Annotated in this window: 56 protein-coding genes and 2 pseudogenes (1 of these 58 running past the window's edge); 23 read left to right on the plus strand and 35 right to left on the minus strand. The window is 67.5% G+C overall.

The features are described from left to right. Nucleotides 1–99: 99 nt before the first annotated feature. From ABD210_RS22675 to ABD210_RS22685, 3 genes are read right to left on the minus strand one after another with little or no spacing between them, the layout of a single operon-like run. Entirely contained in the window at nt 100–876 is a 777-nt protein-coding gene (locus ABD210_RS22675) for a sugar nucleotide-binding protein (protein ID WP_344113961.1), read from the minus strand. Then, complete coding sequence (locus ABD210_RS22680; RefSeq protein WP_344113963.1) at nt 873–1,712, minus strand: hypothetical protein; 840 nt, start codon at nt 1,710–1,712, stop codon at nt 873–875. Before ABD210_RS22680 ends, ABD210_RS22675 begins: the two co-directional genes overlap by 4 nt. Beyond that, a complete protein-coding gene (locus tag ABD210_RS22685; RefSeq protein ID WP_344113964.1) occupies nt 1,712–2,170 on the minus strand; it encodes an Lrp/AsnC family transcriptional regulator in 459 nt (152 codons plus the stop codon). Before ABD210_RS22685 ends, ABD210_RS22680 begins: the two co-directional genes overlap by 1 nt. Before the next feature lie 93 nt (nt 2,171–2,263). Here ABD210_RS22685 and ABD210_RS22690 point away from each other — a divergent pair, with 93 nt between their 5' ends. Together ABD210_RS22690 and ABD210_RS22695 are read left to right on the plus strand one after the other, a co-directional pair. Next, on the plus strand, nt 2,264–3,112 hold the full coding sequence (locus tag ABD210_RS22690) for an LLM class flavin-dependent oxidoreductase (RefSeq protein ID WP_344113966.1): 849 nt from the start codon (nt 2,264–2,266) through the stop codon (nt 3,110–3,112). Then, nucleotides 3,109–3,534, plus strand: coding sequence for a nucleoside deaminase (locus tag ABD210_RS22695; RefSeq protein WP_344113967.1), 426 nt, complete (start codon nt 3,109–3,111; stop codon nt 3,532–3,534). Before ABD210_RS22690 ends, ABD210_RS22695 begins: the two co-directional genes overlap by 4 nt. A gap of 49 nt (nt 3,535–3,583) precedes the next feature. On the opposite strand, the gene ABD210_RS22700 is transcribed toward ABD210_RS22695, so the two are convergent. Together ABD210_RS22700 and ABD210_RS22705 are read right to left on the minus strand one after the other, a co-directional pair. After that, entirely contained in the window at nt 3,584–4,492 is a 909-nt protein-coding gene (locus tag ABD210_RS22700; RefSeq protein ID WP_344113969.1) for an LppU/SCO3897 family protein, read from the minus strand. A gap of 584 nt (nt 4,493–5,076) precedes the next feature. Beyond that, nucleotides 5,077–6,021, minus strand: coding sequence for a helix-turn-helix transcriptional regulator (locus ABD210_RS22705; RefSeq protein WP_344113971.1), 945 nt, complete (start codon nt 6,019–6,021; stop codon nt 5,077–5,079). An 89-nt stretch (nt 6,022–6,110) separates the two neighbouring features. Here ABD210_RS22705 and ABD210_RS22710 point away from each other — a divergent pair. Both ABD210_RS22710 and ABD210_RS22715 read left to right on the plus strand, forming a co-directional pair. Next, nucleotides 6,111–6,275: pseudogene (locus ABD210_RS22710) on the plus strand (VOC family protein); the annotation flags it as partial. A gap of 144 nt (nt 6,276–6,419) precedes the next feature. Next, the gene (locus ABD210_RS22715) at nt 6,420–7,313 is read left to right on the plus strand and encodes an alpha/beta fold hydrolase (protein ID WP_344113973.1); all 894 of its coding nucleotides are present in this window, start codon (nt 6,420–6,422) and stop codon (nt 7,311–7,313) included. 519 nt (nt 7,314–7,832) lie between these two features. Here ABD210_RS22715 and ABD210_RS22720 read toward each other — a convergent pair. The 3 genes and pseudogenes from ABD210_RS22720 to ABD210_RS22730 form a co-directional block, all read right to left on the minus strand. Next, nucleotides 7,833–8,709 (minus strand): annotated as a pseudogene (locus ABD210_RS22720) (IS5 family transposase). A 242-nt stretch (nt 8,710–8,951) separates the two neighbouring features. Beyond that, entirely contained in the window at nt 8,952–9,716 is a 765-nt protein-coding gene (locus ABD210_RS22725; RefSeq protein WP_344113974.1) for an inositol monophosphatase family protein, read from the minus strand. 189 nt (nt 9,717–9,905) lie between these two features. After that, nucleotides 9,906–10,586, minus strand: coding sequence for a putative immunity protein (locus ABD210_RS22730; protein ID WP_344113976.1), 681 nt, complete (start codon nt 10,584–10,586; stop codon nt 9,906–9,908). On the opposite strand from ABD210_RS22730, the gene ABD210_RS22735 reads away from it, so the two are divergent. Both ABD210_RS22735 and ABD210_RS22740 read left to right on the plus strand, forming a co-directional pair. Further along, complete coding sequence (locus tag ABD210_RS22735) at nt 10,536–11,291, plus strand: DinB family protein (RefSeq protein ID WP_344113978.1); 756 nt, start codon at nt 10,536–10,538, stop codon at nt 11,289–11,291. The two genes, ABD210_RS22730 and ABD210_RS22735, sit on opposite strands and share 51 nt — an antisense overlap. 156 nt (nt 11,292–11,447) lie before the next feature. Next, complete coding sequence (locus ABD210_RS22740) at nt 11,448–12,170, plus strand: VOC family protein (protein WP_344113980.1); 723 nt, start codon at nt 11,448–11,450, stop codon at nt 12,168–12,170. A 24-nt stretch (nt 12,171–12,194) separates the two neighbouring features. Here ABD210_RS22740 and ABD210_RS22745 read toward each other — a convergent pair whose 3' ends face one another. From ABD210_RS22745 to ABD210_RS22770, 6 genes are all read right to left on the minus strand, one after another. After that, the gene (locus tag ABD210_RS22745; protein ID WP_425552708.1) at nt 12,195–12,839 is read right to left on the minus strand and encodes a CG0192-related protein; all 645 of its coding nucleotides are present in this window, start codon (nt 12,837–12,839) and stop codon (nt 12,195–12,197) included. A 1-nt stretch (nt 12,840) separates the two neighbouring features. After that, entirely contained in the window at nt 12,841–15,228 is a 2,388-nt protein-coding gene (locus tag ABD210_RS22750) for an ATP-binding cassette domain-containing protein (RefSeq protein WP_344113981.1), read from the minus strand. A gap of 111 nt (nt 15,229–15,339) precedes the next feature. After that, the gene (locus ABD210_RS22755; protein WP_344113982.1) at nt 15,340–15,696 is read right to left on the minus strand and encodes a VOC family protein; all 357 of its coding nucleotides are present in this window, start codon (nt 15,694–15,696) and stop codon (nt 15,340–15,342) included. A 43-nt stretch (nt 15,697–15,739) separates the two neighbouring features. After that, on the minus strand, nt 15,740–17,008 hold the full coding sequence (locus tag ABD210_RS22760) for an MFS transporter (RefSeq protein WP_344113983.1): 1,269 nt from the start codon (nt 17,006–17,008) through the stop codon (nt 15,740–15,742). Between the two features lie 63 nt (nt 17,009–17,071). Continuing rightward, complete coding sequence (locus tag ABD210_RS22765; protein WP_344113984.1) at nt 17,072–17,482, minus strand: VOC family protein; 411 nt, start codon at nt 17,480–17,482, stop codon at nt 17,072–17,074. 5 nt (nt 17,483–17,487) lie between these two features. Next, nucleotides 17,488–17,982: a helix-turn-helix transcriptional regulator gene (locus ABD210_RS22770; RefSeq protein ID WP_425552709.1), complete on the minus strand. Its 495-nt coding sequence runs from the start codon at nt 17,980–17,982 to the stop codon at nt 17,488–17,490. Nucleotides 17,983–18,160: 178 nt separating this feature from the next. Between ABD210_RS22770 and ABD210_RS22775 the strand changes: the two genes are divergently transcribed. The 6 genes from ABD210_RS22775 to ABD210_RS22800 all read left to right on the plus strand — a co-directional run bounded on the left by ABD210_RS22775 (nt 18,161) and on the right by ABD210_RS22800 (nt 24,233). Then, nucleotides 18,161–19,123 carry a tyrosine-type recombinase/integrase gene (locus ABD210_RS22775; RefSeq protein ID WP_344113986.1) on the plus strand — a complete coding sequence of 321 codons (963 nt, stop codon included), beginning with the start codon at nt 18,161–18,163 and terminating at the stop codon, nt 19,121–19,123. Nucleotides 19,124–19,185: 62 nt separating this feature from the next. Further along, complete coding sequence (locus ABD210_RS22780) at nt 19,186–19,824, plus strand: maleylpyruvate isomerase N-terminal domain-containing protein (RefSeq protein WP_344113987.1); 639 nt, start codon at nt 19,186–19,188, stop codon at nt 19,822–19,824. Nucleotides 19,825–19,955: 131 nt separating this feature from the next. Further along, complete coding sequence (locus tag ABD210_RS22785) at nt 19,956–20,234, plus strand: amino acid kinase family protein (protein WP_344113989.1); 279 nt, start codon at nt 19,956–19,958, stop codon at nt 20,232–20,234. Between the two features lie 159 nt (nt 20,235–20,393). Next, nucleotides 20,394–22,379 carry a GTP-binding protein gene (locus ABD210_RS22790; RefSeq protein WP_344113990.1) on the plus strand — a complete coding sequence of 662 codons (1,986 nt, stop codon included), beginning with the start codon at nt 20,394–20,396 and terminating at the stop codon, nt 22,377–22,379. Between the two features lie 158 nt (nt 22,380–22,537). After that, nucleotides 22,538–22,990 (plus strand): MarR family winged helix-turn-helix transcriptional regulator, encoded by a 453-nt coding sequence (locus ABD210_RS22795; protein ID WP_344113991.1) that lies wholly within the window; start codon nt 22,538–22,540, stop codon nt 22,988–22,990. A 13-nt stretch (nt 22,991–23,003) separates the two neighbouring features. After that, entirely contained in the window at nt 23,004–24,233 is a 1,230-nt protein-coding gene (locus ABD210_RS22800) for an epoxide hydrolase family protein (protein WP_344113992.1), read from the plus strand. A gap of 60 nt (nt 24,234–24,293) precedes the next feature. Here ABD210_RS22800 and ABD210_RS22805 read toward each other — a convergent pair whose 3' ends face one another. Together ABD210_RS22805 and ABD210_RS22810 are read right to left on the minus strand one after the other, a co-directional pair. Next, a complete protein-coding gene (locus ABD210_RS22805; RefSeq protein ID WP_344113993.1) occupies nt 24,294–25,085 on the minus strand; it encodes a putative protein N(5)-glutamine methyltransferase in 792 nt (263 codons plus the stop codon). A 378-nt stretch (nt 25,086–25,463) separates the two neighbouring features. Beyond that, on the minus strand, nt 25,464–26,801 hold the full coding sequence (locus ABD210_RS22810; RefSeq protein WP_344113994.1) for a hypothetical protein: 1,338 nt from the start codon (nt 26,799–26,801) through the stop codon (nt 25,464–25,466). Between the two features lie 103 nt (nt 26,802–26,904). Between ABD210_RS22810 and ABD210_RS22815 the strand changes: the two genes are divergently transcribed. Beyond that, complete coding sequence (locus tag ABD210_RS22815; protein ID WP_344113995.1) at nt 26,905–27,363, plus strand: carboxymuconolactone decarboxylase family protein; 459 nt, start codon at nt 26,905–26,907, stop codon at nt 27,361–27,363. Between the two features lie 118 nt (nt 27,364–27,481). Further along, nucleotides 27,482–27,823 carry a YciI family protein gene (locus tag ABD210_RS22820; protein WP_344114140.1) on the plus strand — a complete coding sequence of 114 codons (342 nt, stop codon included), beginning with the start codon at nt 27,482–27,484 and terminating at the stop codon, nt 27,821–27,823. A 528-nt stretch (nt 27,824–28,351) separates the two neighbouring features. On the opposite strand, the gene ABD210_RS22825 is transcribed toward ABD210_RS22820, so the two are convergent. From ABD210_RS22825 to ABD210_RS22835, 3 genes are all read right to left on the minus strand, one after another. Beyond that, the gene (locus ABD210_RS22825; protein ID WP_344113996.1) at nt 28,352–28,522 is read right to left on the minus strand and encodes a hypothetical protein; all 171 of its coding nucleotides are present in this window, start codon (nt 28,520–28,522) and stop codon (nt 28,352–28,354) included. Nucleotides 28,523–28,681: 159 nt separating this feature from the next. Next, the gene (locus tag ABD210_RS22830) at nt 28,682–29,716 is read right to left on the minus strand and encodes a LacI family DNA-binding transcriptional regulator (RefSeq protein WP_344113997.1); all 1,035 of its coding nucleotides are present in this window, start codon (nt 29,714–29,716) and stop codon (nt 28,682–28,684) included. Nucleotides 29,717–29,765: 49 nt separating this feature from the next. Then, entirely contained in the window at nt 29,766–29,957 is a 192-nt protein-coding gene (locus ABD210_RS22835) for an SDR family oxidoreductase (RefSeq protein ID WP_344113999.1), read from the minus strand. Between the two features lies 1 nt (nt 29,958). Here ABD210_RS22835 and ABD210_RS22840 point away from each other — a divergent pair, with 1 nt between their 5' ends. Then, nucleotides 29,959–30,132: a hypothetical protein gene (locus tag ABD210_RS22840; protein ID WP_344114149.1), complete on the plus strand. Its 174-nt coding sequence runs from the start codon at nt 29,959–29,961 to the stop codon at nt 30,130–30,132. Nucleotides 30,133–30,287: 155 nt separating this feature from the next. Here the strand turns inward: ABD210_RS22840 and ABD210_RS22845 are convergent, their stop codons facing one another. From ABD210_RS22845 to ABD210_RS22875, 7 genes are all read right to left on the minus strand, one after another. Continuing rightward, the gene (locus ABD210_RS22845; RefSeq protein WP_344114001.1) at nt 30,288–31,127 is read right to left on the minus strand and encodes an SRPBCC family protein; all 840 of its coding nucleotides are present in this window, start codon (nt 31,125–31,127) and stop codon (nt 30,288–30,290) included. Between the two features lie 462 nt (nt 31,128–31,589). Beyond that, nucleotides 31,590–32,696, minus strand: coding sequence for a winged helix DNA-binding domain-containing protein (locus ABD210_RS22850; RefSeq protein WP_344114002.1), 1,107 nt, complete (start codon nt 32,694–32,696; stop codon nt 31,590–31,592). Nucleotides 32,697–32,865: 169 nt separating this feature from the next. Next, nucleotides 32,866–33,654 carry an SGNH/GDSL hydrolase family protein gene (locus ABD210_RS22855; RefSeq protein ID WP_344114003.1) on the minus strand — a complete coding sequence of 263 codons (789 nt, stop codon included), beginning with the start codon at nt 33,652–33,654 and terminating at the stop codon, nt 32,866–32,868. 176 nt (nt 33,655–33,830) lie between these two features. Continuing rightward, nucleotides 33,831–34,601, minus strand: a complete 771-nt coding sequence (locus tag ABD210_RS22860) for an energy-coupling factor ABC transporter ATP-binding protein (RefSeq protein WP_344114004.1) — start codon at nt 34,599–34,601, stop codon at nt 33,831–33,833. Further along, nucleotides 34,598–35,365: a cobalt ECF transporter T component CbiQ gene (gene cbiQ, locus ABD210_RS22865; RefSeq protein ID WP_344114005.1), complete on the minus strand. Its 768-nt coding sequence runs from the start codon at nt 35,363–35,365 to the stop codon at nt 34,598–34,600. The genes ABD210_RS22860 and cbiQ overlap by 4 nt, the downstream gene beginning before the upstream one ends. Nucleotides 35,366–35,420: 55 nt before the next feature. Then, entirely contained in the window at nt 35,421–36,452 is a 1,032-nt protein-coding gene (locus ABD210_RS22870) for an energy-coupling factor ABC transporter permease (RefSeq protein ID WP_344114007.1), read from the minus strand. Nucleotides 36,453–36,497: 45 nt separating this feature from the next. Continuing rightward, entirely contained in the window at nt 36,498–37,856 is a 1,359-nt protein-coding gene (locus ABD210_RS22875) for a dihydrolipoyl dehydrogenase family protein (RefSeq protein WP_344114009.1), read from the minus strand. Between the two features lie 231 nt (nt 37,857–38,087). On the opposite strand from ABD210_RS22875, the gene ABD210_RS22880 reads away from it, so the two are divergent. After that, nucleotides 38,088–38,882 carry a metallophosphoesterase gene (locus ABD210_RS22880; RefSeq protein ID WP_344114010.1) on the plus strand — a complete coding sequence of 265 codons (795 nt, stop codon included), beginning with the start codon at nt 38,088–38,090 and terminating at the stop codon, nt 38,880–38,882. A 48-nt stretch (nt 38,883–38,930) separates the two neighbouring features. Further along, nucleotides 38,931–39,344: a tRNA (N6-threonylcarbamoyladenosine(37)-N6)-methyltransferase TrmO gene (tsaA, locus tag ABD210_RS22885; RefSeq protein ID WP_344114011.1), complete on the plus strand. Its 414-nt coding sequence runs from the start codon at nt 38,931–38,933 to the stop codon at nt 39,342–39,344. Between the two features lie 64 nt (nt 39,345–39,408). Here tsaA and lpdA read toward each other — a convergent pair whose 3' ends face one another. Further along, nucleotides 39,409–40,806 carry a dihydrolipoyl dehydrogenase gene (lpdA, locus tag ABD210_RS22890; RefSeq protein WP_344114014.1) on the minus strand — a complete coding sequence of 466 codons (1,398 nt, stop codon included), beginning with the start codon at nt 40,804–40,806 and terminating at the stop codon, nt 39,409–39,411. Nucleotides 40,807–41,059: 253 nt separating this feature from the next. Between lpdA and ABD210_RS22895 the strand changes: the two genes are divergently transcribed. Together ABD210_RS22895 and ABD210_RS22900 are read left to right on the plus strand one after the other, a co-directional pair. After that, nucleotides 41,060–43,189 carry a peptidoglycan DD-metalloendopeptidase family protein gene (locus ABD210_RS22895; RefSeq protein ID WP_344114016.1) on the plus strand — a complete coding sequence of 710 codons (2,130 nt, stop codon included), beginning with the start codon at nt 41,060–41,062 and terminating at the stop codon, nt 43,187–43,189. A 52-nt stretch (nt 43,190–43,241) separates the two neighbouring features. Then, on the plus strand, nt 43,242–43,700 hold the full coding sequence (locus tag ABD210_RS22900) for a PGPGW domain-containing protein (protein WP_344114017.1): 459 nt from the start codon (nt 43,242–43,244) through the stop codon (nt 43,698–43,700). A gap of 26 nt (nt 43,701–43,726) precedes the next feature. Here ABD210_RS22900 and ABD210_RS22905 read toward each other — a convergent pair whose 3' ends face one another. Next, nucleotides 43,727–44,626 carry an AraC family transcriptional regulator gene (locus tag ABD210_RS22905; protein WP_344114018.1) on the minus strand — a complete coding sequence of 300 codons (900 nt, stop codon included), beginning with the start codon at nt 44,624–44,626 and terminating at the stop codon, nt 43,727–43,729. A gap of 176 nt (nt 44,627–44,802) precedes the next feature. On the opposite strand from ABD210_RS22905, the gene ABD210_RS22910 reads away from it, so the two are divergent. The 4 genes from ABD210_RS22910 to ABD210_RS22925 are packed head-to-tail and all read left to right on the plus strand — an operon-like array spanning nt 44,803 to nt 50,732. Beyond that, complete coding sequence (locus ABD210_RS22910; RefSeq protein WP_344114019.1) at nt 44,803–47,592, plus strand: family 78 glycoside hydrolase catalytic domain; 2,790 nt, start codon at nt 44,803–44,805, stop codon at nt 47,590–47,592. Nucleotides 47,593–47,602: 10 nt separating this feature from the next. Continuing rightward, nucleotides 47,603–48,952 carry an ABC transporter substrate-binding protein gene (locus ABD210_RS22915; protein ID WP_344114020.1) on the plus strand — a complete coding sequence of 450 codons (1,350 nt, stop codon included), beginning with the start codon at nt 47,603–47,605 and terminating at the stop codon, nt 48,950–48,952. Nucleotides 48,953–48,957: 5 nt separating this feature from the next. Beyond that, nucleotides 48,958–49,884, plus strand: a complete 927-nt coding sequence (locus ABD210_RS22920; protein WP_344114021.1) for a carbohydrate ABC transporter permease — start codon at nt 48,958–48,960, stop codon at nt 49,882–49,884. Beyond that, a complete protein-coding gene (locus ABD210_RS22925) occupies nt 49,881–50,732 on the plus strand; it encodes a carbohydrate ABC transporter permease (protein ID WP_344114022.1) in 852 nt (283 codons plus the stop codon). Before ABD210_RS22920 ends, ABD210_RS22925 begins: the two co-directional genes overlap by 4 nt. Before the next feature lie 5 nt (nt 50,733–50,737). On the opposite strand, the gene ABD210_RS22930 is transcribed toward ABD210_RS22925, so the two are convergent. From ABD210_RS22930 to ABD210_RS22960, 7 genes are all read right to left on the minus strand, one after another. Further along, nucleotides 50,738–51,430, minus strand: a complete 693-nt coding sequence (locus ABD210_RS22930) for an aldo/keto reductase (protein ID WP_344114023.1) — start codon at nt 51,428–51,430, stop codon at nt 50,738–50,740. A 100-nt stretch (nt 51,431–51,530) separates the two neighbouring features. After that, a complete protein-coding gene (locus ABD210_RS22935) occupies nt 51,531–52,274 on the minus strand; it encodes an RraA family protein (protein WP_344114024.1) in 744 nt (247 codons plus the stop codon). Nucleotides 52,275–52,285: 11 nt separating this feature from the next. Next, nucleotides 52,286–53,125 (minus strand): amidohydrolase family protein, encoded by an 840-nt coding sequence (locus ABD210_RS22940; RefSeq protein WP_344114025.1) that lies wholly within the window; start codon nt 53,123–53,125, stop codon nt 52,286–52,288. A gap of 1 nt (nt 53,126) precedes the next feature. After that, nucleotides 53,127–53,906, minus strand: coding sequence for an enoyl-CoA hydratase (locus ABD210_RS22945; RefSeq protein ID WP_344114026.1), 780 nt, complete (start codon nt 53,904–53,906; stop codon nt 53,127–53,129). Beyond that, a complete protein-coding gene (locus ABD210_RS22950) occupies nt 53,903–55,090 on the minus strand; it encodes a CaiB/BaiF CoA transferase family protein (protein ID WP_344114028.1) in 1,188 nt (395 codons plus the stop codon). Before ABD210_RS22950 ends, ABD210_RS22945 begins: the two co-directional genes overlap by 4 nt. Nucleotide 55,091: 1 nt before the next feature. After that, nucleotides 55,092–56,429: an ABC transporter substrate-binding protein gene (locus ABD210_RS22955; protein ID WP_344114029.1), complete on the minus strand. Its 1,338-nt coding sequence runs from the start codon at nt 56,427–56,429 to the stop codon at nt 55,092–55,094. 13 nt (nt 56,430–56,442) lie between these two features. Next, a protein-coding gene (locus ABD210_RS22960) for a carbohydrate ABC transporter permease (protein WP_344114030.1) crosses the window boundary here: on the minus strand, nt 56,443–56,503 show its end. Its footprint extends 818 nt past the window's final position; 61 of the gene's 879 nt are visible here — the last part of the coding sequence; its start codon lies beyond the right edge, outside the window — the gene reads right to left on this strand; its stop codon occupies nt 56,443–56,445.

Consider the following 56,503-nt stretch of genomic DNA (forward strand, 5'->3'; position numbering starts at 1 on the left):
CCCGCGACGCTACCGCCCGAAGCACGTCTGCGGACTCGCTCGCGCCGAGTGGTCGAGGGAGCCGCCACCGGTGGCCGGGACCTCCTGGGTTGAGAACGCCTACTCACGGAGGAATTCAGTGACGCCGCGGAGTGTGGTCTTCAGTCCGAACTGGGTGTGGGTGCTGTCCAGGCGGATGTCCGAAGGGCCGGATCCACGGGGGAGCGCGGCGGGATCGATGCCGTCGCGCTCCGCGATCAGGCGGCCCATGGCGTAGCGGCTGATCGGCTCAGGACCGGCCAAGTGCGCGACTCCGGCGTGGTCCGATTCCAGCAGCTCGAGCAGCGCCGAGGCCAGATCGGTGACGTGCACCGGACAGCGGATGTTGTCCGTGAACAGCGAGCCGGGCTCGCCGGCTGCGAGCCGATGGACCAACTGTTCGTGGGGCGAGCTGCCGCCGATGACCAGCGAGGTGCGGGCGATCACGGCCGTCGGGTCGATCACCCGCACGGCCGTCTCAGCAGCCGCTTTGGCCGCGCCGTACGGAGTCACCGGGTCGGGCGGCGACAGTTCGTCGTACGGACTGGACTCGCCGGAGAAGACGGCGTCGCTCGAGACCTGGATGAGTCGAGCTCCGCGCGCGGCGGCCGCGACGTTGGCCGCGCCATCGGCTGTCGTCGCCCAGTCGGATTGCTGGTAGGCGGTGTTGATGATCGCGTCCGGCCGGACCTCGCGAATCAGCGCTTCGACCTCGGCGCGGCGCCGGATGTCGACGCGGTAGGCATGGACGCCGGACGCCGGTGCGGAGTTGTTGTAGGTGGCAACGACCTCGTGGTCCGTGAGGCGGATCAGCTCGCTGCCGAGGTGACCGGCGCCGCCGGTGATCAGCAGCTTCATACGCGGATGGTATGGCGGTGGAGGTGCCAGCCGACGGTTCGGGTGCTGCGGCGAACCTCGGCGACGGTGCGGACCTTGCGGGGTGTCATCCACGACTGGGAAGGCTTGTGCAGCATCAAGCCGAAGCCCAGGGTGACGGCGGCGTGCTGGACCGCTCGGTTCGCGTCGCGCCAGACGAAGACGGTCCCCGGTACGTCGTCGCGCCCACCGCGCGTCGTGTTCTCATCGAGCCACGCGTCGAACGGTTGCCGTTGCATCCATGCCTCGGCGGCTCCCTCTACCCCGGCCGCGGCCATCACCGTGCCGAAGCAGTTCGGTCCGCTGCCGGCCGGGAATGTCCCAGCCAGCTCGCGAGCGTGGGGCAGGACCTTCGATGGCCACGACTTCACCCCGCGATGGCGGCTCGAGCCGAGATCCTCGCCGACGATCCGCGGAAGGACGACCTCAGCCGCGTCGCGCAGTACCGACTTCCACCAGACGAAGCGATGGCCGTCTGCCTGCTGACTGATCACCGGGCCGAGAAGTTGGCGCCACGCGCGCACGGTCGGCACCGCCGCTCGCTCGTGTGTGACCTGCGCCCGAACCAACGCCGCACGCGTCTTGCGCGGCAACTCCATGAATGTCGGTTCATCCAACCAAGCCGACAGCAGGCTCCCGTCGACGTCGTACGAGCGGTAGGTGTCGCGCTGTTGCTTGTCGGGCTCGGTGTCGTCGAGCGGGAGATCCCAGGCGGCAGCCTGCTCCGCGGTCATGTAGAACGGTTGTCGCTCAGGAGCGAGCCAGTCGATCCAGGACTCCAGCAAAGCAGGGGAGACCTCGATTCCGAGGACGCGCATCACAGCTCGGCGGGCGGCCCCTGCGGCCCCCGATACGGCTGGGTCTGGCTGTAGACGAGATTCGTCGTCGTGCTGCCGAACTCCGTCAGCTCGTTCACCAACTGCTCCAGATGCGCCATCGACCCGGCAGCGACTTTGAGCGTGTAGCAGTCGTCGCCGGTGGTCCGCAGACACTCGAGGATCTCGAACCGGTCGGCGAGCAACTTCCGCAACGGCTCGTGCTTGTTCCCTGGATACTTCAGCCGTACTACGGCCAGCACGGCGTATCCCACTCTCGTCAGGTCCACGTCCGCGCGGTAGCCACTGATGATCCCGGCCGATTCCAACCGCTTCACCCGCTCGGTGGTTGCCGACGCGCTCAGGTTCACCCGGCGGCCGAGCTCAGTCAGCGGGACCCGGCCGTCGCGTTGGACCTCGACCAGGATGGCCCAGTCGGTCGGATCGAGAGTCTCGGTCATAGCGTCAATCTACCGGTAGATCCACGGCTGAACAGCGCGTATGCCGTGGCGAGTCCCTTCCGGGTGGCCATTCCGGCTGGATAGCCTGAAGTGGTGCGAATCGGTGTGAATGTCCCCAACTTCGGCCCCGGAACCGACCCTGGCAGGCTGCGCGACTGGGCCCGCACGGTGGAGGGTCTCGGGTACGACCTGCTCATGGTGTCCGACCATATAGCCGTCACCCCGGATGTCGCCGCCCAATACCCGGCCCCCTTCTACGAGCCGTTCACCGCGCTCAGCTGGCTGGCCGGAATCACCGGCACGATCCGCCTCGGAACCACCGTGCTCATCGCGCCGTACCGGCATCCGCTGCTGGTCGCGAGGATGGCAGCGAACCTCAACCAGCTGAGTGGGGGACGGTTGATCCTCGGCGTCGGCGTTGGCTGGGCGCGGCAGGAGTTCGATGCCCTCGGCATCGACTTCACCCGCCGCGGGAGGCTGACCGACGAAACGCTGATGGACGTGCGAGCAGCGTGGAAGAACGACGCGGACTACCGCAGCGGCGACATCCCGATCTGGGTCGGCGGCCGCAGCGAGGCTGGAATGCGCCGCGCGGTTCGGCTCGGCGACGCCTGGCACCCGCTGCGGGAACGGCTGGAATGGATGCGCGAAGCGCTGGACCGCCTGAAGGCGATAGCCGCGGCCGAGGGAAAGCCCGTGCCGGCGTTCGCGCCCCGGATTCTCCTCAGGCTCACGGACGGCCCGCTGCCCGACCAGGAACGTGTCGCGGGCGAAGGAACGATCGACCAGGTGCTGAGCGATCTCAACGAACTCGCCCTGCTCGGCGCCGAAGCCGTAGTACTGGACCCGTTCGTCGGGGATCCGGCAGAGACAGAGCGGCCGGAGACGGCCTGGCAGGCGCTCGCGACGATCGCCGCGCACCGAGGATTGGAGAAACAATGACCCCCGAAGCAGAGGCATTCTTGCGCAAGGCAATCGAGTTGGCCGCGACAGCACGCGAGTCCGGCAACCCGCCGTTCGGATCGTTGCTGGTCGGTCCCGACGGGACAGTGATAGCCGAGGAACACAACACGAGCATCACCGACGGCGACATCAGTGCGCATCCGGAGCTCAAGCTGGCGAGGTGGGCCGCGCGCGAGCTCTCCCCGGAGACAGCCGCCGGCACGACGATGTACACGAGCTGCCAACCGTGCGGCATGTGCGCCGGCGCGATCGAGCGATCGGGCCTCGGCCGCGTCGTCTACGCATTGTCCGGCGACCAAGTGAACGCCCTCAAGCCGGGCGGCGGCTTCCCGCCCGTCCCACAGGAGGGCCCGGCCTTGTACGACGAGGCGCGAGTGCCGGTGGAGGGGTACTACAGCTGACCTACAGGTTGGCCCGGCTGACTGGTTCAGCCGGGCCCACAACGTTCCGTCAGACCGGCGTCAGGCAAAGGGTGTAGCTCGAGGAGCCAGTCTCCTTCGTGTACGCCGCGGTGTAGCCCTCGAACTTCTCGCAGTCGTCGGCGTTCGACGAGTTCTCCAGTCGGCCGATGATGCGGTACTGCGCGTCTGAGGAACCGCAGTCGACCACCTCGACGTTGGGCGCCGACGAGTTGCCCTTGTTCAGCACGCACTGGCCGACGTCGGCGGACGACGGGTTGCCCATGTTGCCCCACACGATCAGGCCGATCACCGCGACCGGGAGCAGTAGCATCAACATCGCGGGACGCTTGAACAGGGGTTTGCCGGGGTCCATCGGACGGCCGGGCGCGCCGGGAGCCGGCTCGGGCAGATTCTTGAACTTCGACCAAGGCCCGATATTTGTCAGCATCGTGATCGGGTTGATGATCGACGACCCGACGCCCCACCAGCCCTGCCAGAGGCTCTTGGACGTCATCTCGCGGACGGTCGCGATCCCACAGGTCCGGCAGAAGGGCCCTTGCAGCTTGAGGAAGCGCATCAGAATCAGCAGGCCCTGGTGGCCACGCACAGTCGCATTCACGGCGGGTACCGAACCGCAGAACCGGCACTGCATCGTGCCCTGGGCGTACGCCGGCATCCCCATCGACTGCGGGTGCGGCGGGAACTGCCCGAGCAGCGGATCCTGGTAACCACCCTGCGGTCCGTACTGCGGCTGCTGTGGTGGCTGGGTGACGTTCTGCTGGCCGTGCTGGTCCTGCGGGGTGTAGCCGCCCTGGGGGTTGGACCCCGGCTGCGGGGCATACCCGGGCTGTGGGTTGATCTGCTGGCCCTGGTCGTTGTACTGCTGCTGCTCGGGCTGCGTGTACTGCGGGAACTGGTCGTTCGGGGGACCGTACCCACCAGCGGCGCTGGGCTGCACCGCGTAAGGGTCGTGGGGCGGTTGAGGGGGAGTTGTGGTCACGAAGATTCCTGGTTGCTCGCTGCGGAGACAAATCGAACACCGCACCCTACTCAGCCGACCCGGTCAACCAAGCCCCTCCGACATGAAACGCTGACGAGGCTGTACGAACTTGCACCAACCGTCACCACCTGCTTCTCATCCGTCGATCCTCTGCCGCTACTGGACCGGAGATCGCATCACCGTCCTGAACGCCCTCCGGGTTGTTGCCGACGACATCGATGGTCTGAGGCTCTGGCTGCCGGCCGGCACGCCGTACTGGCGAGCGCTGACCGCGGACGGCCGGACGCAGCACGAGGCGCCCTTTGAAATTGCGGGGGAGGGCGCCGAGCTGGCCCAGGTCACCTGGCAAGAATCCGACGTTCTGATCTGGGTGCCGCCCACTCCGGTCGCGTATTCGGTGTGGTGGTTCCGGATGCTGCGAGCTGTGAATTCAAGGCTGGTACGGCAACTTGGAAGCGGCGGCCGTGCGGTGGGACGACCAGGTGATCAGCGGCTTCGACACGGCCGATCACCGCTCGTCCTGTGGCCGGCCGCGTGCGGGTTCAGGTGGCGTAGCGGGTGGTTAGTTCTTGCCCGAGGCGGGCCAGTTCGGACTGGACCGACGGGGGATCGAGGACCTCGATCGAACCACCCCAGCCGGCCAGCTGCTGGGCGATCATCAGGGGAGTGGGAGCGGTCACGCGCACCATGATCCGCCCGTCCTCGACCGGGCCGATGACCTCGCAGTGCCGGCCCATCCGGTCCTGCAGCACCCATAGATACCGTTCGCCGATCAGGACGGTTGCCGCCAGCAAAGAACGCTGCTGCTCCATCTCGTCGACCACGTGAGCCCACGCCTCGGACAGGTCGAAGTCGTCCGGCCGCTCCGCGGGGATGTCGGTCATGGTCGCCTCGGTGATCCGATCCACCCGGAAGGTGCGCTGACCTTTCTCGGTGCCGGCGATGAGGTACCAGATGTCGTCCTTGTCGATCAGGCCGAGGGGATCGACCAGCCGTTCGGACTCCCCGCGCCGCCGCCCGTCATACGAGATCCGCACCTTGAGGCGGCGTACGACAGCACTCTGGAGTTCGCGGACGAGGGGTGGCCGTTCCTTCTCGTGCTCACCCCACCGGGCCGGGTCGATCACCACGGCCTCGGCGGCAGCCTCCGCCTCGGCGCGGAACGTGTCGGGCAGTGCCCGGACCAGCTTCCTCAGGGCAGCCTTCGCGTCGGGAGCGATCGCGGCGGCTGGTCCAACGAGGAGGAACAAGGCCTGCGCCTCGGGCGCCGTCAATCCGCTCAAGTCCGTTCGAGCGCCGCCCAGCAACGACCAGCCGCCGTTACGACCGGACTGCGAATAGACCGGGATGCCGGCGGTGGACAGCGCCTCGAGGTCACGGCGCGCCGTCGCGATAGAGATCTCCAGTTCGCCGGCCAGTTCAGCCGCAGTCACCCGGCCGCGGGCCTGCATCAGTAGGAGAGTGGCAACCAGTCGGTCAGCGCGCATACCGACATCCTCCCAAACAAACTGCTCACCGCCTGAGCACTTAACCCGCGCCCGCCCGGTGATCCAACGGGCTCGAGGACCGCACCCACCTCGATCTCTGGGCCGACGACGAGGAGGAGCAACTTGCCGAGGTCGAGCGCCTCCAAGTGCTCGGCGCCACCCGAGTTGAGTGGGGCTACCCCAAGGACGCGGACTTTGTGGTCCTTGCAGACCCCGATGGCAACCTTTTCTGTGTGATCAACGCGGGAAGCTGAGCCAAGGGCCAGTCAACGCCGGGCCTGTGCAGTTGATTCATCCGAATCCCTTGAGAGTCGGTGGCTTGCGCGGCGGCTACAGCGGGCGGCCGGTTCCCGGGTGGCGTTTGCTGGAGAAAGGCCGGTGCGCTTGGATACTTGTCCATGACTCATCCCGAGACCTCGGAGCTGGTCCGAGCGGACGGAACGGTCCTGCGTTACTGCCTGTACGGTCCGCCGGACGGATACCCGGTTGTCTCACACAACGGGTCGCCCAGCAGCCGCTGGAAGTGGCCCACGCTGGTCGAGTCGATGCGGCGGAGCAAACTCAGGCTGCTGGTCTATGACCGACCCGGATACGGCGGTTCGACGCGCCGACCCGGACGCACGGTGGCCGACGCAGTGGACGACGTGCGCGCGCTCGCTGACGCGCAGCGCTGGGACCAGTTCGCGGTCTTCGGCGGCTCGGGAGGTGGACCGCACGCGCTCGCCTGCGCGGCACTGCTCGCCGACCGCGTCATCTCATGTGCCGTACTCTCCGGCGTCAAGCCGGCAGATCCAGGCACGCCGGTGCCTGAGGAGGCGGAGTTGCGGTCCCAGCTTGCTGAGGTCGCCGCGGAGATCATGGGGCGCATCGACGACGGCGGCCCGGAACTGCCCACCGGACCGGGCCCTGCGGCCCGCGATGATCCAGACGCCATGGCGCGGCTGCGGGCGACCTTCGTCGATGGCACGCACGGCTGGGTCGACGACAGCTTCGCCCTCGCCCGGCCGTGGGGCTTCGACCTGGCGACGATCACCGTGCCGGTGGGCCTGTGGCGGGGAACCAACGACGCCAACGTCCCCCCGGAACACGCCGACTACCTCCTCGCGCACATCCCCACGGCGCAGGGCCACGTCTACACGGGCGGACATCTGCCCGGCGCCGCTGTGTACGACGAGATCTACGACTGGCTGCACACCAGCCGCGGATCAAGCCAGCGCGCGCAAGTCAGTTCGTCGATGGACGAATCTCGGGCTATCACACTGAACAATTCTCTGAGTCGGCCAGAGGCGTAGGAGTGGCCCACCTGCTGCTCCCTGAACAACGGGTCGTAGCCGGCCTCGACGCCGGGGGAGGATCTGGGCCGCGCTCAGGTTCGCATGCTGCAGCGCTGCCCTCTCTCCTAGTACGACAGCCGTAGTTCGTGATGATGCCTTTCGGCAGGGGGCCGCGGAAGGCTGGGTGGGTGCGGCGGCCCTGACCAAGAGTGGGGGCCTGGGACAGGTAGTGGGGGCCTTGAACACGTTATTTCGTGTCCGCGGTCCCTGTTTGGTGTTCAAGGTCGCCGCTTCGTGACCGCAGCGGGCCACCGAGTCGGGTGCTGATCAATGGCGGCGTGGTTTCGGCAGGTTCGTGAGACCCGGAGCACCAACGCTCATCAACCGCGGCTGATTGCCTCCAGCGAGCGTGCGTAGGCCTGCTGTCAGTGCCCACAGGACGCCGCATCGCCGCAGCGTTTCCGCAGGTCAACAGCGCTCTCGTCGTTGACCTACGGGGTAGTGGAGCGGCGCCTGGGCCTGCCTAGGGCGTGTCTGCTAATTGCGGACGCGGTGGTAGGTGACGGTCGTGGCGAGAAGTACGCCGCCGAGGTAGGTCAGTGCGTACTTGTCGTAGCGGGTGGCGATACCGCGCCAGTTCTTGAGGCGGTTGAAGCCGCGTTCGACGGTGTTGCGGTGGCGGTAGAGGTCGGGGTTAAAGCCGGGCGGTCGGCCGCCTCGTGATCCCTTCGTCTTGCGGTGCTCGATCTGGTCGGATCGCTGCGGGATGGTGTGCGGGATTCTCAACGCGCGCAGGTGTTTGCGGGTTGAGGGGTGTGAGTAGGCCTTGTCTGCCAGGAGTCGGAATCCGCCGTTGGAGATGCCGCGGTGGGCGGTCAGCAGCGGGGCCAGCATCGGGTTGTCGCCGGCCTGTCCCGGCGACAGGGCCACGGTGAGCGGGCAGCACAACGCGTCGGTCAGGGCGTGGATCTTGGTCGTCCATCCGCCACGGGAGCGGCCCAGAGCATGGTCAGCGGGTTCGCCGGGCACATTCTTGTGATTCGATCCTGCCCCCTGTGTCGTCGTGGAACCGGCCGCCGGCCGCGTGCTGGTGGGCGCGGATGCTGGTCGAGTCGGCCGAGATCAGGCTGACCAGGTCAGACCCGTCGGCGGGCGCGGCCGCGCGGACCGCGGCGAACATCTTCGCGTAGGTTCCATCGACAGACCAGCGCCGGTGGCGCTCCCAGATCGACTGCCAGGCTCCGAAACGCTCCGGCAGATCCCGCCACGGCGAACCCGTCCGGTACCGCCACGCGATCGCCTCCAGCGTCAGCCGATGATCGTTCCAGGGACGACCCCGACGACCAGCACCGGACGGAAGAACCGGCTCGATCACGGCCCACAACTCATCAGAAATCACCTCAGCACGCAACACCCGTCGATCATCGCCGACCCCGCACCACCGATTTAGCAGACACGCCCTAGTTGATTCATCTGATGCAATACGCAGACCTAGTAGTTGACATAATGTCGCTTATCGGACATCAAGGCAGGATGAGTCAGGACACGTTGAGGGAGCTCGTCTCAACGTGTCCTGACGGTGTTCGAGCCGGTCAACCGGCGCTGGCTGGATTCGGCAGCCACGTGGGGCACCCACCCGGCACCCGCTGAACACGGTCAGGGACGCGCCGGGTAGTGCAGCGAAGCGAGTAGCTGACTGTGCAGGATGGCGTTCGAGTACAGGCCGCCGCCCTGATCGCTCGCACGTCCACCGGTTCGATCAGTGAAGCGGCCGCCGGCTTCCTCGACCAGGAGAACCCACGGCGCGTGATCCCAGATATGGAAGCCCTCGGCCAAGAAGGCATCGATCTCGCCACGAACGAGCTCGACCAGCGGTAGGGGGCTCGCCGGTGCGCGGGCTGCACTCGGTGGCAGACGAGCTCTGGACTCGTTGTCCAGAGCATCGAGTACGGCGTCAGCGAGCGTCGACGTCGTACTGACCTGGAGGCGCCGCGTCTTGCTCTCCTCGCGTGGCCAGGACGACTCGAAGGAACCGCCACCTCGGGTCGCCCACCAACAGCGCCGCAGCGCAGGAGAGGTGACGAGCGCGACCTCGGTGGTCCCCTGAACCTGCAGAGCAATGTGGATTCGCCAGTTCGGATCACCACGACTGAAGAACCCGGTGCCATCGATCGGGTCGAGGATCCAGACCCGATCGGACTCACCGAGCTGCCCAAGTTCCTCGCCGAGGAACGCATCTTCGGGCCGTGCCTCCGACAGCGCCTCCCGCAGCAAGCGCTCGACTGCCCGGTCTGCTTCGGTGACCGGTGTGCCGTCGGCCTTCAGCGTTGCGGAAACGCCGGCCTCGAAATGAGCGAGCGCGAGTTCCGCTGCCAGGTCGGAGGTGTCGAATGCGAGCTGGAGGTCATCACCGCTGTCCATCGCAGCTGACGCTATCAGCCCAGCCCCGCGCCGCCCGCCCGAGCAGCAACTGGGTTTTCGGCGGCCACTCCCCCAACGCCACAGGAATTGTCGATCAAACTGGGCGCGCATGACGACGCCCGACTCGATGCTGCTTTCAAGTCGCTTGCGCAAGCAGCTGGATTGTCGGGAGCGGAGCCGTCACGCCCGTCAACAGTCGAACACCGACCAGCAGATCTCGTTTCGCAACTGCTGATCCTCCAGGACGAGTTCGCGAATCGCATCCGGAAGCTGTTCGCGCTGCCAACGGCACTCGAGCCGGCCGGCGCTCTCACCCTCGCATCCGGGGGCCGCCGCACGTACGGCCTTGATCGCGTAGGCCGCAGCACCGAGCTCATGCGCGGCGACATGCGCCACCACCGCCGCCTGGCCGGCAGCGTATGCGGCGTGCCGAGCGGCTCCGCTCAAGTCTCTTGCCGCAGCCATGGCGTGGCCACCCGCCGCGCGGGACTGAGACATCCTGATCTCACCTCGCGCCCAAGCCCGAATCTGCTCGATCGCCTGACGGGGCCGCGGGTCCGAGGGCTGCACCAACTCGAAGAGGTGCAGAACGTGCTCTGCGCACGCGGCAGCCCACAGAGCCAGGAGCCGGTGGTCGGAGTCCGTGAGCGTGCCCCCGCGACGGATGGTGATGAAGCGGGGGTCGCGGTCTTTTGGCAGGATCACGGTTCCACCGTTCCTGAATGCATCTGCCCAACCTAGCCAAATCGCCACACAGTTGGCCTCGAAACTTGGTTGCCGAAGTTGGCGCGGGCGGGACGGGTGCGGGAGACTGCTTCGATGGCTGCTGAGTACGTCCAGAGTGACCAGTTCCGTGGTGCCCGCATCCACCTGTGTGACCTTGCCGGCCTGGAGATCCGCGATTGCGAGGTCAGCGGTCTGAAGATCGTCGACTGCTATGGGAGCGACGTCTACCTTGGTGGCGATTTCCAGCGTCTCGTCGTCAACGACGTCGACGTGACCGCCTACGTTGAGGCCGAGCTCGACCGGCAGCAACCCACGCGGGTGCTGGCGCGTGATGCCGCGACCCCCGACGACTACCGGGCGGCATGGGATGCCATCGAGACGCAGTGGAAGGCGACGCTCGAGCGCGCCAGGCTGCTGCCCGAGGCCACGCTGCACGAGCAGGTCGACGGCGAGTGGTCGTTGGTCGAGACCCAACGGCACCTGCTGTTCGCCAGCGATGCCTGGCTCGGCAATGCCGTGCTCGAGGAGGAAGCGCCGTACCACCCGTTGGGCTTCACTTCTGGCGGGATGCCGCCCGACGAGTCGGCGAAGCTCGGCCTCACCCTCGGAGCCACCCCGACGCTCGACGAGGTGCTCGCGCCGCGGCTCGCCCGCATGGCCACGATGCGGCGGGTCGTGGACGAGCTCACCGAGGCCGAGCTCGATCGGGTATGCGGTCGCAAGCCGGCGGACCCGTATCCCGACCAGGAGTACGTCGTGCGCCGCTGCCTCAAGGTGGTGCTGAAGGAAGAGGCCGAGCATCATCGTTATGCGGTGCGCGACCTCGCCGTGCTCGAAGCTGGTGCCTGAACGGCGAAGGGCACACGATCGTGCGTTGGACCGTCGCGCTCTGACTTAATCGCGTTGCGTGGCAGTCGCCGAGCGCCCTACCGTTGCCTTCCTGAAGGCAGGGAGGACGTGCCCTGTCTGCGCCTGTGAGTCAGCAGATCGGAGATGCGGAACGGCATGAGTTCTCACCTCATCGCACTCTGCTTCGATGCGAACGACCCGCTCCGTCTCGCGCGCTTCTGGGCCGGAGTCCTGGGCCGGGAGCTGGTCGACGACCCCTACGAGGGCATCGCGCTCCTGCCGAGCGATGACACCGGGTTCCAGATCCGATTTCTTTCGACCCAGGAGCCCAAGACCGGCCCGAACCAGATGCACTTCGATCTGACGAGCACGTCCCTCGAGGACCAGCAGCAGACGGTGGCGAGGTCGCTCGGACTCGGCGCCCGGCACATCGACATCGGTCAACGCCCCGAAGAGGGTCATGTGGTGCTCGCCGACCCCGAAGGCAATGAGTTCTGCGTCACCGAGCCAGGCAACAACTTCCTCGCTGACTGCGGATTCATCGGAGCGCTTTCGTGCGACGGTTCGCAGGATGTCGGGTACTTCTGGAGCCAAGCGCTGGGCTGGCCGTTGGTCTGGGATCAGGACCAAGAGACCGCGATCCGCTCGCCGCGAGGTGGTCCGAAGATCACCTGGGGCGGTCCGCCACTGACGCCGAAGACCGGGAAGAACCGGCTGCATTTCGACCTCGCCCCACCTGTCCACGGTGATCAGCAAGCGGAGGTCGACCGTCTCGTCTCCCTCGGGGCGAATCGAATCGACATCGGTCAGGGCGAGGTCAGCTGGGTGGTGATGGCCGATCCCGATGGCCATGAGTTCTGTGTGTTGACCCCCCGATAGGGCGACCGCTCCGCATCGAGTGCGTCAGGTCAGCCGGGCGGCTGCCAGGACGGCGGGTGTTGGCTGGTCAGACCAGGTGCCGGTGAGGGTGTACTCGTCGGAGGCATCGGCGGTCGGGTTGATCACCCGGCTGATCCTGAGCTCCCATGCGGCTGCGCGGATGATGGTCACCGCGCCGTCGGTCGAACACGATAGATCCGCCACGGTCTCAACAGTGCTGAGCTTCCGAGCGCTGTCACCACGTCCGGTCACCTGAGCCGTCGGCGTGCGGAATTCGCGGCGTCCGTCGATCTCGAAGTACTCCGCGGCCTGCGTGCCGTCTGCCAGGATCGCGGCGGCCAGGGCGTTCGCGTAGACGGGATCCCCGCAGGCGTCATAGACCCAGCGTTTGCCCAGGACCGTGTGCTCGGTGGTATCGATCAGCCAGGGCTCACCGCCGGTCAGCGGAGTGGCCCGATAGGTCAACGGCACGTGCAAGATCTGGCTGCCACCGGCCAGGACCAGATGCGTGTCGATGCCGACCTCACCAGCCGGGTCGTCGAAGCGATACGACCCCAAGGGCTGCACCTCAGGGTCTGGCCGCCCGGCATACCAGGGTTGGCTCGGAAGCCATCCAGCGATCAGTTCCATCTTCGTAGGCCGGATCTGAGCCCGGTGAATCAGCGCCACGTCACGATCCTACGTAGGCCGCGAGGTGCTCGCCGGTGACAGTGGAGCGGTCGGCGACGAGATCGGCCGGTGAGCCCTCGAAGACGACCCGGCCGCCGTCGTGCCCGGCGCCGGGGCCGAGGTCGATGATCCAGTCGGCGTGCGCCATGACCGCTTGGTGGTGCTCGATGACGATGACCGACTTGCCGGAGTCGACGAGCCGGTCGAGCAGGCCGAGCAACTGCTCGACGTCGGCGAGGTGGAGGCCGGTGGTCGGCTCGTCGAGGACGTAGACCTCGCCCTTCTCGGCCATCTGGGTGGCCAGCTTGAGCCGTTGCCGTTCGCCGCCGGACAGCGTGGTGAGCGGCTGCCCCAGCGAGAGGTAGCCGAGCCCGACGTCGGCGAGCCGATCGAGGATCTTGTGGGCGGCCGGCGTGCGTGCCTCGCCGTCGCTGAAGAACTCCTCGGCCTCGGTCACCGACATCGCGAGCACTTCGGCGATGTTCCGGCCGCCCAGCGTGTACTCCAGCACCGACGCTTGGAACCGCCTCCCCTCGCACTCCTCGCAGGTGGTGGCGACGGTGTCCATGATCCCCAGCTCGGTGTAGATGACGCCGGCACCGTTGCAGGTCGGGCAGGCGCCTTCGGAGTTTGCGCTGAACAGGGCCGGCTTCACGCCGTTGGCTTTCGCGAACGCCTTGCGGATGGGGTCGAGCAGTCCGGTGTACGTCGCCGGGTTGCTTCGCCGCGAACCTCGGATCGCGGCCTGGTCGATCACCACCACGCCCTCGCGGCCGGAGACCGAGCCCTGGATCAGCGAGCTCTTGCCGGAGCCGGCGACGCCCGTGACCACGCAGAGCACTCCGAGCGGGAAGTCGACGTCCACGTCCTGCAGGTTGTGTGTCGACGCGCCGCGGATCTCCAGTGGGCCGGTAGACGAACGCACCGATTCCTTCAGTCTCGCCCGGTCGTCGAGATGGCGGCCGGTGATGGTGTCGCTGTCCCGCAGCCCCTCAACGGTGCCCTCGAACACGACCTCCCCGCCCCCGGTGCCGGCGCCGGGGCCGAGGTCGACGACGTGGTCGGCGATCGTGATCGTCTCGGGCTTGTGCTCGACGACGAGCACGGTGTTGCCCTTGTCCCGCAGCTGCAGCAGCAGATCGTTCATCCGCTCGATGTCATGAGGGTGCAGGCCGATCGTGGGCTCGTCGAAGACGTAGGTCACGTCGGTGAGTGACGAACCGAGATGGCGGATCATCTTGGTGCGCTGTGCCTCTCCTCCGGACAGCGTGCCCGCCGGCCGGTCGAGCGAGAGATATCCCAGCCCGATCTCCGCGAATGAGTCGAGCAGGTGTTGCAGCCCGGTGAGCAGCGGAGTCACCGACGGCTCGTCGAGACCCCGGACCCAGTCGGCCAGGTCGCTGATCTGCATCGCACAGACATCAGCGATGTTCTTCGCCTTGATCTTCGACGACCGGGCCTCCTGGCTGAGCCGGGTGCCGTCGCAGTCGGGACAGGTCTGGAAGGTCACCGCCCGCTCCACGAAGGCGCGGACGTGCGGCTGCATGGCGTCGACGTCCTTGGACAGGAAGGATTTCTGGATCTTGGGGATCAACCCCTCGTACGTCAGGTTGATCCCCTCGACCTTGATCTTGGTCGGCTCCTTGTAGAGCAGGTCGTGCAGTTCCTTCTTGGTGTACTTGCGGATCGGCTTGTCCGGGTCGAAGAAGCCGCAGCCGCGGTAGATGCGTCCGAACCAGCCGTCCATGCTGTAGCCGGGGATCGTGAGCGCGCCCTCGTTGAGCGACAAACTGTCGTCGTACATCGCGGACAGGTCGAAGTCCGTCACCGAGCCCATGCCCTCGCAGCGTGGACACATGCCACCGTGGTAGACGGCATTGCGCACCGTCAGACGCTCTCCCTTGCCCTTGTCGACGGTCATCGACCCGCTCGCTGTCCGCTTCGGGACGTTGAACGAGTAGGCAGTCGGAGGCCCGATGTGCGGCTTCCCGAGCCTGCTGAACAGGATGCGCAGCATCGCGTTCGCGTCGGTGGCGGTGCCGACGGTGGAGCGGGGGTTGGAGCCCATCCGCTCCTGGCTCACGATGATCGCCGTCGTCAGGCCATCCAGCAGGTCGACCTCGGGTCGCGCCAGCGTCGGCATGAAGCCCTGCAGGAACGCGCTGTAGGTCTCGTTGATCATCCGCTGCGACTCCGCGGCGATGGTGTCGAACACCAGCGAACTCTTGCCCGAGCCGGAGACGCCGGTGAACACCGTCAGCCGGCGCTTCGGGATCTCGACGCTGATGTCCTTGAGGTTGTTCTCGCGCGCGCCGTGCACGCGGATCAGATCGTGGCTGTCGGCAACGTGCTGTGCGGGCGGCGTGTCCGTCCTCGTGGCCATGCTCATCGTGTCTCCATCTTGTCGGGCGGGGCCGCCCTTCGCGGTCTCCCTCGGCGTTGCCTGCCTCGATTCAACCAGCTTCGAGCAGTACGTCTGGTTCTCCTTAGCGGTCGGCCCTCACCGGTCCTGGATCAGCCCGAGCACATTGCCGTCGAGGTCGGTGACGGTGGCCACCAGGCGGCCGCCACCGACGTCGTGCGCGGGCTCCTTCACTGTGGCACCGGCAGCGGTCACCTCGGCCAGCTTCGCCTCGATGTCCGGCACGTGCCAGTAGGCCACCGGCGAAGTCGGGCTCTGCGGTCCACCCGCCGGCACCAGCCCGATCTGCTGACCGGCGGCCTCGAAGCCGACGTAGTACGAGCTGTCGGTCTGCGGCGGTACGCCGAGCAGGGCGGCGTACACCTCCTTGGCCTTCGCCAGATCGGAAACGGGGTGCAGCACGGTCTTGATTCCCAGGGTCGAAGAGTCGGTCATGGTCACTCCTGAAGTCGTGGTGGTGAGGTCCATGGCGATCACGCTACGTGCGGCTCGGCGACCGGCGCTTCTCGATTCCTGATCGGTTCGGTGAGCTGCGTCGGGCGAGCAGCAGGACGCACGCGACGGCGCCGAGCACCACGGTGGCGGCTCCTGAGCCGCCGAGCGTCGCGCGCGGGCCCAGCGCGTTGGTGAGCGGTCCGCCGAGCGCGGTGCCCAGCGGCGAGGCGGTGAGCAGCGCCGCGCTGCGGGCTGCCAGCATCGCGGCCAGATGCTGCGGTGGCGACTTCGCCTGCACCAGCGTCACCGAGAGCGCCACGAACTGTCCGTAGACCACGCCGCCAAGCGTGAAGCACGCAACGGTGACGGCCGTCGGAACGTCGAACTCGAACGGCAGCAACGCGAGCCCCCAGCCGACCACGATGACGACCGTCACCGGCCAGAGCGGCAACTGCCGCAGCGCGCCGACCGCGAGCCCGCCGAGCACCGCGCCGATGCCGAACAGCATCCAGTACAGGCCGAGCAGGGTGCCCGGTGCGTGCAGGTCCTCGGTCACGTGGAGCGGCAGCGCGACCTCGACGGGTCCGTACAGCACGTTGAAGAACCAGGTGAGGGTCAGCATCCCGAGCAACTCGGGATGGGACCGCAGCAGCTCGAGCCCGCCGCGGGCGGCCGTCTGATCGACCAGGGAGACGTGCCCGGACTCCGGCAGCCGCATCCGTGCGACGAGCACGGCGAGGAACACGTAGGTGAGCGCGTCCAGACCGAGCACGAGCGCGGAGCTGACGTACGTCACCAGCACACCGGCAATCGCGGGTCCGCCGATCGTGGCAGCGAAGTTGAGGGAGCTGACGAGGGTGTTCGCGGCGAGCCGTTGCTCGTCGGGCAGCAGCTCGGCCAGCAGGGTGTACTTGCCCGCGCTGCCCCACGCGTGCAGGAGCGACGAGACCGCGAGCAGCACGAGGTACAGCGGCAGCGTAAGCAGCCCGGCGAGCCAGGCAATCGGTACAGCGCCGAGAAACACACCGCGCACCACGTTGTCGGCGAGGAGCAGCCGCCTGGCCGACACCCGGCGCAGCCGGCGGCCGAACACCAGCGCACCGACCACGCCCGGCATCGTGTACGCGGCCACCGCGCCGCCGACCCACAGACCCGCGGTCGCCTGCGGTGCGAGCTCGATGGCGAGCCACGCCACCGCGACGAAGCTCATCCCGTCCCCGAGGTACGAGACCGCGAAGCCGAGGATCAGTCGCCGGAACGACCGGTTGGCGAGCACGGGTCGGTAGGCGGAGGGGACGAGGCGTCGGAGCACCGAGGGACGCTCGTGAGGATGCACCTCAAGATCTCGTCTCAGCTGTCAGTCGGGCCTGACCGCTCAGCGCAGCTCCTGGATCCGGATCATGTTGCCCGCGGGATCGCGGAAGGCGCAGTCGCGGACGCCGTACGGCTGCTCGGTCGGCTCCTGGACCACCTCGGCGTCGCTGGCCTCCAGCTTCGCGAAGGTGCTGTCGAGGTCCTTGGTGGCCAGGTTGACGGCGAAATAGCTGCCCTTGGCCATCATCTCGAGGATGGTGCGACGTTCGTCGTCGGTGATGCCGGGGTTAGCGGCCGGCGGGTGCAGGACGATGGACGTGTCGGGCTGGTCGGCAGGGCCGACCGTCAGCCACCGCATCCCGGCGTATCCGACGTCATTGCGGACCTCGAAGCCGAGGGTGTCGCGGTAGAAGGCCAGGGAGGCGTCCGGGTCGTTGTGCGGAAGGTAGCTAGCGTGAATGGTGATGTCCATGGCGGTCACGCTAGCTGCGGCTCGGTGGCCGGCGCTTCTCGATTCCTGATCGGTCTGGTCACCTGTTTCGCCACGCACGGCGGCATACCCGCCGTCGCGCGCACCGCCTGGCGCCGATAGACGCTGGGCGGCACCCCGACCAACTCGGTGAAGCGAGTGCTGAAGGTGCCCAACGACGAGCAACCGACCGCGAAGCAGACCTCGGTGACGCTGAGCTCGCCACAACGCAGCAGCGCCATCGCGCGCTCGATGCGCCGTGTCATCAGGTAGCCGTACGGCGACTCACCGTAGGCGAGCTTGAACTCCCGGCTGAGGTGCCCGGCCGACATGTGCGCGCCGCGGGCGAGCGCCTCGACGTCCAGTGGCTGCGCGTACTCCCGATCGATCCGGTCGCGGACGCGGCGCAGCACGGCGAGGTCACTCAGTCGCTGGGCCGCAGCGGGTCTGCTGGTCACCTGCAAGATCGTGCCACGTTCGGCCGGAGTTTGGTAGGACCACATTTCAGCGCTCCTCGGACCGTGTCCCCCGGGCGGACCGGCACCCCGACCGGAGTTCTGTCATGCATAATTGCCATTATGCAGCAATTGCGAAGGTTGTTGCCTGACGCAAATGAATGTGCGGGAGTCAGCCGCCGGCGGTGATCCGGAAGTGTCGGTGCCCTCCGGTAGAAGTTCGGTCATGAAGGTTCTCGCTGCCCAGTCGGCGTTCTTCGCGGCCCGGCGGCCTCGCAAGGACTCCCCCAACACCACGGACGCCTATCGTCGCGACCTCGCCGGGATCACCGCTCTCCTCGCCGGCGACCCGGAGACCCTCGACGTCGACGACCTGACCGCACCCGCTCTGCGCACCGCATTCGGAGAGTTCGCCGACAACCACGCGAAGACTTCCGTACTGCGCGCCTGGTCGACGTGGAACCAGTTCCTCACCTTCTGCGTGTCCGACGGCCTGCTCGCGGGCAACCCGATGGGAGCGGTCGCCAGACCGAAGACCCCTCCCCTGTCCCCCAAGCCTCTACGCGGTGAGGACACCCCGGAGAAGTTGCTGAAGGCAGCGGCCGACGGCACCCGCAAGTCCCGTGATCCCTGGCCCGAACGTGACGTCCTCGTCCTGGCGCTCGGCCTCGTCGCCGGCCTCAGATCCGCCGAGATGCGCGCGCTGTCGGCCGATTCGCTGGCCGGCCGGCCCTCAGAGATGCGCCTGCACATCCACGGCAAGGGCAGCCGCGACCGTTCGATCCCGGTGGAACCGATCATGGAGAGGATCATCGAGGTGTACGTCGAGTCCTGCGCGCGCCGCTTTCCCGGCAAACGGTTCAGGCGCTCCGCCAAGCTCCTGCTGGACCGCACCGGCCGACCGATCGGCCGAGGTGGTCTCGACTACCTGGTGAAGTCCTGCTACCGCTGGGCCGGGCTGCACGACCGCGTCCCGGTCGGGGCCAATCTGCACGCCCTCCGGCATACCTTCGCCACCAGATTGGCCGAGGATGGCGCGACCGCTTCGGAGATCATGGCCCTGCTCGGCCACGCCAGTCTCACCACCAGCCAGAACTACATCGAAGCCACCGGCCGGGAGCAACGCGCCGCGGCAGCCAGCAATCGCACGTATCGTTCCCTCGACCAGGTCATCGACACGAGCGGCTGATCGGGCGACGATCCAACTGTGGGCCGATCGGGCGACGATCCAACTGTGGAGAGAAGGCGACTATGAGCGGCATCAGAGGAGATTTCCTGACCGCGGCAGAATCCGCGGCGGATCTCCTCCGCGAGCCGGCCGTCGCCGCCGCCTGGACCAGGTCGAGTGCGCTGCCGGAGTTCAGCGTTGCCGGTCTCGCCGGTCACCTTGCGTATCAGGTGCTCGCGATCCCGGAACTCCTGGCCGCGCCTGTCCCGCGCGAGGAGACGATCACGGTGCTCGACCACTACGCCCGGGTGAAATGGACCGACGCCGGACTGGACGAGGAGATCAACCTCCATATCAGGTCCGGCGGGGATCAGCTCGCGGCCGGAGGTCCCGTGGTACTGGTGCGTGAGCTTGACGCCGCGATCGCACAGCTTCGGCTGGATCTGCCGGAGGCGGCAGACAGGCCGGTCCGGATTCCGCTGTGGGGGCCGTGGGCGCTGACGCTCGATGACATGCTGATCACCCGACTGATGGAACTCGCCGTTCACTCCGACGACCTGGCCGTCAGTGTCGATCTCGCGACACCCGCGTTGCCGCCGAGGGCTGTCGAGACCGTGGTCGACCTGCTCTCGCGACTTTCCGTACGCCGCCACGGCCCGACCGCCGTACTCCGAGCCCTCTCCCGCGCCGAGCGCGCTCCGACGACGATCACCGCCTTCTGAGCAGCGACGTCAGCAGCTCCCTTCCCCGGCTACGCCGAACCGAGCGCCGCGTACCGCGGCGGCGCACACCCGAGCGGACACCCGCCTGACCACCCGTTGAACCACCCAGCATCGACACCGGGAGGACCCGCATGTATCGCCGCCTAGTCATCAAGTTGTCCGGCCAGGCCATCGCTGGATCAGCCCAGTTCGGCTTCAACAGCGACAGCCTCACGCATCTGGCCAATGAGGTGATCGCCGCGCGCAACACCGGCGTACAAGTGGCCGTCGTCGTTGGCGGCGGCAACGTGTTCCGCGGCAACCGGGCCGAGGACTGGGGCATCGACCGGGTCGAGGCCGACAACATCGGGGCTGCGATCAGCACCGGCACTCCGATCGGCACAGTGATCAGCTGCGCGCGGGAAAAATAGGTTGCCGGGGAGTTTGTCGGCTTGGTCTACTCGTGGCGCGAGCCTGCTCCGGCGGGTCCGCGCTGCCAGGTCAAATTCTCAAAAGGAGCGCAGTCATGCGACCCCACTTCATGTCCACCCAGAAAGGCAGTGACTCCTCTTCAAGGGACATGAAGCTCAGTGAGAATTCTGAACCTAGGAATCCTGGCGCATGTAGACGCCGGTAAAACCAGTCTGACCGAGCGGCTGCTCTACGCCGCCGGGGTCATCGACGAGGTCGGCAGCGTCGACGACGGCAATACGCAGACCGACTCGTTGGCGCTGGAACGGCAACGCGGCATCACGATCAAATCCGCGGTCGTTTCCTTCGCCGTCGACGACATCAGCGTCAACCTGATCGATACTCCCGGCCACCCGGACTTCATCGCCGAGGTGGAACGGGCGCTGAGCGTGCTCGATGGCGCTGTGCTGGTCATCTCGGCGGTCGAAGGCGTTCAGGCGCAGACGCGCGTGCTGATGCGCACCCTGCAGCGGCTGAAGATCCCGACGCTGATCTTCGTGAACAAGCTCGATCGCGGCGGCGCGCAGTACGGGCCGTTGCTCGACAGCATCGGCGACAAGTTGTCGCCCGCGATCCTGCCGATGGGTTCGACCTCCGGACTGGGGACGCGCGACGCCGCGTTCACGCCGTACACGTGTCACGAGGCCGGTTTCACCTTCGCCATGATCGATCTGCTCGCCGAGCACGACGACCAGTTGTTGGCGACGTATGTAGAGAACGAGAAAGCGCTCTCGTACGACGCTCTGCGGACCCGGCTGGCCGAGCAGACGCAACGGGCCCTGGTGCATCCGGTGTACTTCGGTTCGGCGATCACCGGGGCCGGGACCGACGACCTGATCGCGGGGATCCGGGAGCTGTTGCCGGCCGCCGAGGGTGATACCGACGGTCCGGTGTCGGGGTCGGTGTTCAAGGTGGAGCGGGGCCCGGCCGGCGAGAAGATCGCGTTCGTGCGGCTGTACTCGGGCGCGATCCGGACCCGCGACCGGCTGCGGTTCGGCGGCGACAAGGAGGCGAAGGTCACCGCGATCAGCGTGTTCGACAGCGGCTCGACCTTGACTCGCGCCGAGGTGACGGCCGGCCAGATCGGGAAGCTCTGGGGGCTCGGCGACATCCAGATCGGCGACGGGCTCGGGCTCTCCGCGGAAACGTCAGAGAGCGGTCTCTTCGCTCCCCCGACGCTCGAAACGGTGATCTCGCCGGTCCGCCCGTCGGACAAGGGCAACCTCCAGGTCGCGCTCTCCCAGCTGGCCGAGCAGGATCCGCTGATCAATCTCCGGCAGGACGACCTCCGGCAGGAGACGTTCGTCTCGCTGTACGGCGAGGTGCAGAAGGAGGTCATCCAGACCACGCTGGCGACCGAGTTCGGTATCGACGTCACCTTCCGGGAGACGACGACCATCTGCATCGAGCGGCTGAACGGCACCGGCGCGGCGGTCGAGTACAACAAGGTGGACCCGAACCCGTTCCTGGCCACCATCGGTCTGCGGGTCGAACCGGCACCGGTGAACAGCGGCGTGACGTTCCAGCTCGAAGTCGAACTCGGATCGATGCCGTACGCGTTCATCAAGGCCGTCGAGGAGACCGTCCGGGAGACCCTGCAGCAAGGTCTGCACGGTTGGCAGCTCCCGGACTGCTCAGTGGTGATGACGCACTCGGGCTACTCGGCGCGGCAGAGCCACGCGCATGCTGTCTTCGACAAGAGCATGTCGAGCACGGCCGGGGACTTCCGCAACCTCACGCCGCTGGTTCTGATCGCGGCGCTCCAGCAAGCCGGGACGACGGTGTACGAGCCGATGCACCGGTTCCAGTTGGAGATCCCGACGGACACGACGCGCGCCGTGCTCGCAGTACTGGCGCGGCTTCGGGCGATCCCGCAGGTACCGGCACTAGGCGCCACAACGTCTGTGCTGGAAGGCGAGATTCCCGCAGCCGCCGTCTACAAACTGGAGCAGCAGGTGCCCGCGTTGTCTCGCGGCGAGGGCGTCCTGGAGTCGGCGTTCGAGCGGTACCAGCCAGTCACCGCGGCGATCCCCAACCGTGCCCGCACAGACAACGACCCCCTCAACCGCCGCGACTACCTACTCCATGTCCTCCGCCGGGTCTGACTTTGTGGGGTGCGGTCCCAGGACTGCGCCCCACAGAGTGCGCCTGCGCTGGACCTCGTACTCCGTCCGCGGCCGGCGGGTCACATCCGCTCAGCCTAACCAGCTCGACGGTCACGACCGGGACGCAGCATTACATCGAAGATTGATATAGTGCCCCGATGGCTCCTTCACCCGCGGATCGCGAGCTGGACCTCGACGAGCTGACCACTGCGATCGAGGACTTCAACACGATCTTCATCCGGCTTCCCTCGGTGCGGAGACTGAACTTCTCGGCCTTGTCCGTGCTGCACACCCTGGCGCGGAAGGGGCCGCTGCGCCTGACTGAGCTGACGGCAACGGAGCAACTGAAGCAGCCCGCACTGACAAGCCTGGTCGCGAAGCTCGAGCAGGACGGCCTGGTCTCACGGCGTCCTGACCCACACGACGGACGCGCAGTGCTGCTGTCTCTGACCCGAGAGGGCAAACACATTGTCCGCTCCCGTCACGCGGACCGGGTCGCGAACCTGTCGCGTCTTGTGGACCAGCTGAACGATGAGGAGCGTGAAGTGCTCGCGGGTACTGCGCGCGTCCTGGGCCGGCTGGTCGCTATCGAAGCCGAACTTGACGACTAGGAGGATGGGTTCCATGTCGACACAGCCGTTCCCGCTCGAGCCGACGCCGCTTCACGTGTCTGACGAGGTGCTCGAGGACCTGCGCCGCAGGCTGATTGCGACCAAGTGGCCGCTGGATGCCGGCAACGATGACGGGTACTACGGTGTGCGCCGCTCGTATCTGCAAGAGCTCGTCGCCTACTGGGCAGACGGCTTCGACTGGCGCTCCGCCGAGAAGGCGATCAACGCCTACGAGCACTACCGCGTCGACGTCGGTGGCGTACCGGTTCACTTCATGCGTAAGCCGGGCGTCGGGCCGAACCCGATCCCGCTGATCCTCAGTCACGGTTGGCCGTGGACGTTCTGGCACTGGTCCAAGGTCGTCGACCAGCTCGCCGACCCGGGCGCCTTCGGAGCCGATCCGGCAGACGCTTTCGACGTGATCGTGCCGTCGCTGCCTGGCTTCGGATTCTCGACACCCCTGCCCGATCAGCCGGACATGAACTTCTGGAAGATCGCCGACGTCTGGCACGAGCTGATGACCGATGTCCTGGGGTACGGGAAGTACGCCGCCGGAGGTTGCGACGTCGGCGCGCTGGTCACGGGGCAGCTCGGACACAAGTACGCCGACGCGCTCTACGCGATCCATATCGGGTCCGCGCTGAAGCTGACCATGTTCGAAGGCGAGCGGGCCTGGGATCTCAGCGGCGGCCGACCGATTCCGGCGGGCCTGCCGGCTGACATTCATGCCCGCATCGTCCAACTCGAGAAGCGGTTCGCCGTCCACCTCGCGGCACAGGTCCTCGATCCGAGCACCCTCGCCTACGGGCTGGCCGACTCCCCCGTCGGCATGCTCGCCTGGATGCTGGAACGTTGGACGAACTGGTCCGACAACGGCGGCGACGTCGAGACCGTGTTCAGCAAGGACGATCTCCTGATCCACGCGACGATCTACTGGGCGGGCAACGCGATCGACACCTCGATCCGTACCTACGCGAACAACAACCGCTACCCGTGGACGCCCTCGCACGACCGTTGGCCGGTGATCGAAGCACCGACGGGCATCACCTTCGTCGGCTATGAGAATCCGCCCGGCGTGTCGACGAACGAACAGCGCGTGCGGAACTTCGTCGAGGGCGACCGCGCTGCCTGGTACAACCATGTCAACATCACCGCACACGACCACGGCGGGCACTTCATCCCGTGGGAGATCCCGGACGAGTGGGCCGAAGACCTTCGGCGCACCTTCCACGAACGACGGTGACCACGGGCAGCCGCTGAACGACAGGGCTGTTCGTCAGGTTGATCCGCCGGGTTGGAGCGATCAGGCAGGTCCAGGATGAGGGGTAGTGGCAACGACCACGGTTGCGAAGAGGTCGTCGTCCCGGGTTACCCGCGCATCGAGGCCGTTCTGCGTGAAGACCTCCACGGCCGCGACGGCCTGCTGCTCGCTGGTTTCGACGAAGACGCGGCCGCCCGGGGCCAACCAGCCGCGGCACTCGGCAGCCACCCGCCGCAGGAGGGCCAGCCCGTCGTCACCACCGTCGAGAGTCACCAGCGGCTCGTGCAGTCGCGCCTCCGCCGGCAGCAGCTTGATTTCGGCTGACGGCACATAGGGAACATTCGAGAGCAGGATGTCGACCCGCCCCTTCAAGGCAGCAGGCAACGGCTCGAACAGATCACCCTCGAAGACCTGCCCACCCAGCGGCAACACGTTCCGCCGGGCACAGCGAACCGCCCGCGGCTCGACGTCAGCCGCGTACAAGTCGACATCGCGTTGAGCAGACGCGACAGCAACCCCCAACGCGCCCGAACCACAGCAAAGATCCAGTACTACGGCGCCCGGCCGGCTGAGCGCGATCGCCTCGGCCACCAGGAACTCCGTACGCCGCCGGGGCACGAAAACGCCCGGATCAACCTCGATGCGCAGGCCGCGGAACTGCGCCCAGCCGAGAACGTGTTCGAGCGGAAGTCCATTGACCCGCTGATCGACCAGCTGGGCGAGTTCGGCGTCGTCGCGGGCAGTGGAGATGAGCAGGGCTGCTTCGTCCTCGGCGAAGACGCAGCCGGCGGCGCGGAGGGTGGTGACGATGACAGCGGGTTCGAGAAGTGACACAGGCGCCTTTCGAGAACTAGCCGAGAGCGCTCCCGCGGCTGATCCCGTCAGCCGATCGGAGGTGGGAACGCCCGACCTGATCTGGCGATGATCGGTCCCACCTCCTCGAGTAGTCCCAACCCGGCCAACCACCGGCTCACGCCAAACCTTACTCGACCGCTCCGAACACCTCACCGCACTCAGCGCGCTCATCCGGTTGTCGAATCCGCTTACGCGAAGGCGTTCACGCCGGTGAGTTCGGCGGACACGGTCCAGAGCCGGGCTGCCGAGGCGGGGTCGATCGCGTAGGGTCGCACGCCCGGGGCATCGTCGGTGTAGACCTCGGCGATGTCTGCACCGCCTCCAGATAGACCTGGAGGCGGCGCAGCAGGCAGCGGGTCAGCTGGTGGTGAGGACAAAGTTCGCCGAGACCTGCCAGGTCAGAGGACGTCTTGCGTAGGTGAACGCCGGGATGAGGAAGCGGTATGCATACCGGCCTCGCTGTGTCGCCGTGAAGGTGTAGTTCCCGACGCCCTTGGTGAGGTTCACCCACTTCAGGTCGCGCCACGCCTTGCCGTCCCAGCGCTGCAGGGTTGACCGGACGTTGGCCGGCGGTGCGATCGACACCTGCGCCGTTACCTTCTGCCCGTACTTCACCGTCGGGTCCAGGAAGCGTCCACTCACCTGTGGCTTGGCCAACGTGGTCACGGCGCCACTGGCGACACCGAAGCCGAAGCCGATCTGGTTGTACAGATCCGGTACGACGACGCGGTACTGGCGGGTTCCCAGCGTCGTCGGCGCGATGCTGAACGCCCCCTTCGAGTCAGTGCGGGTGCTGCCGACGACGTACCAGGGCGAGGATGCATTAGTGCGTGCCTGGAGCACCACTGTCCGCTGCGCATCGGACCATGGCATCGACCAGCACGGTCCGGGGTCGCACGCCTGCTGCCAACGCTCGAGCCCGCCCCGGATGGTGGCCGGCTTGCCGTAGTCCACCGCGGACGGAATCGACAGGCCCACCATTTTCTCGAAGTCGATGCGCCGGACGTCTGAATAGGCGAAGCCCCATTCGTTGTAGGTGCGGACATAGAACCGGAATGCCGGCGCGGTCAGCTGCTTGAAGGTCCCCTGCGTTGCCGGGCTCTGCGGTGTCACCGGGTCGTACTGGTTGAAGTTCCCGTAGTTGGCCAGCACCTCGTACTGCGGGATCGCCCCCGGCAGGTCCAGCTTGTCACCGGGGTTCGGGTCGTCGACCGGCTTGTCCGGATGCCACTTCACCGTGAACTTGTCCGGCGCGACCGGCGCGATGCTGTCGAACACCGCCGCGGGCGCGAGCAACGTGTCGAACTCGGTGGACAGCCCGGCCGGGCTCGTCGTCCCACCTGCCTCGGTCCCGGCGTACACGGCGATCCGGACGGCGGGGTGACCGCCTAGCTCGTTGGCGGGAATGTCGAGCTGGTTGGGTCCGTCGGCCGGCGTGTAGTAGCTGTACGGCTCCACCGCCTGGGAGTTGATGACGTTCGGCAAGGGGCCAGTTTCGTTCCAGGTCACGCGGACCTTCGTGTGCGCGACGTCGGCCCAGGCCACCGTGACACCGGTCGGAGCCGGGTCGGCGGCCACGGTTGACCCGGCCGCCTGTGCCGGGAGGTTCAGAGCCAGCAGCGGAATTGCCGCCAGGCCCGTCGTCAGGGTGAGTCTGCGCATCGGCGCGCGCGGGAGTCGAATCAGTAGCTTCACAACAGACTCGATGCACCCGCCGGCCTGGAAGTTGTGTCACATTCGCCCGCCGAGCTCCGTCAGTGCGATAAAGACCAACAGACCAAGGAAGACGGAGCTAGCGATGACCGCGAGGATGAAGAACCCGGCGATGATCCTGCCCGACGCGATGACGGGGATCCAGAACATCTACAAGGCGATGCACAAGGGCGGCGTTCCGGCGTCGACGCTTGAGCTCGTGCATCTGCGGGCCAGCCAGATCAACGGGTGCAGTGCCTGTGTGGACAGCGGAGTGAGGGCGGCGAAGAAGAATGGCGAGACCGACGAGCGGCTGTTCCAGGTGGTCGCGTGGCGCGAGTCCGACCTGTTCACCGATGCCGAGCGCGCGGCCCTCACGCTGACCGAAGCAGCCACCCGGCTCGCCGACAAACCGGATGCCGTGACGGACGAGATCTGGGACGAGGTGGCTGACCATTTCGACGAGCAGCAGCTGGCCGCGATCATCTTGATGATCAGCCTGACCAACCTGTTCAACCGCATCAACACCACTATCCGGGAGCCAGCCGGCGCGACCTGGGGCTGAGCACCGCGCGTCACCTCGACAGGTTGCCTGAGCTGCCCAGAGGAGATCATGTCGAGGTGACGTGGGCCGCTCCGACGTCGCAGCTGAACGAGTCGACGAAGGAGACGGCGTGAAGTACATGTTGCTGATCTACGGGAACGACCAGACCTGGGATTCCCTGGATGCCGAGGGGATCGAGTCGGTGTATGACAAGCACCGGGCCGTGCTCGCGGAGACCAGGGCGGCCGGCGAGCTGCTGGCGGCGGACGGCCTCACCACCGACAACGCGCGGATCGTCCAGGTTCAAGACGGCGTGCCGGCCGTGACGGACGGTCCGTTCACCGAGTCCAAGGAAGTGCTCGCGGGCTACTACCTGCTCGAGTGCAGCCTCGAGCGGGCGACCGAGCTGGCCGCCAGGCTGCCGGAGGCGCGCTACTCCCCGATCGAGGTCCGCGCCCTGACGGCACCCTTCGACGAGTGACCGTTCCAGGGGCTTGCCGGTCTCAGCTCGGCGTTGACCTGAGACCGGCAAGCCACTGACTCAGCCGTCGTTCAGCTGGGGTGGCTCGGCGCTAGGGTGACCCCACCTGAGGCGGGCTGATCGCCCATGCCCCGGCCACCCTGGACGAGCACAGTGGCGCCGCGCTCGGGCACATTCGTGCCCGCGGGCAGACGCAGTGTGGTGGTGAGGCCATTGCTCAACCTCAGCATCGCCACACGTCGCGGTGCACCGGACGGGATCGACGAGCTCACCTCGTGGATGCCGGTACAGACCGCAGGTTGGATCGAAGCCCGACCGAGTTTCGTCGTGCCGTGACTCCTCACACCACGGCACTGCTCGGCGAGCTGCTTCATCACTGACACAGTTCCCCCTTCTCTCTCCCCCGGGCAACAGTTGACAAAACGCAACTGTCAGCGCCGCGCAACAGTCCTCACCTGCGCAGCACTGCGCAACAGTTGCCATCACCCTGGGCTCCTCACGGCCCAGACGTGATCACGGCAGCCTTGCTCAGAGTGACGATGATTTCAAGGGATCGTCACCTGAATCCCGCCTGCCGGAACTATTGTCCACCCGGCTACTGCCCACCGAAACCATAGGTGGCATTTCCTTGATGATTTGCCTTTGGAAGAAGAGGAAAACGACGACCAGCCGCAGCGCGGCGAGGATCGCGGAAACCATGCTCTTCGCATCCTGGAGCCCACCTGCGCGACCGGAATCTGGTCGAAGAAACCCTTGAGGATCAGCACCATCGCTGGAGCAAACGCTTGCGGCAGAATGGCCCCCAATACGTGTCGACCGGCCACCTTGATCAGCGTGATCGCCGCCGAGGTGAGCCGATTATCGCGCCGTGCTGGCGCGCGGGATGATCCGGTGCGGGACGACGACCCGGCGCGGCTTCGCGTCGTTGCCGCCCATCCGCTCGGCCAGCAGGTCCAGCGCCGACTGGACGAACTCGCGCCGGTCGAAGTCGACCGTCGTCAGCGGCGGCACCACGAACCGGCTCTCGAGGATGTTGTCGAACCCCGCGACCGCACTCGTGCCGGGTACTGCGACGCCTGCCGTCCAGAGTGCCGACAGGGTCCCGATCGCGATCGTGTCGGTGAAACAGAAGAAGGCGTCGGGCGGTTCGTGACCTTCCAGGAATCGCCCGGTCGCCGCGGCCGCGCCTTCCGGGCTCCAACTGTCCAACGCGATCTCGAGCTCGGGATCCGGCGGGATCCCCGCGGCCTCGAGAGCCTCGTGATACCCGTCGGTGCGAAGACGTGCAGCCGCAGTGCCGGGAGCGTCGGTGGATCCGCCGACCTTGCGACTCGCGGGCTCCGGCGTACCGACCGCAGCGATGCGGCGGAAGCCCTGGTCGAGCAGGTGCTGGGTCAGGTCGCGGGCTGCAGCGACGTTGTCGATGGTCACCTGGCTCACCACGTCCTGCTCGACGTCGCCGACCAGGACGACCGGTGGCAGCGGGCCGGCGGTCATCACGGCGCTGTCGTCGAGGTTGATCGGGTTGAGGATCAGCCCGTCGACCAAGTGAGCGCGCGCCTTCGACAGCAGGTCGAACTCGCGCTGTGGTTCGGCGGCGGTCTGCTGGATCTGCACTCCCCAGCCGCGCTGATGGGCCAGTTCGACGACGAGATGGGTGACCTCCGCCGAGTACGGTCGGAGCAGGTCGGGCAGCGCCAGGCCGATCATCCCCGAGCGGCCGTTGCGCAGCCCGCGCGCGCTCATGTTGGGGACGTAGTCGAGCTCGCTCAGCGCCTGCTCGACCCGGGCGCGGGTCTCCGGCCGGACGAAGACGACCCCATTGATGACGTTCGACACCGTCTTCGGGGACACCCCCGCCAGCTTGGCGACGTCCTTGACGGTGGCACGCATGGGCCCATTCTCACCGAGAATCGCGGGTCGCGGGCCGATGCCCAGGTTTTCAGCGCGTAGCGAGCGCGCCGCCGTTCACGTGCAGGACCCGGGCTGTGATGTGCGGAGCGGCGGGCGACGCGAGGAACCAGACCGCCTCGGCGATGTCGGCAGCGGTTCCTTCCCGCTGGTCAAGGTTGCCCCGAGCAACGTTTTCCGCCGGTAGTTGTCCCTCGACGCCGTCCAGGACCGCGTGGGCCATCGTGATCGAACACCACCAGGCGGTGATGACCCACGCGGACTGGCTGATCGACCTCGGCCCGGGCGCCGGCCACGACGACGGCCAGGTCGTCTTCACCGGCATCCGCGCCGACCTCGTCGAAAACAGCGCCTCCGTCACCGCCGAACACCTCCGCCAGTACGTCGCCGCCGAATAACCACAGCCCGCCGGTGGGCGCGGGCTGGCGTCACCAGTCCGCGCCCCCGGTACGACGGGTGTTTCGCGCCTGCGGTCGAACCATGGTGTGCGGGCGTATGCGCTTGCGTCCTCGGCGATGAGCCGCTGGCGGTTTGGTGGGCGGCGGCGGATCCATCAGCTCGGCTGCGGTTGCTCGACCAGGTCGGTCGCCAGCGACTCGATCAGGTCGCGCCAGGCCGGGAGAAATTCCTCGGCCGGGCCGGTCTGGGTGACGACGAGACGTGCTCCCCCGTTGCCGTCGCTGAGCTTCCAGGTGATCGTGCCGTGCTGCGACGGATAGCTCAGGTCGACCGGCGCAACCACTGTCTCCACCGGGCCGGGTTCGATGCCCTTAGCAACGAATCCGGCCGGCGGGGGCACCCCGACAGCGACCTCTGCCGCGGGCCCTGCGAGCGTCGCCCAGACCTGCTCCGTGGGGCGGACCAACTGCCGCTCAAAGCGGATCCCGCCGTCGTCGAGCAGCACGCCCTGATCGAGCCCGTACACCTTGACGAAGTGCTCGTGCAGCTCCGCATAATCCTTGTCCGGCACTGCGGTCCGACCGAGCACCCGGTCGAGCGCGTCGAAGCAGATCGACCAACCACTGGTGAAGCTCGCCGAAGCAGGCCGGTCGTCGAACGTCGCCGTCAGGACGAGCAGGCAACCATCAGCCGTGGGAGTCAACTCCCAGCGGAGCAACTCCTCACCCCAGGTGTACTCGAGCAACCGCGGCGGATCGAACGCCCGGACGACGCCGCTGTTGTCCGGATCCTCCTTGAAGTCATCCTCCCCGTTGGGGAACGTGAACGAGATCGAGCCGTCGAGCCGCAGATCCACCTCCACCGCGGCCGGGAACCAGCCGGCCAGCTCCTCCGGCGAGGTCAATGCCCGCCACACCTTCTCCCGCGGATGCGCCAACTCGCGCTCCATCCGCAGTACGGTCCGCCCGTGCTCGCTGGTCAGCGTCTCAGTCATGCAGCCATATATACCTGCTGAGGCATATACGATCAACCTCTGGCATCGCCAACTCATCCCCTTTCCGCACCCCGCACCGCTGACTGCTTCCGGCTTCGGGGAGTACGACGGGCATGAGCAGGACGGGTTAGCGCAACAGACGACGGGCCGCCCTTTGCTCAAACACAGGGAAACACACCTGTCGAAGGGGTATGCCAGCAGCGAGGTGCTCCCAGCCGACCACCGCCCGACCAACACGCCGCCCGCTCAACACGGGGTACCCCGACGGACGGCGGATCCCCCCTGCTCCAGCCCGGGGAACCCTCGCTCGCTCGGGTAGCCCGACAACGGGCCGTTCCCACAAAGGGGGTTGCCTCCTCAAATTGCGGGTTGCCTGCTGAGAATATGAGGCGCAACCCACGATCTGGAGGGGTAAGCCCTCGTAGATCCGCCGGCAGCATGCGGCGAGGGCAGACCGAGGGACTATCCGCGGAAGCGCGTCAGATCCTCGAGTTCGTCGGCCAGATCGGCAGGGTTAGCGTGGTCTGCCAGGTCCCCAGCAGCGCCGCGGCCGGCCGGGGCGGCGTGGTCTGCCAGGTCCCCAGCGATGCCGCCCCCGGCAGGGTTGGCGTGGTCGGCCAGGTCCCCAGCGATGCCGCCCCCGGCAGGGGTGGCGTGGTGTGTCAGGTCGGCGGGGGTGGCGAAGAGGTCGACCTCTGGGCCGCGGTGTTTCCATGAGCCGATCACTCGGCCGGCGCGGACCACTGCGGGCCGGAGCATCCCGCCGCCGGGGTGGATGAGCTTGCGGTGCTCGTCGTCCAGCGCGTACCGGCGGTCCTGGTAGCCGAGCAGGTAGGGGTCGAACTCCCCCAGAAGTCTGAGGTCCTCGCAGCCCGGCAGATCGTCGATCATCGCGAACGACTCGCCCTCGACGATGACCTCCGCCTTCGCGACCGCTTTGACCGCAGTGCGGGCCGACGGCACCGGAAGACCGGCCCAGGTCGCGAAGTCCTTCGCGGTGGCAGGCCCGTACGCCGTGAGGTACCGCCGGGCTAGCTCTTCCGCGGCACCGTCGGGGTCCAGCGTCAGCGGTTGGCCGAGCCAGTCCCGCACAGCGACCCAGGTTTCATCCGCGTCATGGCCCGGGCCGTAGCAGATCAGGCCGAGCAACCCCGCGTGCCGGATCAGCGCGTAGACCGCCTGGCCCGTCGGCTCGGGGACGAGCCTGGCCCCCAGCAGGAGATCGCCGATCGTGGCGCGGTTGGTCGGGCCGTTCTCCAGCAGGTGCGACTCGATCAGCTCGGCCGCTTTGGCTCGGGTATCCGCGGAGAGACCCAGTTCGCCGTACCGGCGTTCGGTGGCCTTGATGAACTTCGGACCGAAGAGTCCGAGGAGCCGGCCGGCGTCCTCGGTGGCGACCAGTTGGAGGGTGCCGCGCATGAACCAACCGCGGACAACTGATCGGTCTTGTTCCTGGGCGATCGACACATCGGACCAGGTGGTCGCTGTGGAGCGTGCCCGGACGGCGTACGCGAGGCCCCGCCAGCTCTGGCCCTGCAGGCCAGCCGTCCGGCGAACGACGTCGGCCACCCCTCCGGGGCCGGCCTCGCACACCGGACGATCAAGCCCGTTGGCCTGGGCCCTGGCGGCGAGCAGCCAACGGACAGACCTGTGTGGCACCCCTCATCACACCACGAAGAAGGGCGCCGCGCAGGTCGGGTGAGTCGGCAAGGATGTCGAAAGCCGATTTTGCCCGAAATCAGACCAGTTTTGGCTGCACCAGATTGGCGTAGGCCTGCTGGCCGGTGGTGTTCGGGTGGTACGACTCGCTGACCGGGTTCGACAGGCCGTTGACCCACTCCGGGCTGCCGCAGACCGCGTGGCCGATGAACGCCGAGGTGGGGTTGACGAAGGTGTAGCCTGCCGCGCTCGCTGCCGCCGAGACCTTCGAGTTGAGCAGGTCCGCGGTCTGGTTCAGCCGGGTCATTTCGGCGGCGCTGAAGAAGGTGCCGGCGTTGCAGTCGGTCCCGTTGAACAGCCGCGGGTAGCCGACCACGATCACCTTTGCCACCGTCGCGCGGCTCCGGATGGTCGCGTACAGCCCGTTCAGCCGACCCGGCAGGGTGTTGTTGATGGTTGCCTGGGCGGTGTTGATCGCACTGTCGCAGTTGCCCAGCCAGGCGGGCTTGGCGCACTCGGTGATCACCGAAGAGAAGCCGGCGTCGTTGCCGCCGACCTGGACGGTGACGAACTCGATCCCGCTGTTCAGCGGGCCGAGCTGGTTGGCCGTGACGTCGGCGACCCGGGCGCCGGAGCACGCGACCGAGGTCAGGTGCGCGCCGATCCGGGAGGCGTCGAGGTACGGGTAGGACAGAGTGGAGCGCTGACAGGAACCACTCTCGGACGTGTAGGTGCGGGTGCCGACGCCGGAGGCGTACGAGTCACCCAGGGCGACGTAGTCCGGCGCCGCCGCTTGCGCGACGGTGGGGGTGGCGAGGAGCGCAGTACCGACTGCTGCTGCGCTGATGAGGCCGGCGATGAGTTTCACGGGGCGGACCGCCTTTGCACTGGAGGGCGAAAGTGCAGGGAGAACTGAGAGTCACCCTGACCGACCAGTGAGTAACAGACAAGACCTCGGTTAGAAATTCACCACAATGTGCCGATTCCAGTAGGCATCGCTCAGGCGACGGGGCGGACCGAGCGGCCGACCGGGCCCCAAGAGGTCTACCGCTCCGGCCCCGGAACCGACAGCGGGTTGAAGCCGTACGGGAGTTCCAGTCGATGAGCCGTCATAAGCTCGTGGTCGCCCAGCAGGTCGCGGGTGGAGCCGTCGGCAACGATGCGGCCGGCATCCATCAACAGGCTCCGCTCGCACAGCTGCAGCGCGTACGGCAGGTCGTGGGTGATCATCAGCAAGGTCACGTCGAGGCCCGACAGGATGTCCGCCAACTCGCGACGGCTGGCTGGGTCCAGGTTGCTGGAGGGCTCGTCAAGCACCAGCACCTCCGGCCGCATCGCCAGCACGGTCGCCACCGCGACCCGACGGCGCTGCCCATAGGACAGGTGGTGCGGGGCAACATCCGCGTGATCCTGCATCCCCACCTGGACCAGCGCTTCGTGCACGCGTCCGTCGAGCTCGGCACCCCGCAGACCCAGGTTCGCCGGACCGAAGGCGACGTCATCGCGGACGGTCGGCATGAACAACTGGTCGTCGGGGTCCTGGAAGACCAGTCCCACCTTGCGGCGGACCTCCGGCAGATGCTCCCGGTGCAGATCCGATCCACCCACCTGGATCCGGCCGCTGCCGGTGCCACCCGCGACGGAGCCGAGGATGCCGTTCAGGTGCAGGACGAGGGTGGTCTTGCCGGCGCCGTTCGGGCCGAGCAGGGCGACCCGCTCGCCGCGCTGGATGGTGAAGTCGACGCCGAAGAGAGCCTGCCGCCCGTCGGGATAGGCGAAGACCAAGCGTTCGACGTGGATCGAGGGACCGCTCACAAGCCGACCACCCTAGCCGCGACCGCGATGACCACCGCAGCCAGGGAGATCGTCAGCCCTTCGACCCATTGGGCCTGGGCCGCACCCGTCTGGGTCAGCTGCGGCATCCGGCCGGTGTACCCGCGGGACTGCATGGCCAGGTGGACCCGCTCACCCCGCTCGAAGCTGCGCACGAACAGCGCACCCACTCCCCCGGCGACCGCCTTCAGATGCCCGGCCCGGCCGCCGCGGTAACCACGTGACTCCCGCGCGATCCGCATCCGATGCAGATCGTCCGACACCACGCTCATATACCGGACCATGAACGACAAGATCGCCACCAGCGTGGATGGCAGCCGTAGCCGTTCGAGCCCTGCCAGGAGATCGCGCGGACCGGTCGTCGCGGACAAGACGATCGCGGCGACCACGCCCAGCGTGCCCTTTGCCAGCACGTTCCACGATCCGAGCACTCCCGACTCGGACAACGAGACCCCCAGTACGTCGACCCGCGGGCCGGTCGCGACGAACGGCAGCAGCAACGCGAACACCAGGAACGGGGTCTCCACCGCTAGCCGCTTCATCACGATCACGGCCGGCAACTTGGCGAGCACCCCGCAGCCGACGAGCATCACGGCGTACAGGGCAAAGGCCCAGAAGACGCCGGCCGGAGTGGAGACCACGGCGAGTACGAACACGAACAGCGCGACGATCTTCACCTGCGCGGGCAGTCGGTGGATCCGGCTGTCCACGGCGACGAGCAGGCCGTCGCCGGCGGAACCGGTCATGGCCGCCTCGGGCCGGCTTGGCCGCCCCGCGTCAGGCTGCCTTGTCCCCGCCGCATCAGGCTGCCTTGTCCGCCCGCGCCGCGGAGCGCAGGGATGCCAGCTTGGCGACCAGCAGTCCGACCGCGATGGTCACCAGTACTCCGATGATGCCCGCGAGCGCGCCCGAAACCTGGGTGTTGGCGATGCCACTGACTCCGTAGTGGGCCAAGGGGCTTCCGGCCGCGGCCGAGTGCTTGGCGGCACTCCCGAACCCGAGTTTCGCGCCGACGAACTCCAGACCGTCCGGGTGCGCGCTGGCGAACAAGCTCACCACGCCGGCTATCAGAAGGGTGGCGGCGAGACCGGCACTGAGCGAACGCCTGGTCGGCTTCGCGGCGATCGGCCGGTCGGCCGACACGGTGGAGCTGTTGCCATCGGCATCGACCAGGACGAGGTCCGGCTGCAGGTGCCGTGCGGCGTAGACGAGGTCCGGCCGGGTCGCCACGACGGCGCTCAGCACGGCCGCGGTAATGACCGCCTCGCCGATCCCGACCAGGATGTGCCAGCCGACCATCGCGGTCGCGAGCCTGGCGAGCGGGATGTCCACCGCGCCGCCGATCGCATACAGCCCGGTGAACGCGAGCGCGGCCGTCGGCACCGAGATGAGCGCACCGAGAGTAGTTGCCGGCACCACGCTTGCGACCCGCTTGGGCAGCACCTTCAGTACCGCGCGGGTGATGAAGTAGCCGACGACAACAGTGATCAGGCCCATCAGCGTGATGTTGGTACCGAGCGCGGTGAGACCGCCGTCGGCGAACAGCAAGCCCTGCACGAGCAACACGGTCGACATCACCAGAACGGCCGACCACGGTCCGACCAGGGTGGCGGCGAGCGCGCCGCCGAGCAGGTGCCCGCTGGTGCCCGCTCCGACCGGGAAGTTCACCATCTGTACGGCGAAGACGAAAGCGGCGGTCAGCCCGGCCAGTGCGGGACCTGTCTCACGGATCTCGCGGTTGGCCCGCTGAAGGCTGAATCCGACGGCTCCCGCGGCGATCAAACCAGTGGCGATGGACGTGGGGGCGTCGAAGAAGCCGTCGGGAACGTGCATGCCGACATTGTTGATCCAGTTGCGACCGAATCGCAACAAGCCGTCTCACAGAGCCTTGAGCGCATCCCCGATCGCGCGGTGGAAGGTCGGGTATGCGTAGATCATCTGTTGCAGAGAGTGAACCGGAACCGCCGCGTGAACAGCCACCGCCAGCGCGCCGAGCACCTCGCCGCCGGTCGGTCCGGAACTCGTCGCGCCGACCAGTACGCCGCGTTCGTTGTCCACGACAAGCTTGATGAAACCATCGTTGCCGGCCTTGTGGATCCAGCCGCGTGACGACGACGGGATCTGACTGCCGGCGGTCTTCACGTCGAGGCCGGCGTCCCTAGCCTGCTTCTCGGTCTGGCCGACCACGCCGATCTCGGGATCGGTGAAAGTGACTCGCGGCATCGCGTGGTAGCCGGCCACCGGCGCGTCCTCGGCGCCGAGGATGTCGAACACCGCCACGTTGGCCTGGTACATCGCCGTGTGCGTGAACGCGCCGACGCCGGTGACGTCACCGATCGCCCAGACACCGACAGCCGCGCGGACGTGCTCGTCGACCGCCACGTGCTTGGCCGACGGGTCGATGCCGACCTTGTCCAGTCCCAGCCTCTCCGTGTCCACACGCCGCCCGGTTGCCACCAGCAACTTCTCGGCGGTCACCGTGTCGCCGTCGTCCAAGGTCACCGTGAAGGCGTTCCCGTCGTGCTGCACAGCCTTGGCGTGGATGCCGATCCGGAAGGTGATGCCGTCCTTCTCCAGCGCCTTCTGAGCCAACTCGCTCGACTCCGGCTCCTCGATCGACAGCACCCGCTCAGCGCCCTCGACCACTGTCACCTCCGCCCCGAACCGCGCGAACACCTGGGCCAACTCCAGTCCGATCGCGCCACCACCGAGCACCAGGATGGACGCCGGCAGCGTGTCCGCCTCGATCGCCTCATGGTTGGTCCAGTACGGCGTACCTGCCAGGCCGTCGATCGGCGGGATCACCGGCACTGTTCCGGTGGCGACGATGATGCCGCGGGAGGCCTCGAACTCGCGGTCGCCGGCCTTGACCCGGCGCGGCCCGGTGATCGTGCCGGCCTCGCGGAGGAAGGTGACGCCCTTCTTCACCAGGCGGTCGACCGCGACCTGGTCGTTCCAGTTGTCCGTGGCTTCCTCACGGATGCGCTTGGCGACCGGGGCCCAGTCGGGCTGGACCGTCGCAGTACCGGCCATGCCGTCCACGCGGCGGGTCTCGGCGATCAGGTTCGCGGCGCGGATCATCATCTTGCTCGGGATGCAGCCCCAGTACGGGCACTCACCACCGACCAGGCGCGGGTCCAGCCCCACGACGTTCAGTCCTGCCTCGGCAAGCCGCCCGGCGGCCTCCTCGCCACCGACGCCCAGTCCGATCACGACCACATCAACCTGTTCAGCCATGCGGCCAATCTCGCAGACCCGACCGCCCCGGCCAAGTCCCGGTCCGGCGCGTCACAGGACCGCAACTGGGTGGTTTCAGCCGCTGTCTGTGCTGGCCCGGGACCAGGAACTCGGCGGGTTCTCCGACGACTGCGCACCAAGGACGACGCGGTCGCCAAGCACGGAACTCCCCCGGCGCCTTCTGCGGATAACCTGTGGCGGGTGCGTCGTGGCTAACGGTAGATTGTGAGATTGCCATTAGATCAGACTTTGGAGGCTCCGGTGTTCGTGATCGCCCATCTCAGTGACCCGCACCTGGACGGCTCGGTGGCCGCGCGGGATCGCCTACGCCGCGTCACGGCGTACCTGCGTGACTTCTCCCGGCCGGTCGACGTCGTTCTGGTGACCGGCGATCTGGCCGATCACGGCTCGGAGTCCGAGTACGCCGAGGTCGCGGCCGAGCTGGCCCTCGAAGTTCCGGTGCTGATGCTGCCGGGCAACCACGACGTGAGCGCTCCACTTCGCATCGGCCTGAAGGAGTACGTCGAGTCGCCGGGCGAAGGTCATCCCGTCCACCAGGTGCGCGACGTCGCCGGGGCACGGTTCGTGCTGCTCGACACCTCGGTGCCGGGCGAGGACCACGGCCTGCTGAGTGCGGAATCCCTCGCCTGGCTGACCGGCGTACTGGCTGAACCTGTGGAGGGGCCGCTGTTCGTGGCGTTCCACCATCCGCCGAACGAGCTGCAACACCCGGTGCTCGACCAGTGGATCCTGCAATCGTCCGAGCCGTTCGCCGAGGCATTGCGGGGACGACCGGTGACGGCGCTGCTCGCGGGTCACGTGCACAACGGACTCGCGACGAGCTTCGCCGGGCTCCCCCTGCTGGTTGCCCCGGGCATCAGGTCCACAGCACCGCTGCCCTTCGAGCCGGCTGCCCGCGATGGACTGGTCGACCTCACTACACCGCCCGGGCTGGCGCTCCACGTCCACGTTGCAGGTCAGCCGCTTGTCACGAATTACCGCTTCCTGACGTCGACCTCTCAATGAGGTAGAACCACCCTCGACCTCGACTTCACCCTCAGGAGGACTACGGCGATGAGCGACGACCTGGTGATCCGGCCCATCGGAAAGGTGGAGTCCACGCTGACCGACAGGGCAGACGCGCCCAGGCAGGGCGATGAGGGAGCCCCCGACGCCTGGCTGGTCTTCGACGAGTCCGTGCGCGAAGGTCTAAGAGACCTGCGCGTCGGCTCCGAAATCCTGCTGATCACCTGGTTCGACCGGGCCCGGCGCGACGAACTGCTGGTTCATCCGCGGGGCGACCTCGCCCGGCCCGAGACCGGCGTCTTCAGCACCCGCTCCCCTGACCGCCCGAACCCGCTCGGCCTGCATCGGATCACCATCCTCGCGATCGACGGCCTCCGCTTCCAGGTCCGCAACCTGGAAGCCCTCGACGGTACGCCCGTCGTCGACCTCAAACCCGTCCTCGGCGACCTGACCGAACGTTGACACCCGGACAAGAGAACGGGGCCCCGGACAACCTGTCCGGGGCCCCGCAGTACCAGAGTGCGGATCAGAAGTTGATCATGTGGCCTTCGAGGCCGTGGAAGGCTTCCTGCAGCGCCTCGCTCAGGGTGGGGTGGGCGTGCACGTTGCGAGCCAGTTCCTTGGTGGTGAGGTCCCACTTCTGCGCCAGGGTGAGCTCGGGCAGCAGCTCGGTGACCTCGGGGCCGATCAGGTGCGCGCCGAGCAGTTCGCCGTACTTGGCGTCGCTGATCACCTTGACGAAACCGTTCGGGTCGGCCAGGCCGTGCGCCTTGCCGTTGGCGGTGAAGGGGAACTTCGCGACCTTGACGTCGAAGCCCTCCAGGCGGGCCTGCTCCTCGGTCCAGCCGAAGCTGGCGATCTGGGGCTGGCAGAACGTCGCCCGCGGGATCATCACGTAGTCGAGTTCCATCGTCTCGGCGCCGGCGATCGTCTCGGCGGCGATCACGCCCTGCGCCTCGGCCGCATGCGCGAGCATCAGCTTCGCGTTCACGTCACCGATGGCGAAGATGTTCGGCACGTTGGTGCGCAGGAAGCCGTCCACGTCGATCGCGCCGCGCTCGGTCAGCCTGACGCCGATCTTGTCCAGGCCGTAGCCGTCGACGCGCGGCTGGAAGCCGATCGCCTGCAGCACCTTGTCGGCCTCGAGCGTCTGCTGGTTGCCGTCCTTGCCGGTGACGGTGACCTTCACCTTGTCGCCGGAGTCGTCGATCGAGTCGACCCGGGTGCCGGTGAGCACGTCGACGCCAAGCTTGCGGTAGGCCTTCGCCAGCTCCTTGGAGACCTCGATGTCCTCCAGCGGGACCATCCGGTCCAGGAACTCGACGATCGTCACCTTCACGCCGTAGTTGGCCAGCACGTAGGCGAACTCGACGCCGATCGCGCCGGCGCCCGCGATGACGATGCTGCCCGGGAGCTCCTCGGTGAGGATCTGCTCCTCGTAGGTGACGACGCGGTCGCTCAGCTGGGTGCCCGGCAGCAACTTGGTGGTCGCGCCGGTGGCGATGATGCAGTTGTCGAAGGTGACGGTCTCGGAGGCTCCGTCGTTCAGGGCGACGTCGAGGGTGTTGGCGTCGACGAACGAACCCCAGCCGTCGAACTCGGTGATGTTGTTCTTCTTCATCAGGAAGTGGACGCCCTTGACCCGGCCGTCCGCGACCTTGCGGCTGCGCTGCACCGCGGTCGGGAAGTCGAAGGTGACCTCGCCGCTGATGCCGAAGGTCTTCGCCTCCGCCCGGAAGATGTGCGCCAGCTCGGCGTTGCGAAGCAGTGCCTTGGACGGGATGCAGCCCACGTTCAGGCAGACACCGCCCCAGTACTTCTTCTCGATGATGGCGGTCTTGAGCCCGAGCTGGGCGGCGCGGATCGCCGCGACGTACCCACCCGGGCCTGCGCCGAGGACAACAACGTCAAAGTGCGAGGCCATGGCCGAAATCCTAGTCGGTCGGCCCACTGCTCCCCGCCACCGCCCGGAGCGTGCTGTGCGGCCGGCCGAATGTCGGGCGGAAGCTGGTGGGCCAGGTCACATTGTGACCAACGGGTCGCATGCGCTGGCTCTTCGTCACGGTCCGTGACAAGCCCTTCCGCGCACGCCGTGTGGCCCTTACGCTAGGCACGCGCGGGGGCGGTCCTCCTTCCGTGCGCGCGTGAGGCGCACTCCAAGAGGACATGGGGGATGGATGCTGGGGAAGAGTCGGAGGCTGCGGCTTGCCGCGCTCGGTGCTCTCGTGGCCGTGCTCGCGCTGCCCTCGTATGCCGCGTACGCCGACGACCCCACTCCGCCGCCACCGGCCTCCGTCACCGACGTCAACCGCTCGCTCGAACAGCTGCGGGCCGAGGCCGCGGCGATCCAGGCGGACGTCGCCAAGGCGACCATCGCCTACACGAACGCACTGACGGCCGCCGCGACCGCGGAAGCCGCCGCCAAGAAGGCAGAGAAGTTCGCCGCCGCCTCGAAGACCAAGTCGGAGGCGGAGCGTCGCCGGCTGGGGCTGCTGACCGCCCAGGCCTACCAGATGGGCATCCCGACAGTCATCGGCACCGAGTCGATGCTGTGGTCGCTCGCGCCGATCGCCGAGAACCTGCAGGAGATCGCCGACCGGCAGACCGCCATCATGCAGCTCGGCAGCACCCAGGTCACGCAGTACCAGACCGCGATGGCAGCGGAGTCGACAGCTGGTACGGCAGCCGACGACGCCAAGACCAAGCGTGCCGCCGCCGACCAAGCAGCTACTACAGCGCGCAGCCTTGGCGAGCAGGTCAAGACGAAGGCAGCGGACGCCTCGATGGCCATGAACGGTCAACTCGCCGATCTGGCCGGTGCCACTCAGCTGTCCACGCAACTGCAGAGCGTCCGCAATCAGCAAGCACTCTCACGCTGGCAGACCTATCTGGCGGAGCTTGCCGCCGCCAAGGTGAAGGCACCGCCCGCCAGCACGATCAAGAACCCGGCGAAGCTGCCCGCGGGCCTCAAGCCTCTCAAGGCGGGCGGGCAACCCGTGGCCGGTGCGGCCTCGGTGGTCGACGGAGGACGGACCGTGCGAGTCCTGCCCGCGGAAACCATCCGTGCGGTCAACCAGGCCTTCACTCTCCTCGGCAAGCCTTACGGCGTTGGCGCGACCGGACCGGACAAGTACGGCTGCCTAGGCGCGGCCCGGGTCGCCTGGCAGCCCTACACAACGCTGCCGAGCCTGATCGGCAAGGTCTACCCGAACTACCAGAAGGTGCCGGCGGCATCAGTCCAGCCCGGCGATCTGCTGGTGATCGGCAGCAAGTCCGTCGGCCTGTTCCACATCGGTATCGCCCTCGACAACGGCGAGATGATCGCCTCGGACGAAGCCAAGGGCTCCGTGGTCGTCACTTCCGTCCCCGACAGCCTGTACGGCGCGCTCCGCCCGACGCTGGGCAGACCCGCCACCGCGCAGGTCGCACCGGCGTCCACCTCCGAAGCGTCCGCGTTCCGCTGCGGCAACACCGCCACGACGGTCGACGTCGGCTCGGGCGCCTGGACCTGGCCGCTGGCCGAAGGCACCTACGAGATCGGTACGCCGTTCGGGCAGGCCGGTCCGATGTGGTCGAGTGGTTTCCACACCGGCCAGGACTTCCCCGCCGCGATCGGGACACCGGTCCGGGCGGTCACCGCCGGCACCGTGCGGGTCGAGCACCCGGCGTGGGCGGGCAACCTGGTCCGGATCGACCACGGCAACGGCCTGGAGACGCTCTACGCGCACCTGAGCTCGATCAACGTGGCCGACGGCGCGCACGTCACCGCCGGTCAGCGGATCGGGGCCGTGGGCACCGAAGGCAACTCGACCGGCCCGCACCTGCACTTCGAGGTGCACCTCGGCGGTGACGCGGTGAACCCGATGCCGTTCCTGGCGACCGGCAGCGCCAGCGTCGGCTGGGGCGGCTACAGCAACGGCATGATCCCGGCATCCAGTCTCTGCGCCATCAGCAATGGCCACATGCTGCGCTGTGACGCGGCGGCGGCGTACCTGCAATTGGCGAGCGCCTACAAGAGCCGCTTCGGCAAGGCGATCTGCATCACCGACTCCTACCGCTCGTACGCTTCGCAGGTCGACCTCTACGGCCGCAAGCCGTCACTCGCAGCCCTGCCGGGTACGTCGAACCACGGCTGGGGCGTTGCCGTCGACCTGTGTGGCGGCATCGAGCGCTTCAACACCACGCAGTACCAGTGGATGGTCTCCAACGCCGGCAACTACGGCTGGGTCCACCCGTCCTGGGCCAGACAGGGCGGCAACCGCGAAGAGCCCTGGCACTGGGAATTCGGCAAACCCGCCCGCGCCTAGACACGGACAACTGCTCAGGGGCAGCGGCCCTCGGACAACGTAGGCTTCAAAGGTGGCCGAGAAAATCAGTCCCGACCGCACGGACGACAACCTCACCCTGGATGCCCAGGACGACCGCTGGGAGTGGCGGCGGAAGATCCGTGCGCACCCGCGCAAGCACCTGATCTACCGGATCGGGGTCGGCGTGCTCGGATGCCTGCTCATCATCGCCGCGCCCCTGACCGGCTGGCTCCCGGGACCGGGTGGGATTCCGCTGTTCATCGCGGGCCTCGCCGTGCTTGCCAGTGAGTTCGAGTGGGCGCAGCGGCTGCTGCAGCGCGTCAAGGGCTGGGTGAAGGACTTCACTACCTGGACCGGGAGGCAGCCGGCCTGGCTCAAGACGCTCGGCACGCTGGCGATCTTCCTCTGTGTCGTGGGGGCGACCTGGCTGTACATGGCCGTCCTCGGCGTACCGGGCTGGCTGCCCGACACCTGGGAGTCGTTCCTGCTGGATCTGCCGCTGCTCGGTTGACCCCAGGTTGTGCTGACGGCGTCTCCTCACCAACCGACGGACGAACCCGATGTGATGAAGCGAGTGCGATAGCTCGAGGCACTCAAACCGTAGTGCGACTTGAAACGACGGGCGAAGTAGTTCTGGTCGGGCCAACCGACCGCCTCGCCGATCTTGCTGATCGGCTGGTCGGTGTGCAGGAGCTGGTCGGCCGCCAGCTCGACGCGGTGGCGGGACAGATAGGCCATCGGTGGCAGACCCGTCGCCGCCTTGAAGAGCCGGACGAGATAGCCGGGCGCCAGGTGCAGCTCACAGGCCAGCTCGGTCAGCGTCCATTGGTGGGCCGGCCTCGCCTCCATCATCCGCATCGCGTAGAGCACGGCCGGATGCGCCTGCCCGTCGTCACCTACCGCATCACCTTCCGCCGCGGCGCGGGCCAGGCGACTGAGGAACAACGACAACCAGCCGACGATCTCACCGCGATGCTGGTTCACCGGGCGATCCCTGAGTTCCTCGAGGCCCTCGAGGTGACGGGTGCACTCGGCCAGAGCGCCCGCATCGAGGTGGGTGGTGAGGATGCCGCGCCGTTGCTTCGAGAAGGGCCCGGTCCAGAGCAGATGCCCCAGCAGCGGATCCTCCCGGGTCCAGGCGAGCTCGCGTTGCATCAGGTCGGCGGAGAAGCAGCAGTTGTAGACGTCCAGGTCGCGGCAGTCCTCGTACCCGTGCCAGACCCCCGGTCGCAGCAGCACCACGTCGCCGCTCACGAGTTCCTGACGACCGGCGAGGCTGGTGTGCAGGCCCTCTCCGCCGGTCACCACGGCCACCTCGAAGAAGCTGTGCGTGTGCACCGGATGGAAGCCCTGGTGGACATGGTGCCCGGCGAACGCCAGCACCCCCTCGACGAAGTAGAGCAGTGAGTTCCGGGCGTTCTCGACGGGCTCGTCCATACCGCAAGATACGAGCCGAAGTGCATTTTGTGCTACCTCCGGTGCACTGCGGGCTATGCCCTGACCAGCACCGGCCCCAAGATCGGGGACAGGCGAAATCTTCCCGCCACCAATCCTTAACAGAACAGAGTCCGTCCATCGGGCCAGCCGATGAATCGTTTCAGGTTTGGAGTCCCATGCCGCTTTCAGCACCCGTGAACCTCCGCTTCGAACACCGCACCGACACCGGCCCCGTGCTGGGGATCGGCACCGGAACACCTCGTCTGTCCTGGCAGGTGCCGAGTGCCGACGCCGACTACACCCAGTCGGCCTACGAGATCGAGATCGTCCGTCCCGACGCGTCGCCGGAAGTGCACACGGTCGAGTCCAACGAGCAGGTGCTGGTGCCCTGGCCCGGTACGCCGTTGGCGGCGCGCGAGTCGGTCGGGATTCGGGTCCGTGTCCGTGATGGCGACGACTGGAGCGAGTGGAGCACGCCGGCCGTCGTCGAGGCCGGACTGTTGAGCCCCGATGACTGGACCGCCGGCTTCGTCAGCCCGCGCGAGATCGGCGAGCACGGTTCGCCCGCGCCGGTTCTCAGCGGCGTCGTCGAGCTGCCCTCCGGTGTTGTCAGTGCTCGCCTCTACGCCACCGCGCACGGCGTCTACATCCCGTCGCTCAACGGCCGGCGGGTCGGCGATGAGCAACTCGCTCCGGGGTGGACGGCCTACCAGCAACGGCTGCGCTACCAGACGTACGACGTGACGGAGCTCGTTCAGGCCGGCGAGAATCGCTTGGAGTTCCTCGTCGGCAACGGCTGGTACCGCGGCCGGCTCGGCTTCCACGGAAAGCATGGCCTGTACGGCGAGCGGATCGGCGTCCTGGCACAACTCGAGGCGACAACTGCCGACGGCGTCGTCCACGTGCTGGCCAGCGACGGCAGCTGGACCGCCCGCGAGAGCACGATCTTCGCCGACGACCTGTACGACGGCCAACGCACCGACCTGCGCCACAAACCAGGACCGGCCACGGCTGTCGACATCCTCGATGCCGACCTCGGCGTCCTGGTCGCACCCGACGGGCCACCGGTCCGCGTGACCGACCGGCTGCCGGCCGTCGAGGTGACCAAGTCGCCGACCGGCAAGACGCTGGTCGACTTCGGGCAGAACCTGGTCGGCCGCATCAAGCTGCGAGTCCGCGGTGGCGCCAGCGGCGACGAGGTCGTCCTGCGGCACGCCGAGGTGCTGGAGAACGGTGAGCTGGGGGTCCGGCCGCTGCGCACCGCCAAGGCGACCGACTCGTACGTTCTCGCCGGGCCGGAGGAGGTCACGCTCGAGTCGGAGCTGACGTTCCACGGGTTCCGCTACGCGGAGGTGACCGGCGTCGCCGAGCTTCGGCCGGAGGACATCGAGGCTGTGGTGATCGGCTCCGACCTGCGTCGCACCGGCTGGTTCGAGTCGTCGGACGCGCTGCTCGACCGCTTCCACGAGAACGTCGTCTGGGGAATGCGCGGCAACTTCGTCGACGTGCCGACCGACTGCCCGCAACGCGACGAGCGACTCGGCTGGACCGGCGACATCCAGGTCTTCTCCCCCACCGCGAGCTTCCTGTTCGACTCGGCCGGGTTCCTCACCAACTGGCTGGCCGATCTCGCCGCAGAACAGCAGAAGGACGGCTCCGTGCCGTTCGTCGTACCGGATGTCCTGCGGCAGACCGGCCCGGCCACCGCGGCGTGGGGCGACGCAGCCTCGATCGTGCCGTGGGTGCTCTACGAACGCACCGGCGACCTCGGTCTGCTGGCCCGCCAGTTGCCGAGCATGCGCGCCTGGGTCGACAAGATGGCCCAGTTGGCCGGCGACGACCTGCTGTGGGCGGGTGGCTTCCAGTTCGGCGACTGGCTGGATCCCACCGCGCCGCCGGAGAACCCGTTCCGGGCGAAGGCGGACCCGGACGTCATCGCGACCGCTCACCTCGCGCGGTCGGCGGAGATCGTCGCCAAGGCCGCCGAACTGGTCGGTGATGCCGAACTGGCTCGCGAGTACGCCGACCTGGCCGCCCGGGTTCGGCGGGCCTTCGCGGCGGAGTACGCCACCGAGGGCGGACGGGTGCTGAGCGACGCCGCGACCACCTACGCCCTCGCGCTGCAATGGGCACTGCTGCCCACCGAGGACCAGCGGCGCCGGGCCGGCGAGCGGCTCGCCGACCTCGTCCGCACGTCGGGTTTCCGGATCAGCACCGGCTTCGTCGGTACGCCGCTGATGACCGATGCGCTGGCCGATTCCGGACATCCCGCGCTGGCATACCGGCTTCTACTGCAGACAGGCTGCCCGTCTTGGCTGTACGCAGTGACCATGGGTGCGACGACAGTGTGGGAACGCTGGGACAGCATGCTGCCCGACGGCAGCATCAATCCTGGCCAAATGACGTCGTTCAACCACTACGCCCTCGGCGCTGTCGCGGACTGGATGCACCGCCGCGTCGCAGGCCTCGCTCCGGGTGATGCCGGCTACCGCACGATCGTTGTACGGCCACTGTTCACGCAGCGACTGACCAGCGCGTCCGCCAAGCACTTGACGCCGTACGGCGAGGCAGCCGTCTCGTGGAGCCGGTCGAACGGCCAGGTGCGGCTGACTGTGACCGTGCCGGTCGGTTCGCATGCCCAGGTCGAGGTGCCTGGACAGAGCACACCCCTCGAGGTCGGTCACGGAACACACGAATGGACGGCGGACGACCCGTCTGCCGACACGCCGCGACTGCCGGCCGATGCCACCATCCGGCAACTGATGGACCACGAGGCCACCTGGGACGCGATCAGCACCGCGGCCCGGGAGACCGAGGTCGTCAGCGACGACGCCGAGCTTGCCGCCCGGCTGGAGCGCTCCCTAGACCTTCCGGCGAACCAGCTGGTCGAAGCCATCAGCCCACGCGGCTTCTCCCCCAGCGCCGAGGCACTGCAAGCCACGCTCGACAAGCTGCTCGAGCCCTGATCAACCCCCGATGAACATCCCCTTGGAGGTCACGATGACGTTCCGCCCACGCTCGAGAGGACTGGTCGCCTTCACGGCGGCCTGCACACTCGCCCTGACCGCGTGCAGCGCGGGCAGCCTCGGTTCCAGCGACAAGGCCAGCGCGGGCTCCGTTGCGATCACCTACCTGATCGGGAACCAGGAGCAGGACCTGAAGGAGGCCAAACAGCTCACCAAGGACTTCACCGCCAAGAACCCCGGCATCACCATCAAGTTGGACACCCGGCCGGCCGGGACCGAGGGCGACAACATCGTCAAGACCCGGCTGTCCACCGGCGACATGGCGGACGTGTTCACCTACAACACGGGCTCGCTGTTCCAGGCGATCGCGCCGCAGAAGAACCTCGTCCCGATCAGCGACCAGCCCTACATCGGCGACCTGGACGACAACTTCAAGAAGACGGTGACGGCCGCCGATCAGGTCTACGGGGTGCCGTCCGGTGGCTTCATGGGTGGCGCGGTCCTCTACAGCATCCCGGTCTACACCAAGCTCGGGCTCAAGGTGCCGACGACGTGGGCCGAATTCATGGCGAACAACGCCAAGATCAAGGCAGCCGGCATCGCGCCGGTGATCCAGACCTACGGCGAGACCTGGACGTCGCAGCTGTTCGTCCTAGGTGACTTCCACAACGTGGCGGCCGCCGAGCCCGACTTCGCCGACAAGTACACCAAGAACCAGGCGAAGTACGCGACCTCGCCGGCTGCCGTCAAGGGCTTCGAGCACACCCAGCAGGTGCATGACGCCGGGTACGAGAACAAGGACTTCGCCTCGGCCAAGGTGCCGGACGGGCTCCGGATGCTTGCCCAGGGCAAGGGTGCGCACTACCCGATCCTGTCCGGTGTGGTCGCCGACATGGTCGCCACCTACCCCAACGCGGCCAAGGACGTCGGCCTCTTCGCGCTCCCGGGTGACGACGCGGCCAAGAACGGGCTGACCGTGTGGACGCCGGGCGGCGTCTACATCCCGACCACGACGACCGGCGACAGGTTGGACGCGGCCAAGAAGTTCCTGGCCTTCATCGCCAGCCCCGACGGCTGCAAGTCCCTCGCCGCCGCGGCCGCCCCCACCGGCCCGTACGCCGTCAAGGGTTGCGCATTGCCGGCGGACGTACCGGAGGCGATCAAGGACATGCAGCCCTACCTTGACAAGCCGGGCGCATCCAGCCTGGCACTGGAGTTCGTGTCGCCGGTCAAGGGCCCGTCGCTGGAGCAGATCACCGTCGAGGTGGGCTCCGGCATCCGCAAGGCCAAGGACGGCGCCGCCCGATACGACGAGGACGTCAAGAAGCAGGCCCAGCAGCTCGGGTTGGCGGGTTGGTGAGGTCGGTGACCATCACCTCGATCCGCACTCGCTCACGCACCGACACGCCCGCAGCCGCACCCGCGACCGGGGGCAAGGTCTACACGCCGTACTCGAACTGGTTCTACCTGCCGTCCGCCATCATCTACGGCGTGCTGTTCGTCATCCCGACCTTCGCCTCGCTCTACTTCAGCCTGACTCGGTGGAGCCTGTTCGAGTCGAAGTTCATCGGGCTGGACAACTTCAAGCTGTTCTTCCAGGAGCCCCAGCTGGTCAAGGGCTTCACCAACACGCTGATCTTCGCCGTGCTGACGTCCTCGTCAAAGGTCGTCCTCGGGCTGCTGCTGGCGGTCCTGCTGACGTCGCGGATCATCGGCCGCGGCTACCTGCGGTCCGTGGTCTTCTTCCCGGTGCTGGTCAGCACCATCGGCGTCGGTCTCACCTTCACAGTGCTGATGAACCCCGAACGCGGCCTGATCAACGGAGCGCTGGGGGTGATCGGCATCAACGGGCCAGGCTGGCTGACCGACCCGAAGTACGCGCTGCTGTCGGTTGCGCTGGTCGACGTGTGGAAGGGCGTCGGGCTGGCCACCCTGATCTACATCGCCGGCATCGTGTCGATCCCGCGCGAGTACATGGAGGCTGCCCGGGTCGACGGGGCCGGTTCGTGGGAGACCTTCCGGCGGATCGTGTTGCCGCTGTCCCGTCCGGCCACCGTCACGGTGATCATCCTGTCGCTGATCGGCGGACTGCGGTCGTTCGACCTGATCTGGGCGATGACGCGCGGCGGTCCGGGATTCACCTCGGACGTGATCGCCTCGGTCATCTACAAGCAGTACCAGGCCGGCTTCTACGGCCTCTCGACCGCGGGCAACGTGGTGCTGTTCGTCGTGGTCACCGCGATCGTGCTGCCGCTGTCGTGGTTCCTCAACCGTAAGGAGGTGGACATGTGAGCACCGCCGAACTGGTCAACCACAAGCCGGGCCGCAACTACCTGCTCAGTGCGGTCGCGATCGTCGCCTCGATCGTCGTGTTCGTCATCCCGTTCGCGTTCATCGTGCTGACCGCCGTGAAGGACCGGCAGCAGGCGTCCTTGCTGGACTTCTCCTGGCCGCACCAGTTCCAGTTCGTCCGGAACTTCGTCGAGGTGATCGAGGCCCGCGACTACATGCTGGTGATCGCCTTCATCAACAGCACGATCCTGACGGTGGCCAGCGTGACCGGCATGGTGGTGCTGGCGGCGATGGCGGGCTTCGTCCTGCAGCGGCGCAAGAGTCGATGGAACCCCTTCATCAACTTCCTGGTGCTGTCCGGCCTGATCATCCCGCCGGCCGTCGTCCCGACGATCTGGGTGCTGCAGGGGCTCCATCTGTTCCGCACCATGGGAGGGCTGATCCTGATCGAGATCGCGTTCGGGCTGTCGTTCTGCGTGCTGTTGTTCCGGGCCTTCGTCGCCACCATTCCCCGCGAGCTCGACGAGGCGGCGATCATCGACGGCGCCGGTCCGCTGCGGCTGTTCTTCCGCGTGATCTTCCCGCTGCTGAGATCGGTGATCGTGACGGTCGTCGTGGTTCAGTCGGTGAGCGTGTTCAACGACTTCGTGAACCCGCTCTACTTCCTGCCCGGCGACCAGAACGCGACCGTTCAGCTGACGCTGTTCAACTTCTCCAGCCAGTTCAGCACCCAGTACAACCTGCTGTTCATGAACATCCTGCTGATCACCATCCCCCCGCTGGTGATGTACCTCTTCTTCAACCGCCAGATCGTCGCCGGCATGACCTCGGGCGCCGTGAAGGGCTGAGATCCTCAGTCGGCTACCGCGGTGATGGCCCGGAGCTCGTCGCCGGTCAGTTCGATGGACTCGGCGGCGAGGTTCTCCCGGACGTGCTCGACCACGCCGGTCTTCTCGGCCGCGTCGAACAGGTCCTGACCGGTCCGCATAGTCACGTTGTAGTGCGCGGTCACGGCGGCGATCTCGACGATCTGCTGCGCCTGGCGGAACTGCTCGAGAGTGACGTTCGACAGCCCGATGTGCTTGATCAGGCCCTGTTCGCGAAGCTCTGCCAGCGTGCCGACCTGCTCCTGGAACGGCACATCGGTCGCGCGGCCGCTGTGCAGGTAGTACAGATCGAGCTGGTCGACGCCGAGCCGCCGCGCGCTCAGGTGCGCGCTCTGCTTGAGGTAGTTGGTGTTGCCGACGGCACCCAGCGTCGAGTAGTCGAAACCGCCCCGCACGAAGCCGCCCTTGGTCGCGATCACCAAACCCTCGGGGTACGGGTGGAGCGCGTCGTGAATGAGGATCTCGTTCGTGTGCGGCCCGTAGACGTCCGCGGTGTCGATGAAGGTCACCCCGGCGTCCACGATCGCGCGCAGCAGCTCGATGCCGCCCTCACGGTCCGGGTACTCGCCCCACACCTGCTTGCCGGTCAGCTGCATCGCACCGTAGCCGACTCTGTTCACCACCAGGTCCGCACCAATGGTGACCGTGTCCTGTGTCATGGCGACCTCTTCCGTTCCGCACCGATGACCCGCTAACCGGAGCCGCCTCCACATTAGCGGAGTCGGCTCCGGTTGTGCAATCGCCTACAAGCCGGCGGGACTACAGGTCCGCGTAGTACCGCTCGACCGCGTCGAAGTCGACGGAGCTGTCCGGCTTCATCCCGAGCGCGTCGTAGTGCTTACGCCGCGCCCGCATGTCGGCCAGCAGGATCGCCCTGGCGTGTACGGCGACCTCCTCAGCGACCTCTCCCGGTACGACGATCACGCCGTCGTCGTCACAGCCGACCATGTCCCCGGGGCTCACCTGGGTACCGCCGCAGGCGATGGTGGTCTGGGTCTCGACCACCTTGATCCGGCCGGGGATGATCGTGCGCCCCCGCGCCTTCGAACAGATCGGCGTGCGCTGCGCGGTGATCTCCGCGGTGTCGCGGCAGTACCCGTCGGTGACGATGCCGGCGGCACCGTTCTTGATCGCGCCCATGCCGTTCTCCGAGCCCCAGAAGCCGACCTCCTTGCCACCGCCGGCGTCCATCACCACGACGTGGCCGGGCGGCAGGTCGCCGGGCAGCTTCACGTTGCCGGTCTCCTCGAACCAGATCCGGTGCGCCTCGACGATGTCCTGGGTGCTGTCGAGCCTCCACATCGGCCGGTTCGACGGGACCGCCCGGATGGTGGCGGCCTGGCCCCAGAACTTCATCCCGAGCCACAGCGGCCGCACGTCCGGCGACATCAGCCCGATGTCGAAGTACCCGATGCCGTCGAGCGCGTCGGCCACGTCCACCACCCGCAGGTGCCGGTACAAGCTGGACAGGTCGTTCGCCTTCGCAGTTTCGGTGACAGTCATCAACAGACCTTTCAGTTGATCCGGTAGTAGTGCGCGGCGGTGCCTCCGAGCACCGCCGCGAGTTCGTTCGGGTCGTCGAGCACGCGCTCGACGGCACCCCGCAGGCTGTTCCACGCCTGCTGGTAGTCCGCCCGCAGCAACACCACGGGCCAGTTGCCGGCGAGCATCAGTCGCTCCGCGCCGAAGCACTCGACGGCCCAGCGCAGGTAGCGATCGAGGTCGGCCGGCCATTCAGGCAACGCCGTCAGCAGATCGATCCCGAGCGACACCTTCACCGCCAACCGAGGACACTGCGACAACTGCTTGAGCTGCCCGGCCCACGGCTCCCAGCCGTCCGTGTCGATCGGCGGCCGACCGAGATGATCGACAACGATCCGCAGGTCCGGTACGGCGTGCGCCAGCGCCGTGACCGCCGCCGTTTGTGCCGCGGTGACCGGTACGACGTCCCAGCTCAATCCCGCGTCGGCGAGTTCCTTGAACAGCTCGATCGAGTCCGGCTTGGTGAGCCAGTCCAGGGGATCCCGCCCGATCAGGCAGCGAACGCCTCGCAGGTAGGGATTCCTCGACCGCTCGAGCTCGGCCCGGGCCGCGGCCGGATCCGAGAGCGGCAGCCAGCCGACGACTGCATGAACGAAAGATGCCTCGACCGCATAGGCCTTCAGCCGATCATTCTCGAGCGGCTCGTCAACGGACTGGATCAACACCGTCCCGTCGACACCGGCCGCGGCCAGCTCGGGACGCAGGTCGCCCGGGGTGTAGTCCCGCGCGATCGCGCCATGCCGGTCGTCCCGCCACGGCTGGTCCTGCGCAGCCACCCGCCAGAAATGATGATGTGCATCGATGACCGGCATCTCAACGTCCTTCCCACTCGATCGCCCGGTGCGCCAGGAAGGCCGCGACCCCGGCCCGGAAATCCCGGCTGCCATACACCTCGGCCAGTACGTCGTCGGCGTCAGCGCCCGGGCCGCCGTGCACGATCCGCCGCTCGACCTCCTTCAGAGCGGCCAGGGTGAGCGGCGCGTTCGCGCAGATCGTCTGCAGCAGCCCCTCGACCTGCTCGTCCAGCGCCGCGGGATCGACGATCTCGCTGACGAATCCCGCCACGGCCGCTTCCGTTGCCGGAAGCAACCGAGCCGTCAGCAGCATCGCCATCGTCCGGCCGGCTCCCAGTCGCTGCTGCAGTCTGGCCAGCACCACCGGCGGCAACGTGTTCCCCAGCGTCCTGGCCACAGGAGCACCGAACACCGCATCGGGTGTGGCAACCACCAGGTCACAGCAGGCCGCGATCGCCAGACCGGCCCCGACCGCCGGGCCCTCGACCACGGCGACCACCGGCACCCGGATCTCCAGCAGGCTGGCCACCACCTCCCCGACACGGTGCTCGTACTCGACTCCTTGCTCGCCGGTCTCGAAGTCCGCGAACTGCCGGATGTCGGTGCCGGCGGCAAACGCCTCACCACCCGCGCCGCGAACGACAACCACCCGGATCCCGGGGTCCGCGGCAACGATCTCCCGTACGCCGAGCAGCCCGTCGTACATGGCCCAGGTGATGGCGTTGCGCCGGCCGGGGTTCGACAACCACAGCCGCAGGATCTGGCCGTCCCGCTCGACCGTCAGTTCGGCTGGGCTCACGACGTCCTCTCCGCGAGCACCTCGTCCGTGTGCTCGCCGAGCAGCGGTGGATGTCGCCGCAGCCGCGCGGGCGTCCCGCTCATCCGCACCGGCGAGCCGAGCACCCGGACCCGGCCCTCGACCGGATGGTCGATCTCCTGCACCATCCCGCGCGCCCGGACGTGTGGATCCTCGTCGAGCACCTGTCGGTAGTCCTGGATCGGGCCGGCCGGTACGCCGGCGTCGAGCAGCAGGGTGACCCAGTCCTCGGTGGTCGCGGAGGCCAGCCGCTCCTCCAGCTCGGCGGCCAGCTCGTCGCGATGAGCCATCCGGTCCGTGTTGGTGATGAACCGTGGATCGACCAGCAGGTGCGGCACCTCCAGAGCCGTGCACAGTCGTTGCCAGAGGCGCTCGTTGTTCGCCCCGAGCGTCAGGTACCCGTCCTTCGTCCGCAGGGCCTGGTAGGGCGCGGACATTCGGTTGGCCGAGCCGAGCGCTTGCGGCACCTGGCCGGTCGCCCAGTACTCCGTGGACTCCCAGACCGACATCGCCAGCGCCGACTCGAACAACGACGTCTCCACGTGCTGGCCCTGCCCGTTCCGGTCCCGCGCATGCACGGCCGCGACGATTCCGAAGGCGCAGAACATGCCCGCGCCGAGATCCCCCACCGGCAGCCCACACTTCACCGGCACCCCGTCCGGCGTACCGGTGATGCTCATGACGCCGGACATCGCCTGGGCGATCAGGTCGTACCCGGGCCGATCGGCGTACGGGCCGGTCTGGCCGAAGCCGGACACGCTGGCGTAGATCAGCCGGGGATTGAGGGCGGCGAGGGTCTCGTAGTCGACGCCGAGGCGTTTGGTGACGCCGGGGCGGAAGTTCTCGACCACGATGTCCGCTGACTGCACCAGCCGGTGGAACGCGGCCAGGTCAGCGGCCGACTTGAGGTCCAGGCAGACGCTGCGCTTGTTCCGGTTGAGAGCGAGGAAGGCGCGGCTGTCCTCGCCGGTCACCGCGTAGCCCCAGGACCGGCGGGTCTGGTCGCCGGCCGCCGGGTTCTCGATCTTGATCACGTCGGCACCGAGATCGGCCAGCAGCATCGTGCAGAACGGCCCGGCCATCACCTGGGTCAGATCCAGCACCCGCAGGCCCTCCAGAGCACCTTCGGGAACACCTGCGTCAGGCCCATGTGATTCAGGCGCCACGTCAGCCACCCAGTCCCGCGTTCGCCTCGGTGAAGAACGAGTCGGCCGCCTGCTGCACGGTCTTCTTGCCGAACGCGACCTCCTCGTAGGCCCGTGTGTACGCCGATTCGAAGGTCGCCTGGTAGCCCGGCGGGTAGAGGATCGTCGGGGGCTTTTTCGCCACGATCTGGGCGTAGAGCTCCAGTTCGTGCTTCTTCAGGGCGGGCAGCGCCGGGTCCTTGATCTGTGCGTCCAGCACCTTGGTGTTGGTGGCCGCGCCGTTGTCGGACTTGAACACCTTGCCGGCTTCGAGATCGTTGGTGAAGAAGTCGATGAACGCTGCCGCGGTCGGCACGTTGTCGCAGTTCGTCGGGATCGCGAAGCCGGAGGTGAACATCGCGTTGCCCGAGCCGCTCGGCCCGGACGGCATCGGCAGCGTGGTCAGCTTCTGGCCGCCACCCTTGGTCGCCAGCGTCGCCGACGCCGGGGTCAGCGCGTTGCCGGGAATGCTGTCGGTCATCAGCTTGCCCTGCGCGATGAAGCCCTGCTCGGCACCTTCCGGCTCGTCCGCCTGGGTGTCGGCGCTCATCGTGACGCCTGCCTTGCGCAGGTTCTCCCACATGGTCCAGTACTCGACCAAGGTCTCCTTGGTGAACCCGAGCTTGCCGTCGTCGGTGAACAGTTGCTTGCCGTTGGCAAGGTTGTAGGCGATGAAGTAGTTCGGCAGCCCGCCGCGCGAGCCGGCCGCGAAGGTGCCTGCCGGGAGCTTCGCCTTCGCCCGGGTCATCCAGTCCGTGTACTGCTTCCAGTCGTAGCCGTCGGGCGGCAGGCCGACACCGGCCTGCTCCGCGAGGCTCGCGTTCACCCCGACCGCGTCGTACGCGGCGCCGTACGGGAGGAAGTACAGCTTGCCGTCGGGGCCTCGGCCAGTGTCGACAACGGACTTCGGTATGTCGTCGACCTTGATGGCGCCCGACTCGATCATCGGGTCGAGCGGCAGCAGCACCTTGCGCTTGGTGTAGTCGTTCAGCTGTCTGCCCTGCAACTGCATCACACAAGGCAGGGTCTTGCTGGAGGCCTGGATGTTCAGCTTGTTGAAGTAGTTCCCGAAGTCCGCGTTCTGGCGGTCGATGGTGATGCCGGGGTGGGCCTTGACGAACATGTCCGCGACGGCGTTGGTCTTGGCTGCGCGGTTCGCGCCGCCCCAGAAGGTCAGCTGAAGGCTGCCTTTCACTTCCCCCTTGCCGTCCTGCGCGGCGACACCGTCGGTGGCGCCGCTGCCGGTCACCGAGGTGCCGTTGCATCCGGCAACCACCAGCAGTGCCGCGCACGCCAGGGCCGCCGTACCGAGTCGTTTCATCGTAGTCTCCTGATCACTTGAGGCCGGTGGTCGCGACGCCTTCGATGAGCAGCTTCTGAGCGCCCAGGAAGAAC

Source organism: Kribbella alba, assembly GCF_039529635.1.
Taxonomy (GTDB): domain Bacteria; phylum Actinomycetota; class Actinomycetes; order Propionibacteriales; family Kribbellaceae; genus Kribbella; species Kribbella alba.

Coding starts and splice junctions, on each gene's coding strand:
- ABD210_RS22675 (WP_344113961.1), bottom strand. CDS start 876: ATGAAGCTGCTGATCACCGGCGGCGCCGGTCACCTCGGCAGCGAGCTG.
- ABD210_RS22680 (WP_344113963.1), bottom strand. CDS start 1,712: ATGCGCGTCCTCGGAATCGAGGTCTCCCCTGCTTTGCTGGAGTCCTGG.
- ABD210_RS22685 (WP_344113964.1), bottom strand. CDS start 2,170: ATGACCGAGACTCTCGATCCGACCGACTGGGCCATCCTGGTCGAGGTC.
- ABD210_RS22695 (WP_344113967.1), top strand. CDS start 3,109: ATGACCCCCGAAGCAGAGGCATTCTTGCGCAAGGCAATCGAGTTGGCC.
- ABD210_RS22705 (WP_344113971.1), bottom strand. CDS start 6,021: ATGCGCGCTGACCGACTGGTTGCCACTCTCCTACTGATGCAGGCCCGC.
- ABD210_RS22715 (WP_344113973.1), top strand. CDS start 6,420: ATGACTCATCCCGAGACCTCGGAGCTGGTCCGAGCGGACGGAACGGTC.
- ABD210_RS22725 (WP_344113974.1), bottom strand. CDS start 9,716: ATGGACAGCGGTGATGACCTCCAGCTCGCATTCGACACCTCCGACCTG.
- ABD210_RS22735 (WP_344113978.1), top strand. CDS start 10,536: ATGGCTGCTGAGTACGTCCAGAGTGACCAGTTCCGTGGTGCCCGCATC.
- ABD210_RS22740 (WP_344113980.1), top strand. CDS start 11,448: ATGAGTTCTCACCTCATCGCACTCTGCTTCGATGCGAACGACCCGCTC.
- ABD210_RS22750 (WP_344113981.1), bottom strand. CDS start 15,228: ATGAGCATGGCCACGAGGACGGACACGCCGCCCGCACAGCACGTTGCC.
- ABD210_RS22755 (WP_344113982.1), bottom strand. CDS start 15,696: ATGACCGACTCTTCGACCCTGGGAATCAAGACCGTGCTGCACCCCGTT.
- ABD210_RS22765 (WP_344113984.1), bottom strand. CDS start 17,482: ATGGACATCACCATTCACGCTAGCTACCTTCCGCACAACGACCCGGAC.
- ABD210_RS22770 (WP_425552709.1), bottom strand. CDS start 17,982: ATGTGGTCCTACCAAACTCCGGCCGAACGTGGCACGATCTTGCAGGTG.
- ABD210_RS22775 (WP_344113986.1), top strand. CDS start 18,161: ATGAAGGTTCTCGCTGCCCAGTCGGCGTTCTTCGCGGCCCGGCGGCCT.
- ABD210_RS22780 (WP_344113987.1), top strand. CDS start 19,186: ATGAGCGGCATCAGAGGAGATTTCCTGACCGCGGCAGAATCCGCGGCG.
- ABD210_RS22785 (WP_344113989.1), top strand. CDS start 19,956: ATGTATCGCCGCCTAGTCATCAAGTTGTCCGGCCAGGCCATCGCTGGA.
- ABD210_RS22795 (WP_344113991.1), top strand. CDS start 22,538: ATGGCTCCTTCACCCGCGGATCGCGAGCTGGACCTCGACGAGCTGACC.
- ABD210_RS22800 (WP_344113992.1), top strand. CDS start 23,004: ATGTCGACACAGCCGTTCCCGCTCGAGCCGACGCCGCTTCACGTGTCT.
- ABD210_RS22815 (WP_344113995.1), top strand. CDS start 26,905: ATGACCGCGAGGATGAAGAACCCGGCGATGATCCTGCCCGACGCGATG.
- ABD210_RS22820 (WP_344114140.1), top strand. CDS start 27,482: ATGTTGCTGATCTACGGGAACGACCAGACCTGGGATTCCCTGGATGCC.
- ABD210_RS22825 (WP_344113996.1), bottom strand. CDS start 28,522: ATGGTTTCCGCGATCCTCGCCGCGCTGCGGCTGGTCGTCGTTTTCCTC.
- ABD210_RS22830 (WP_344113997.1), bottom strand. CDS start 29,716: ATGCGTGCCACCGTCAAGGACGTCGCCAAGCTGGCGGGGGTGTCCCCG.
- ABD210_RS22835 (WP_344113999.1), bottom strand. CDS start 29,957: ATGGCCCACGCGGTCCTGGACGGCGTCGAGGGACAACTACCGGCGGAA.
- ABD210_RS22845 (WP_344114001.1), bottom strand. CDS start 31,127: ATGACTGAGACGCTGACCAGCGAGCACGGGCGGACCGTACTGCGGATG.
- cbiQ (WP_344114005.1), bottom strand. CDS start 35,365: ATGACCGGTTCCGCCGGCGACGGCCTGCTCGTCGCCGTGGACAGCCGG.
- ABD210_RS22870 (WP_344114007.1), bottom strand. CDS start 36,452: ATGCACGTTCCCGACGGCTTCTTCGACGCCCCCACGTCCATCGCCACT.
- ABD210_RS22875 (WP_344114009.1), bottom strand. CDS start 37,856: ATGGCTGAACAGGTTGATGTGGTCGTGATCGGACTGGGCGTCGGTGGC.
- tsaA (WP_344114011.1), top strand. CDS start 38,931: ATGAGCGACGACCTGGTGATCCGGCCCATCGGAAAGGTGGAGTCCACG.
- lpdA (WP_344114014.1), bottom strand. CDS start 40,806: ATGGCCTCGCACTTTGACGTTGTTGTCCTCGGCGCAGGCCCGGGTGGG.
- ABD210_RS22895 (WP_344114016.1), top strand. CDS start 41,060: ATGCTGGGGAAGAGTCGGAGGCTGCGGCTTGCCGCGCTCGGTGCTCTC.
- ABD210_RS22905 (WP_344114018.1), bottom strand. CDS start 44,626: ATGGACGAGCCCGTCGAGAACGCCCGGAACTCACTGCTCTACTTCGTC.
- ABD210_RS22910 (WP_344114019.1), top strand. CDS start 44,803: ATGCCGCTTTCAGCACCCGTGAACCTCCGCTTCGAACACCGCACCGAC.
- ABD210_RS22915 (WP_344114020.1), top strand. CDS start 47,603: ATGAACATCCCCTTGGAGGTCACGATGACGTTCCGCCCACGCTCGAGA.
- ABD210_RS22930 (WP_344114023.1), bottom strand. CDS start 51,430: ATGACACAGGACACGGTCACCATTGGTGCGGACCTGGTGGTGAACAGA.
- ABD210_RS22935 (WP_344114024.1), bottom strand. CDS start 52,274: ATGACTGTCACCGAAACTGCGAAGGCGAACGACCTGTCCAGCTTGTAC.
- ABD210_RS22940 (WP_344114025.1), bottom strand. CDS start 53,125: ATGCCGGTCATCGATGCACATCATCATTTCTGGCGGGTGGCTGCGCAG.
- ABD210_RS22955 (WP_344114029.1), bottom strand. CDS start 56,429: ATGAAACGACTCGGTACGGCGGCCCTGGCGTGCGCGGCACTGCTGGTG.